Genomic DNA, 57,671 nt, shown 5'->3' on the forward strand with positions numbered 1-57,671 from the left:
CTTATCCGCCACCGGGCGGATTAACACGTTGATTCAGGGTCTGTTGTCAGGTGCTCAGTGTAACCGAAAAATAAAAGGAAAATAGCGTAAACCGGGTTATTTATGCTTTCTGCAGGCGGCATCTGGCTATTATTTTTTTGCCAGCGTGGGGTAAAAATATTCATTTTTAAGAAAAAGGCCAGAGACGCCGTTATTTTACCATGTGCTATTTTCGGCCTGCGCGGCTTATAAGGGCCGGGTTTCCCCGGCGCCTTTTCCTTATTACACCTGTTGCACCAGAATGCCCTGCTGTACCAGCAGATCCGCGTTCTCCAGCCCCGTGGCGTGGTAAACGTCAAAGGTCAGGCCGTCTACCTCGCGCTGGCCGCTGGTTTCCCAGGCGCTGCCCTCGCCCGCCAGCGTGAGCTGGCTGCCCGCCGCCCCAAGGACTAACAGGTTCTCCTCCGGCTGATCGGTGACGGTTTGTGCCTCGTGCCGCCCCAGCGTCAGGCTGTTGCTGCCGTTACCGAGGTCGAAGATATCGATGTTCTCGATCTTCAGCCCCAGCGCGGTAAGATCCAGGTGCTGATCGCTGCCCGCCAGCAGCAGCGTATCCGTGCCGCTGCCGCCGTCGATGTGCAGGAAGTCCAGCGTATGCAACACAATGGTGTCATTGCCGCTGCCGCCGATCGCTTCACCGCCGCTATGCGAGATATCCAGCGTCTGCCCGCCAATGGTGTAGGTACCGTGCTCCGGCGTGGCGACCTCCGGCGTTACCAGCGCGGCAGTCAGCGTGCTGTCGGCACTGCCCGCGGTGCTGGCCTGGCTGGCGGCGGTTAATGCAGTGGTGTCTGTGGTGGCGGCGTCCGGGGCGGCTTCCAGCGTGACCGCGCTGCTGATCGACGTCAGGTTGCCGGCCACGTCCGTGAGGCTCACGGTCAGCGGGTAATCACCGGCCGGTTGCTCCGCCAGTGCCTCAGGCGGGATCGCCACCGACCAGTCACCACTCGCCTGTACCGTGGCGTGGTAGTCCACGCCGTTGAGCACCACCAGCACCAGCAACCCGGCAGCCGCGATACCGGCGCTGCCGGTGAGCGCAAAGCCCGCCTGCGCTTCCTGCACGCTAATCAGGTTGTCGCCGGTGACCGGGTTAAACGCCAGCTCCGGCGCGCTGGTGTCCACGGTCAGCACCGCTTTGGCGTAGAGCATCTGGCCGCAGGCGCTTTTCACGCAGGCGGTCAGCGTGGTGTTGCCCTCCTCCAGCGCCGCCACATCGGCGGCCGGTACGGTGGCCGACCAGCTGCCGTCCCGGCCGACTTTCGCCGTGTAGTGTTCACCGTTGAGCGTCAGGTGCACCGTCGCGCCGCGGTGCACGCCATCCGTGTGACCGGTGAGGGTGATCGCGCCTTCGGCATCCGCGGCGTTGATCAGGTTATCGCCGGTGACCGGGTCGATGCTCAGGCCGTCACGGTCACTTTTAATGGTAAGGTTACGGCTGGCGGTGGCGCGGTTGCCGGAGACATCCGTGACGCTGGCACGCAGCGTTTCACCGCCGTTGCCCAGCGCCGCCAGCACCTCCGCCGGTACCACCAGCGACCAGACGCCGCCCGCCTGCACCTGGGTGGTATAGGTCACGCCGCCGATCTTCAGGCTCAGCGTCTGCCCGCTCTCCACATTCTCCGAGCTGCCGGAAATAATCTGGTCGCTCTGGATCTCCGCGCCGTTGAGCACGTTATCCCCGGAAACAGTATGGATGCGCAGCACCGGCCGGTTGGCGGGGTCGGCATCCAGCAGCAGCGACTCCGTCACGGTGGTGGTCTGGCCGTTGGCCGCGGTCTGGGTGACGGTCAGCGTATAGCGGCCGTCCTCCAGTTCAGCCAGCGTGCTGTTTGGCAGGGTCAGCTGCCAGTTGCCCTCGTCATTGACCGCGGCGTCATAGTTCACGCCGTTAAGCTGCACGCTGACCACACCGCCCGCTTCCGAACTCTGGCCGCTGATCGTCACCCCGGCGGCGGCTTCGGCGGCGTTGATGATGTTATCCCCGGCGATCGGGTCAAGGGTGAGGATGGGGGTATTCAGATCTACATACAGCGTGGAGGTCGTGTTGACCTCATTAAAATAGGGGTCATAAGAGGTGACCGTTACCATCAGCGGGCCATCCGGGAACTGCGCCAGCTCCTGCCGGGTAAAGGTCACTGCCCAGTCGGGGCCGGTGCCGTCATAGCGATGGGTTATCCCGTTGATCGTCACGCGGAGGCTAAGCGGCATAAGTAAAAACTGGCTGCCGCCGCTCACCACCAGTTCATCGCCCAACTCACTCCCCGTTAGCACGTTGTCACCGGCAATCGGGTCAAGGGTGATACCGGCAACAGGCAGCGAAACCATAAACTGGCTTCCACTCCTGATGGTATTGCCTGCGTCGTCAGTCACGGTGCCGATAAGACTTGCCCAACCATAGGACAATTGAGCCAAATCAGTGGCCGGTACCGTGACCTGCCACTTGCCGTCTTCGTCGGTAAGAGCGGTGTAAGTAAACTCGCCGTTTTCCGCCCACAGCATATTAATTGTTACCGTCAATCCGGCCACACCCTCGCCGTCATCAGAATAGAGGGTGCCGCTCAGCGTTTGATCCTGTTCCCCCTCTTCATAACTCAGATCGTTATCACCGGCAAAGGGGTTAATCGTCAGGGTCGGGGGCGTCAGGGCCAGCGTTGGGATCTGTTCGGCGGTGCCGCTGTTACCGGCAATGTCGGTGACGGTGGCCAGCATATAGACCCAGTCACCGGTCAGGGTCTGTAATGTTGCGGAGGGCAGGATCACTGACCAGTTGCCGTTCTCATCCACGCTGCCGGTAAAGGAGGCACCATTGCCGTCAAGCGGCTCACTCTCTAGTGTGACCACCACCGTCTGCCCGGCACCGCGCATTCCGGTTTTGCCGGTAAGCAACTGGTCGGTGGCTGCCTCAGCGAGGGTGAGGATGCCGTCGCCAAAGGGCTGATTGAACATCGGATCTGCGCGGTTATCAATATAGTTGCCGATCACGGTACTGGCGGATTGCCCACCGGGCGCAGTGACGGTCAGCATCAGGGGGGATGCCTGCCACCAGTCACTGAAAATATCATGTTCAGAGACGTCATACGTCCAGCTGCCGTCCGCGCCGGTGGTGCTGGTGTAGGTATTTCCGCCAAGTGTAAGCACAAGCACAGTGCCGGTCGGTAATCCATCGGTAATGCCGCTCAGGGTGATGCCGTTCAGCGCCTCATCAAAGTTAACCAGATTGTCGCCGGTGACGGGGTAAATGGTGATCGGGGCAGTGATCTGATCGACCAGTATCGTGAGGGTGTCGCTGCCGCTGTAACCTGCCGCATCGGTGGCAATCACCTTCAGGGTCGCACCGCCCTCAGGCAACGCCTGCAAAACGGAGGACGGCAGGGTCGCCTGCCAGTGGCCGCTGTCATCCACGGTAGCGGCATAGGTTTTGCCGTTCAGCGTGACCACCACCGACTGTCCGCTGCCGGTAACCCCGGTAGTGCCGGTCAATAGCTGGTCGGTGGCGGCTTCTTCCGCGGTCAGCACGCTATCCCCAAAGGGGTTATCAAACGCCGGGACGGGGCTGGCCTGAATCGCGACGTTCACATCGATATTGACCGGCGTGCTGCCCGGCAGGGCCACGGTTGCCGTGATGGTGCCGTCAGGCAGGCTGACCAGCTCCGCCGTGGTGATCGGGACTGACCAGCTGCCGTTACTGGTAATGGTAGTGCGGTGGTCAACACCGTTGAGCGTGACGGTGAGGGTCAGCCCGGCTGCCGAGGCATTGGCGGTGCCGCTGAGCACAATACCGGCGGCGGCTTCGGCGGCGTTGATGATGTTATCCCCGGCAACGGGGTTGATGGTCAGGTTGGCATCGCCGAACGCTACTTCGAAACTTTTTTCCTCGTAATCGAGGTTACCGGCGAAATCATATGCCACCACAAAGACTTCGCTGCGCGTTCCTGAGATCTCCTGTAGTGCGCCTGCCGGGATGGTCACGGCCCACTCCCCGTTATTATCGACCGTGGTTTCATAACGCCACTCCCACACACGAAGCTCGATCCGCTGCCCTGCCCCGGTAATCCCCGTCGAGCCGGTCAGGGTTTGATCCTGCGCCGCCTCGGCGGAAGTCAACACACCATCACCAAACGGGGTATCGATGCGCATCGGAAAGTTATAGAGCGGCGAAACATAGAGTCCCACTTCCACGCTGACCGGTGCACTGCCGGGGGCGTCAAAGGTCAGCGTATACTGGCCATCCGGCAGACCGTGCATGAACATCCCCTCAATCGGGATGCGCCAGGTGCCGTTAGCCTGTACCTGCGTGCTGAAGCTTGCGTTGCCAAACGTCAGGTTAATCACAGAACCGGGGGTAACAGAGGGCGCACTGCCGGTAATCTCGACGGTTCCTGCTTCCAACCCATTAATATAATCGTCTTCTGCAATGGGGTTGACGGTAATACGCGGCGTGGTATACGCGGCAGTAAAGAGCAGGCTGTCACGGGTTGCTTCACCCGCCAGGTTGGTGGCCGTTGCTGAAATCTCCGCCTCCCCGTTGTAAAGCCGCAACAGATCGGCGGCCGGGATCGCGGCGGAGAAGCTGCCGTCGGCGGCGACTACGGTGGTATAGGTTTTACCGTTCAGCGTGATGGTCACCGTTTGCCCGGCTTCGACGCCGGTAGTGGTGCCGCTCAAGTTTGGTGAGCGGAAGGCTTCGGCATCACTCAGCACATTGTCGGTGGCGAACGCATTTAAGGTCAGTGACGGCAGGCTGCTGTTGACCGTCAGGGTGGCGCTGTCCCCGGCCTGCTGGCCGCGCGCATTGCTGACGGTGGCAGTAATCTCTGCGCCATCGGGCAGGGTTGCCATATCCGCGGCCGGGATGTCGATGTACCAATTTCCATCCGTCCCGACTTGCGCAGTATAGGTTTTTTCATTGAGGGTGACCGTGACTGTCTGGCCCGGCTCAACAAACCCTGCACTGCCGCTCAGGCGCTGGGCTGCCTGCCCTTCCGGGCCGCTGATAATATCGTCACCGGTAAACGCGTGAAGGGTGATAGAGGGCCAACCGTAATTCACGGTAAGAGGTGACGAGGCGTAGACATAGGTGCCGTCGGCATTACTTACCGACGCCATAATTCCACTTCCGTTATAGCGGAACACGTAATACATATCCGAGGGATGGACTGTCGTGCTCCAGCTCCCGTCTGCCTGGACTGTGGCTGTTGCATGGGCATAATCCCCGACCGTGATATTGACGATACGCCCGGCCGCTACGCCGGTTGTCATACCACGAATAATTTGTTCAGTTTCGCCCTCAACCCCATTAAGGATGTTGTCACCGGCAAAAGGGTAAATAGTCAGCGTCTGGGCGGCGGCCTGCGCTTCCGTGGCCATTATGGTGGTCTGTACCGTTTCCGGCTGCGGGCCGGGCAGGGTGTCAGTTTCTGGTGCCGGGGTGTTACCGGTGGCGGCGGTGCTGTTTACCTGCCTGGTGTCCGATTCGGTCAGCGCAGTAACCGGGGTGTCATCAATACGCGGGGAAGTCAGGGTGCTGTGGTAGCGGGAGAAGGAAATTGTCCTTGCCATAGAGAGCCTCGTGTTCACTAATCCATAAATACCCCCATGCGGTATGTTCCCGTTATGCACGGCTCAGGAAAAAGCGCAGGGAGATCCTGTTATGACGTTACGTTAAGAGGATGAAGGGGCCGGGTTGCCCAGCCCCTGTGGCTGATTACACCTGTTGCACCTGAATGCCGTGCTGCACCAGCAAGTCGCCCAGCACGCTGCCGCTCTCCAGCCCGGTTGCGTGGTAAACGTCAAAGGTCAGGCCGTCTACCTCGCGCTGGCCGCTGGTTTCCCAGGCGCTGCCCTCACCCGCCAGCGTAAGCTGGCTGCCCGCCGCCCCAAGGACTAACAGGTTCTCCTCCGGCTGATCGGTGACGGTTTGTGCCTCGTGCCGCCCCAGCGTCAGGCTGTTGCTGCCATTACCGAGGTCGAAGATATCGATGTTCTCGATCTTCAGCCCCAGCGCGGTGAGATCCAGATGCTGATCGCTGCCCGCCAGCAGCAGCGTATCCGTGCCGCTGCCGCCGTCGATGTGCAGGAAGTCCAGGGTATTGACGACAATGGTGTCATTGCCGCTGCCGCCGATCGCTTCACCGCCGCTATGCGAGATATCCAGCGTCTGCCCGCCAATGGTGTAGGTGCTGTGCTCCTGCGTAACGGCGTCCGGCGCGACCAGCGCGGCAGTCAACGTGCTGTCAGCGGTGTCTGCCACCGTGGCCTGGCTGGTGACCGTCAGTGCGGCGGTTTCCGTGGTGGCTGCGTCTGGTGTCGCGGTGTCCAGCGTCAGCGCGCCGGTCACGGTGGTGAGGTTCCCGGCCACGTCGGTGATGCTCACGGTCAGCGGGTAGTCACCCGCCGGTTGATCCGCCAGTGCCTCCGGTGGGATCGCCACCACCCAGTTGCCGCTCTCTTGCACCGTGCCGGGATAATTCACGCCGTTGAGCACCACCAGCACCAGCAACCCGGCGGCGGCGATACCGGCGCTGCCGGTGAGCGCAAAGCCCGCCTGCGCCTCCTGGTAGCTAATCAGGTTGTCCCCGGTGACCGGGTTAAACGCCAGTTCCGGCGCGGTGGTGTCTACCGTCAGCACCGCTTTGGCATAGAGCATCTGGCCGCAGGCGCTTTTCACGCAGGCGGTCAGCGTGGTGTTGCCCTCCTCCAGCGCCGCCACATCGGCGGCCGGTACGGTGGCCGACCAGCTGCCGTCCCGGCCGACTTTCGCCGTGTAGTGTTCACCGTTGAGCGTCAGGTGCACCGTCGCGCCGCGGTGCACGCCATCCGTGTGACCGGTGAGGGTGATCGCGCCTTCGGCATCCGCGGCGTTGATCAGGTTATCGCCGGTGACCGGGTCGATGCTCAGGCCGTCACGGTCACTTTTAATGGTAAGGTTACGGCTGGCGGTGGCGCGGTTGCCGGAGACATCCGTGACGCTGGCACGCAGCGTTTCACCGCCGTTGCCCAGCGCCGCCAGCACCTCCGCCGGTACCACCAGCGACCAGACGCCGCCCGCCTGCACCTGGGTGGTATAGGTCACGCCGCCGATCTTCAGGCTCAGCGTCTGCCCGCTCTCCACATTCTCCGAGCTGCCGGAAATAATCTGGTCGCTCTGGATCTCCGCGCCGTTGAGCACGTTATCCCCGGAAACAGTATGGATGCGCAGCACCGGCCGGTTGGCGGGGTCGGCATCCAGCAGCAGCGACTCCGTCACGGTGGTGGTCTGGCCGTTGGCCGCGGTCTGGGTGACGGTCAGCGTATAGCGGCCGTCCTCCAGTTCAGCCAGCGTGCTGTTTGGCAGGGTCAGCTGCCAGTTGCCCTCGTCATTGACTGCGGCGTCATACGTCACGCCGTTTAACTGCACGCTGACCACACCGCCCGCTTCCGAGCTCTGGCCGCTGATGACCACCCCGGCGGCGGCTTCGGCGGCGTTGATGATGTTATCCAAGGCGATTGGGTCAAGGGTGATCACCGGCACGTAAAGATCGACCGTCAACAGGTTCAGGCCGCTTATCTCATTGCCGCTGAGATCCGTGGAGGTCGCGGAGACCCAGTACTCGGTGTTGCCCAGCTGCGCCAGGTCCTCTGCCGGCACCGTCACTTGCCAGCTGCCGTCGGACGCCTCCACCGTGGTCTGGTAGAGGTGGCCGTTCAGATCCACCGTAATGGCTGCGCCCACCCGGCCGTTGGTGATGGTGCCGCTTACCACCAGCGGGCCATTGGCTTCGTCGGCAGTCAGGATGCCGTCACCGGCCAGGGTGTCGATGTTGAGTTCGCCCGGCGTGCGGTAAAGCAGGAAGCTGTGGCTGCCCACCGCCAGCAGGTTGCCATCGGCATCAGTGATGGTGGCGCTGATGCCGGTGTTCGCGTCATTGGGCAGGGTTTGCAGATCCTCCGACGGGATTAACACGCTCCAGCTGTGGTCCGCCTGCACCTCGGCCTGGTAGGTAAACTCACCCAGCGTCAGCGTGACGATACTGCCTGCCGCGATGTTGCCCGCCTGGCCGCTGAGCAGCTGGTCACTCTCCAGCTCATCTTCATCCAGGTAGTTGTCATCCCCGCCAAAGGGGTTGAAGGTCAGTGGTTGCAGGTCGCCGAGATCCACCGTCAACGTCGAGGTCGCAGTAATCTGGTTAAATTCGATATCGTACGCCGTGACCGTCACCGTCAGCGGGCCATCCGGGAAGCCGGCCAGCTGTTGCGGGGTAAAAGTCACTGACCAGTCAGAACTGTAATCATAGAATCCCTGGGAGACGCCGTTAATCGTCACCTCCAGGGAGAGCGGCATATCCAGGAATTCGCCGCTGCCGCTGACCACCAGCCCGTCCACGGCCTCATCTGCCGTCAGCACGTTATCCCCGGCGATCGGGTCAATGGTGAGGGTGCCGACGCCTGCCAGCACCGTGAACTGGTTTTCATTGCTGATGGTATTGCCTGCGCCATCGGCCACCGTGCCGACCAGGTTTACCCAGCCGTTACGTAATTGCTCCAAATCCGACGACGGCAGGCTTACCTGCCAATACCCGTTTTCGCCGGTGGTGGTGGTGTAGGTGAATTGCTGACCGTCGAATGAGGTCATCTGGATAGTCACCGCCAGCCCCGCGACATTACCGCCGTCGTCGCTGAAGACTTCCCCCTCCAGGATTTGATCCTGCGCCTGTTCCTCGGCATTCAGCACATCATCCCCGGCGAAAACGTAGAACGCAAAGCCGCCGCTGAACGGCAGTTGGTTGCTGGTGACGTCATGGTTAAGGGTGGTGACGGTGCCGTCCGGCGCGGTGAGTTCGGCCACCAGCGTATAGACGCCGTTGGCCCGGCCGCCGAAGGCCCCGACCGGCACGGTGACCTGCCAGGAGCCGTCTGCCTCCACCGTGCCGGTGTAGCGGTACTCTTCGCTCTCAAAGGCAGTGACCGCGACGGTGCCGCCCTGCGTACTTAACGGCGCGCGGCCGGTGATCACAATCTCGCCGTCCGCCTCATCGGCAGAGATCACATCGTCACCGGTGACCGGATTAAGGGTCAGCGTTGCCACATCGCTCAGATTCACTTCCAGGGTGGCGGTGGTGGTGATCAGGTTGCCGGAGATGTCAGACCCGGAGACCGTCACCGTCACCGGCCCCTCCGGCAGGGTGGCCACAAATTCCGGGCTGAAAGTGACTGACCAGTCGGAATAATAATCGATGTAATACTCCGTCTCGCCGTTTATTTCGACCTGGATCTGCGTGTACCTTTCCCCCATATACCTGCTGCTGCCGCTGATGGTCAGCCCGCCATCCACTTCATCCGCCGTCAGCACATTGTCCCCGGCGATCGGGTTAACGGTGATGGTGCCGCCTTCTGCCGGTAACACCGCGAAGTCTGCTTCGCGGGAGCTGGAGGCATCGTTGCCTGCGGCGTCTGTGGCGGTGGCCGTCATGTAACTCCAGCCCTCGCTCAGTTGTTGCAGGTCAGCGGCCGGAATGGTGACTGACCAGCGGCCGTTGCCGTCCGTGGTGCCGGTATAGGCAAAGGTCTGGCCGTCGTTGTCATGCATGTAGACGGTGATCCCCAACCCGCTGACATCGTTCTCCTCGCTCGCGAAGGTGCCGCTGAAGACCTGAGCCTGCGTGCGCTCTTCCGCCGTCAATGTGCTGTCGCCGGTAAAGTCATCAAAGACGAAGTCACCGCTGAAGGGCCACACGTTAATGGTGATGTCGTGGGTGACGGTGGTGACGGTGCCGTCCGGCGCGGTGAGTTCCGCCACCAGCGTGTAAACGCCATTGCTGGAGCCACCGAAATTATATTCCGGTACGGTGACCTGCCAGGTGCCGTCGGCGGCGACGGTGCCGGTGTAGCGGTAGGCCGGGTCATCAAACGCAGTGACCGTCACGGTGCCGCCCTGCGCGCTGACCGGCGCATGGCCGGTGATCGCGATCTCGCCTGAGGTTTCATCGACGTAGAGGACGTCGTCACCGGTGACCGGGTCAACGCTGAAGGCCGGGGCGGGGGCGAGATCAACCGTCAGATCCTGTTGGGTGGTGACCGGCTCGAGGTCAATGTTGATGGTGGCGGCGGTCACGGTGTAGACACCGTCCGCCAGCCCGGCCAGATCGGCCGCCGGAACCTGCACGCTCCAGGTGTCATTACCCGGCGCCGTGGTGGTGTAATCATTGCCGTTCAGCGTCACGGTGATCGTCACGCCCTCCGGCACCCGGAACGACACGCCGCTTATCGTCAGGGCCGTCGCGGTTTCGGCCGCCGTCAGGATATTATCGCCGGTGATCGGGTCAATGGTCAGGGTGGCGGGGCTGAAGACCAGCTCAAATGACCTGCCCACGGCGATGCTGTTCCCGGCCAGATCCGCGGCCTGCACATAGACATAACCATTGGGGTTTTGCAGCGCCTGCAACGCGGCGGCGGGCACGGTTATCGTCCAGTTGCCGCTGTTGTCCACGGTGCCGGTGTGGGTGACCCCGTCCAGCTCGGCGCTTATCGTCTGGCCCGCGCCGGTGATGCCGGTGGTGCCGGTCAGTACCTGATCCTGCAATGTCTCATCGGGGGTCAGCACGTCGTCACCGAACAGGGTATCGATCTGCACGTCGAACTGCGCCTGGTTATCAATATAGAGCCCGACATCCAGCGTCACCGGCGCGCTGCCCGGTGCGCTGAAGGTGATGGGGTACTGGCCGTCGGGGAAATTGTTCACCACCAGGTCACTGACGTAGGTGCTCCAGCTGCCGTCGGCTTCCACTTCGGCGCGGAAAATATGCTCATTGAAGGTGATGACGACCCATGACCCGGCCGGCACATCCACCGTTGTCCCGCTCAGCACCAGGTAGCTGGTTTCATTGGCATTGATGTAGTTATCCCCGGCGACCGGGTCGACCACCAGCCGCGCGGTGGTGAAGTCCACAGTCAGGATTTCGCTGCCCTGGGTCTCCTGCCCGGCCAGGTTGGTGGCGCGGGCAACGATCGGCGTCTGGCCGCTATAGAGCGTCAGCAGGTCAGCAGACGGCACGGAAAGGGAGAAGCTGCCGTCCGCCGCGACGGTGGTGCTGTAGGTTTTGTCGTTCAGGGTCACCGTCACCGCCTGCCCCGCCTCCACGCCGGTGGTGGTGCCGCTCAGCGTCTGGGCGCTTTGTGCCTCGGCGTCACTCAGCACATTGTCAGTGACAAACGGGTCAAAGGTCAGGGACGGCAGGCTGCTGTTGACCGTCAGCGTGGCGCTGTCGCCGGCTTCCCGGCCGAGCGCATTGGTGACCGTGGCGACAAGCTGCGCGCCGTCCGGCAGGGCGGCCACGTCCGCGGCCGGTACGCTGGTGAGCCAGTAGCCCTGTGCATCCACGGTGGCGGTGTAGGTGTTGCCGTTCAGCGTGAGGGTGACCGTCTGCCCGGCTTCCACCCGGGTGGTGCTGCCGCTCAGGATCTGGCTGGCCTGATCTTCCGGGCCGCTGATGACGTCATCCCCGGCAAAGGCGTTCAGGGTCACGGAGGGCCAGTCGCTGAGCACCTGGAACGGTACGCTGGCGGTAGCCACCTCACTGGCCGCATTGGCGCTTTCCGCGGTGATCTCAGTGGAGCCGTAGCGCAACAGGTTGTACATCGACGCGGCGTTAAGCGTCACCTGCCAGCTGCCGTCGGCCTGCACCTCCGTCCAGAAGGAAGCCATATCGCTGAAGGCGACCGTCAGCGCCTGCCCGGCCTCAATGCCGGTGGTGGTGCCGCTCAACACCTGATCGACCTGCCCTTCGGCGTAGGTGATGATGTTGTCACCGGCAAACGGGTTAATGGTGATGGTGGGCGCATCCGCGGCTTCAACGTCAGCCGCGGCGTTAACGTCAGCCGCGGCGTTCGTCGGCGTGCTGCTGCGCGCGACGCCGGCGGCCTCAACCGGCGCACGGTAGGCTTCAAACACCGGCGTCAGGCTGCTGCCGGTGGCATCGCGGCTGAACACCGCCTGCGTTACCGGGCCGGTGCCGTTATCAAACACCAGGGTGCTGGTGCTGCCGCTGCTGTCCGCCACAAAGAAATCGCGGTATTGCTGGGTTGCGCCGTCCTGCGTGGCTAAAAACAGGTCGTCACCGGTGCGCGTATACCCGGTGGCCCAGTCAGTGTGATTATTAATGGTGATAACACTGGGCTCTGTCAGCGAAATAACCTGACCCGCGTCAATATTCTGGGAAATAACCTTGCCGGTCTGCCGGGAAAAAAGGGTGATAGTCGTCATGGATTGCCTCTTATTCAATAAGCGGTAAATAATTTCCATGCGCCTCATATCCAGGATGATTGGAGAAGGCGCAGGATTATCTGATAATGATTTTTAAATCATGGTATTACGCTTTCTGAACTGGTGCGGCAAAGCAAAATAAAAATGAAATAAAAGCGAAATAAATAAACTTTTTTTCTTTTTTAAAAACGACATTGCCTTCACGGCCAGGCAGCACGGCATAAGGTTGCCCGTCCGCTTATTATTAATAAGCAGAATTACTATTTAATAAATTGAATTAAAATTTAACTTAAGTCGCACAGTGTAGACACAACTTTTCACAACTTAAAAGGGGGGGTAGCGTAGGTTCCGGGATTATTTTTTGGCGCGGCCCACAAGCCTGCCGCCCCACCTGATGGCGCGGGGGCGCAGCAGGATCACTTTCAGAAAAATGCCACGTTATACCCTGTTACTTTCTGCTAACATGACGCGCTTGCCCGCCCGCGAGGTAAATGTGAAACCCACTGAACAGTGCTGGCAGCGGCTGCAAAACTCACCGTTTCGCGCCCGCTTCCGGCTGAATACCCACGATGCCGCTTACCTGTACGCGAAAGGCGTGCCGCAGGTGCTGGCCCACGCGCGGGATTTCGTCGCCCGGCGGCTGGCGGCGGCCTGCCCGCCTGATGACGGCAAACAGACGCCGATGCGCGGCCACCCGGTGTTTGTTGCCCAGCACGGCACCGCCACCTGTTGCCGTGGCTGCCTGGAAAAATGGCATGGCATACCGCGCGGTGTGCCGCTCTCCCCCACGCAGCAGGCGTATGTTGTGGCGATGATTGAGCTGTGGCTGCAACGCCGCGCCCCACCGGCCCCGGCGGCACCGGCAGGGCCACAACAGCTGGATTTGCTGCTGCCTTCGGAGCCGGGACGTTAACTGGTTTTACCAGATACGCTAAAAACGGTATCCTTCACATAACAGGCCTGAAACAGGGAATTCGTATCGCCATGACCACTGATTATTGCGCCGACCGGCCTGCACCGGGTATTCCTCAACAGATAGCCACCCGCGTGACCTTTTTTGTTGCCGGGTTCGGGATGTCCGCCTGGGCACCGCTGGTGCCGTTTGTTAAGGCCCGGCTGGCGATTGACGAGGCGTCACTCGGCTTGCTGCTGCTCTGCATCGGGGCCGGTTCCATGCTGGGCATGCCGCTGACCGGGATATTGACCGGCCGCCTGGGCTGTCGCTGGGTGATTTTGCTGGCGGCCACACTTATCTGCCTTGACCTGCCGCTGCTGGCGGTGATGGAGAGCCAGGCCGGGATGGCCGTGGCGCTGCTGCTGTTCGGCGCGGCGATCGGCATGCTGGATGTGTCGATGAATATCCATGCGGTGCTGGTGGAAAAGGCCAGCGGGCGGGCGATGATGTCCGGCTTCCATGGCTTTTTCAGCATCGGCAGCATTGCCGGGGCGCTGGGCGTGAGCGCCCTGCTCTGGCTGAAGCTGTCGCCGCTATTGGCGGCTGTGGCCGTTGTCGCGGTGATGGTGCTGCTGATGGCCCCGGCGCGCCGCCACCTCTGGCCGCAGCATGAACAGCAGGCCGGGCCGTTGCTGGTGCTGCCGCGCGGCTGGGTGGTGTTCCTCGGCTTCCTCTGTTTTGTGATGTTCCTGCTGGAAGGGTCGATGCTGGACTGGGGCGCGCTGTTCTTGATCGGCTCACGCGACGTGGCACCGGAACATGCCGGCATCGGTTATGCGGCATTTTCCGTGGCCATGACCCTGGGGCGGCTGAACGGTGACCGGATTGTGCAGGCGCTCGGCCGCTTCCGCGTACTGCTGTTCGGCAGCCTGTGCGCCGGGGCCGGGCTGCTGCTGGCGATTCTGGCACCCGGGTTGCTGAGTGCGCTGGCCGGGTTTGTGCTGGTGGGCATCGGGGCTGCTAACCTGGTGCCGATCATGTTCAGCGCCGCCGGTAACCAGACGGCAATGCCGGCCAACCTGGCGATCGCCTCGGTGACGACGCTGGGCTATGCCGGTATTCTGGCCGGGCCGGCACTGATTGGCTTTATCGCCCAATTGAGTAATTTGTCGGTGGCCTTTGCCTGCGTGGCCGCCCTGATGCTGGTGGTCACTGCCAGTGCCAGATTCGTGACGCGGTAATCAAGGATCCCTATTCACTTTTATGCAAAAGTATTTGTCATTGACCTCTACCAATATCACCCGGTTTTTTCTGGTGTTTATCCTGCTGCTGACCACCGGGATTGGGATATATGGGTATAACTACACCACCGCGTATCTGAACGATAAAAAGCATGTGCTGGAGAATATCGCCACCCGGATGCAGCAGCGGATCGATATTTACCGCTACAACACGTACCAGATTTATGACAATTACACCGGCAGCCCGGTGGGCGGCAGCGCCACCCCGGCGCAGGAGATCCGCCTGCGGCCGGACGTGTTTTATGTGCAGAAAGCGCACCGTAAAACCGATGCCGTGATCTTCGGCAACCATGACAGCGCCACCCTCGACCTGACTCTCCAGGTGTCGAATTACCTCGACATGCAGTGGGGCGGCAAGCCGCAGACCTACACCATGTACTACCTGAACGGCCAGGATAACAGCCTGATTATGGTGACGACCCAGCCGTTGCAGGAACTGACGTCACGCTTTAAGGAGAATTACCTCACCACCTCCGCCGATGCGCGCCGCAATGAGATGCTGCAACAGGCCAACACGCTGGATGAGCGCGAGAGCTTCTCAACCCTGCGCAAGTCACGTTTCAGTAATGACATGTTCTTCTCCCTGCGTACCACCTTTAACAACCCGGGCCACCTGGCGACGGTGATCGCCTTTGACCTGCCGGTCAACGATCTGCTGCCGGCCAACCTGGCACGCGCTAACTTCCAGCTGCGTGAGGAGAGTGCGCCGGTAAGCGAGGGCGAGGCAGAAGATAACGGCAGCGGCACGCGGGTGACGCGCAGCGGCTGGTGGCTCGACTTCGCTACGCCGCTCGCCAATGCGCCGTTACAGGTGGTGTACCGCGTTGCCCTGCCCGGCCTGGCGCTGGACATGCTGCACAACAATACCTGGCTGCTGCTGATTAACCTGGCGCTGCTGGGCATGGCGATGAGCGGCATCTACTTTATCCGCCATCAGTTTATCCGCCCGAGTGAGAACATGGCGGCGCAGCTGCGCGCCCAGCAGGCGCTGAACCAGGAGATTGTCTCCAGCCTCTCCACCGGCTTGCTGGTGTATAACTTCGGCAGCAACAGCGTGGTCGCCAGCAATAAGATTGCCGACCACCTGCTGCCGCACCTCAGCCTGCAAAAGATCGCCGCGATGGCGGAGCAGCACCACGGCACCATTCAGGCCACGGTGAACAACGAGGTGTATGAGATCCGCATGTTGCGCAGCAAATTTGCGCCGGAAACCTACCTGTTCCTGCTGCATGACCAGGACAAAGAGGTGATGGTCAACAAGAAGCTGCAACAGGCACGGCGTGAGTATGAGAAGAACCTCCAGGCGCGCAAACTGATGCTGCACAACCTGGGGATCGAGCTGAACCAGCCGCTGAACACCATCCATACGCTCTCTACCGCCCTGCAACAGGCACCGGAGGCGGAGCGCCAGCAGATGCTGGGCGATCTGGCCTATGAGTCGCAGTCGGTGCTGACGCTGATTGATAACATCACCCTGCTGACCCGGCTGGAGACGCAGGACTGGCAACCGTCACGCCACCAGTTCTCCCTTTCCGGCATGGTGGATGAGCTGCTGCTGGAGACCCTGCCGGCGCTGAACCGCAAGGGGCTGTCACTGTTCAACCACTTCCAGCTGGATGCCACACAGAACTACATCGGCGATGTGCAGGCGCTGAAAAAGGTGCTGTCGCTGCTGTTGGATTACGCGATCGTCACTACCGCCTTCGGCAAAATCTCGCTGATTGTGGAGAGCGAGCCGCAACAGCCTGAGCAGCTGATTTTCCACATCACCGACACCGGCAGCGGCATCTCCAAAGAGGAGATCCGTAACCTTAACTATCCGTTCCTCAGCCAGACGCTGATCGACCGCTTTAACCACGGCTCCGGCCTCACCTTCTTCCTGTGTAACCAGCTGTGCAAGAAGCTGAACGGCCAGCTGGAGATCCGCAGCAAGGCGGACATCGGCACGCGTTATACCGTGCGCATCCTGCTGGGCGTGGAACCGCGTGACGAGGAAGAGAGCGAAAAACTGCTGGATGACGTGACGGTATTGCTGGATGTGACCTCGGAAGAGGTGCGTTCGATCGTCACCCGCCTGCTCGCCGGTTATGGTGCAAATTGTATTACCGCAGAGGATAGACAGATTAGTCGTGATTATGATGTCATGTTGACAGATAATCCCCATCACTGTGATCGCTACACATTGTTACTTTCAAGTGACGAGGCGGGCTTCCAACAGTTACAGCGGGATTATATTCGCGTGAATTATAATATCAGCAGTGCTGTCATTGATGCCATTCTGGTGCTGATCGAGCAACAGATGGCGGCCACCGTTGACAGCCCGGCCCCGGAGACGCTTCCGGGTGACGACGGCCACGATTACCGCGCACAGCTTGAGGCCAGCGATTACTACGCGCTGTTCACCGAGACGGTGCCGGAGGATCTGGACAAACTGCACAGCGAAAGCCGGCAACAGGATTTCACAGCACTTTCTCAGACTGCACACCGCCTGAAGGGGGTCTTTGCCATGTTAAACCTGACCCCCGGCAAAGTATTATGTGAAACGCTAGAACAGCATATTGTTGAAACCGACATGCTGAAAATCGAGAATAACATCAGTCAGATTGATCATTTTGTCAGCAGACTGCTACAGCAAGGTAGCCAAAACCATGAATAACCTGAACGTAATTATTGCCGATGACCACCCTATTGTTCTGTTTGGCATCAAGAAGTCACTGGAACAGATAGAGTGGGTGAATGTGGTTGGGGAGTTTGAGGACTCCACCGCGCTGATTAACAATCTGGCGAAACTGGACGCCAACGTACTGGTCACCGACCTCTCCATGCCGGGCGAGAAGTACGGCGACGGCATTACGCTTATCAAGTACATCAAACGCCACTACCCGCAGCTGGCGATCATTGTGCTGACCATGAACAACAACCCGGCGATCCTCAGTGCGGTACTGGATCTGGACATCGAAGGCATTGTGCTGAAACAGGGCGCGCCGACCGACCTGCCGAAAGCGCTGGCTGCCCTGCAGAAAGGCAAGAAATTCACGCCGGAAAGCGTCTCCAAATTGCTGGAGAAGATCAGCGCCAACGGTTACGGCGACAAGCGCCTCTCTCCGAAAGAGAGCGAAGTGCTGCGCCTGTTTGCGGAAGGCTTCCTGGTGACCGAGATCGCCAAGAAACTCAACCGCAGCATCAAAACCATCAGCAGCCAGAAGAAGTCAGCGATGATGAAACTGGGCGTGGACAACGACATCGCCCTGCTCAACTACCTCTCTTCCGTCAGCACCACCCCGGTGGATCGCGGCTGATAACAGCGTAAGAAAAACAAAAAGCGCCCAATGGGCGCTTTTTTTATGGCTGAGAAGCGGGCGGGTATCACACCGGGACGTCACCGCCCTGCTCTGCCGCTTCGGCGGCCTCACGTTCAGCGCGTTCACGGGCGCGCTGTTCGGCCTGGCGGATCTGGCGGGTGCGTGCGCTGTAGTAGGCCAGCGTCGTGCGCAGGGTGTCGAGGGTCACCGGTTTTGACAGGCAGTTGTCCATGCCTGCCTCGATACAGCGCTGCTTCTCCTCGGCCAGGGCGTTGGCCGTGACGCCAATCACCGGGCGGATGTAATCCATCTGCCGCAGCCGCTGGGTCAGGCGATAGCCGTCCATCTTCGGCATGTTGACGTCCGTCAGCACGATATCAATGGTGTTGCAGCGCATCACCTCCAGCGCGTCCAGCCCGTCGTTGGCAGTCAGGATCTGGTAGCCGAGCGAGCCGAGCTGGTCGGCCAGCAGGCGGCGGTTGATCGGGTGGTCATCCACCACCAGCAGCTGGATCTCGTGGTTCGCCTGCTGGGTTTCGGCGTTGATCACCGGCAGTTGCAGCATCGCACGCGCGTGGCCCTCTTCCAGGTGGTAGAGGCGGTTAAACAGGCTGGTCAACTCCAGCGGCGTTGAGGTGCTGTGCAGCCAGTAGCCCGGGCGGGTCTCCACCGGCGGGCCGATATGCTCGAGCGAGAACTCGATCTGCGCCAGCAGCGACAGCGGGTGGTTCAGCGCGTAGTCGGTCAGCAGGATGTCGCTGTCATAGGTGATCATGCCCGGCTGGTAGCGCACCACGTCTGCGCCATGCTGGTTCAGCATCGGCTCCAGGTACGCCTCCAGCCGCGCATTGCGCACCGACAGGATAATGCGTCGGCCCCGCCACAGGGTGCCGTCCGGCGGCGTGGCGAATTTGGCGTCATACATCGGCAGGCGCACGGTGAACAGGCTGCCCATCCCCGGTTCCGATTCTACGGCGATATCGCCATCCATCAGGTTAATCAGCTTCTCACAGATCGCCAGCCCCAGCCCGGTGCCCTGGAAGTGGCGCTGCACGCCGGTACCGACCTGGAAGAACGGATCAAACAGCCGCGGGATCTCTTTCGCCGGAATGCCGACGCCGGTGTCGCGCACGCGGAACTCCAGGTAGTTATCCCGGGTGCAGGCATGGAGCACGATGCAGCCGGTGTCGGTGAATTTGATGGCGTTATTGAGGATGTTGGAGAGCACCTGTTGCAGCCGCACCGGGTCACCGGAGAGGAACTCCGGCACATCGTGCTCAATAAAGCAGTAGAGGCCCAGACGCTTTTTCACCACCAGCGGCAGGTAGTTGCCGGCGATGTGGGTCACCACCTCCCGGCAGGAGAACTCGCGCGGCTCAATTTTCAGCTGTTCTGACTCAATCTTCGAGAAGTCGAGGATGTCGCTGATGATTTTCAGCAGCAGGCCGGAGGAGTTGTTCATCGCCGTGACCAGCCGGTCAACCCCCTCCGGCAGTGCCTTGGTCTGCAACAGATCGAGGTTACCGATGATGCCGTACAGCGGGGTGCGCAGCTCATGGCTGACGGTCGCCAGGAACATCGATTTCGACTGGCTCGCCTGCTCGGCGGCGTTGGCCATCTCCTGCAATGACTCTTCCATCCTCACGCGCGCGCTGACGTCCACCAGCACGCAGATCGCCACATCCTCGTTGCGGTAGCGCGAATGCACGAAGCTCAGTTGCAGGTTGTTGTTATTGCTGGTGATCACATCCACAAAGTTGACCTGCTGGTCGCAGATGATGCGCGTAATGCGCTGGCGATCCTCGTGGGTCAGCATGTTGATGTAGTTGTGCGCCAGTTCGTTACTGAGGATGTTCACGCCGTCACTGATGCGCAAAATAGAGATGCCGACCGGGGCCGATGCCACAATTTTGTGGTTGAACTGCTCGTTCTCCTCCAGCCGGAAGGCGTTCTCTTCCGCTGGGAAGAACATTTTCCGCTCAAACAACCACGCCAGGGTAAACAGCAGGATCGCCGAGAAGATGTTCAGCAGGAAAGCGTTGAGGATCAGGATTTTAAATCTGTCCAGCAGGGTGCGCACCGGCAGCGAGTAGACGATGCTGAGCGTGGACGGCTGCAGGCTCTTTTTCATGATCAGGTCGTTGTACCCGTTCACATAGCCAAAGTAGCTGGCGGCGTCCGGGTAGCGACCCAGCATGGAGATGTAGCGCTCGCCCTCGCTGAAGCGCAGCAACGGCTCGTTGGAGGGCCCCAGCAGCGTGACGCCAATCGGCAGCGCGCTTGGGCTGGAGAAATCTTCCAGCCGCAGGATCTGCTCGATGCCGATCAGCGCCTCCAGTTTGTTGCCCACGTAGATCGGCGCCAGCACATAGAGGTAACCGACATCGGCGCGCGGGCCGGGGCTGACCCAGTAGAGGTTGTTGTCTTTCTCTTTGCTCTTGGCGTTACGGAATTTCAGGATGCGCTCATGCAGTGATTTCAGCACGTTTTCATGGTTGATCGGCCGGGTGGTGTTATTGATGTTGAAATCGGCCATGCAGAGGCTGTCGCCGCCGATGAAGAACACCCGGTTCAGGTCATAGGCAGCGGAGAAATTATCTTTCCAGTAATGCACGGTGTTGCTCAGTGACTGGAGCGAGTTGCGGTAGTCGCCGTTGAGCTGGGCGCAGTCGGAGTCACTGAACAGCGGGTAGATGCGCGGCTGGTTGGTTTTCCCGGCAAACACCCCGTTCAGGATGTCGAGGCCGTTGACCGTGCCGCTGAGGCGGTTCTCCGCCATATAGCGGATATCGCGCATGATGTCCGCCGAATGACGGAAGTAACTCTGGGCCTGATCGTAGTTGAGGTAATACTCCTGACGGATCTGTGACTCTTTCTCGTGAAAGATGTTCAGGATGTAAAAGGTGGTCAGCAACGCGCCCAGTGACCAGAGCATAATGGCCAGTACCCGGAATAAGTAACGGGAAATTTTCAGCGTTGTGCGGAACGAAGCCAGATATTTCAATCGGATACCATCTTAATGTGTCGGGCCATTCAGGGCAGGCAGCGAACAGAATACACTACCGATCTGCCATAAAAAAGCCAGCCCGCAGGCTGGCTTCAAGACGCGTGGGCGGGGGAGAGCTCCGCCGCCCGGTTTAGTCATGCAATCAGGCGTCGTCGCCCTCTTCTTCTGCGTCATCGGCCTCGTCGAGGTCAGCCTCTTCCGGCTCATCCTCTTCTACCGGCAGCTCGCCTTCTACCGCGACCACACCGTCCAGCTCTTCATCTTCCACCGGCTCCGCCACACGTTGCAGGCCGACCACGTTTTCATCTTCCGCAGTACGGATCAACGTGACGCCCTGGGTGTTACGGCCCACGATGCTGACTTCAGAGACGCGGGTACGCACCAGCGTGCCGGCATCGGTGATCATCATGATCTGGTCGCTGGTATCCACCTGCACCGCGCCGACTACCGGCCCGTTACGCTCGCTGACCTTGATGGAGATCACGCCCTGCGTGGCACGGGATTTGGTCGGGTACTCGGCGGCCGCAGTGCGCTTGCCGAAACCGTTCTGCGTGACGGTGAGGATGTCACCCTCGCCGCGCGGCACAATCAATGACACCACGCTGTCGGTTTCCGCCAGACGGATGCCGCGCACACCGGCCGCAGTACGGCCCATTTTACGCACGGCGCTCTCGTTGAAGCGCACCACTTTCCCGGCGGCGGAGAACAGCATCACTTCGTTGCTGCCGTCCGTCAGGTCAACGCCAATCAGCTCGTCGCCCTCGTTCAGGTTCACCGCGATGATGCCCGCGCTGCGCGGACGGCTGAACTCGGTGAGCTCGGTTTTCTTCACCGTACCGCTGGCAGTCGCCATAAAGACGTAACGCCCCTCTTCGTACTCCCGCACCGGCAGGATCGCCGTAATGCGCTCGTTCGGCTCCAGCGGCAGCAGGTTGACGATCGGCCGGCCGCGTGCGCCGCGGCTGGCTTCCGGCAGCTGGTAGACCTTCATCCAGTAGAGGCGGCCCCGGCTGGAGAAGCAGAGGATGGTGTCGTGGGTGTTCGCCACCAGCAACCGGTCGATGAAGTCCTCTTCCTTGATGCGGGCGGCAGATTTGCCTTTCCCGCCACGGCGCTGGGCTTCATAGTCCGTCAGCGGCTGGTACTTCACATAACCCTGGTGGGACAGCGTCACCACCACATCTTCCTGGTTGATCAGGTCTTCGATGTTGATGTCCGCGGTGTTGGCGGTGATTTCCGTGCGGCGCGCGTCGTTGTACTGATCTCTTATCGCAATCAGCTCTTCACGGATGACTTCCATCAGCCGGTCAGGGTTTTCCAGGATAAAGATCAGTTCCGCGATCTGGTTGAGCAGCTCTTTGTACTCATCCAGCAGCTTCTCATGCTCCAGGCCGGTCAATTTCTGCAGACGCAGATCCAGAATCGCCTGCGCCTGCTGCTCGGTCAGGAAGTATTTGCCGTCACGGATGCCGAACTCCGGCTCCAGCCACTCCGGGCGGGCCGCGTCGTCACCGGCACGGGCCAGCATCTCAGAGACATTGCCCAGCGCCCACGGGTGGGCCACCAGCGCGGCTTTCGCCTCGGCCGGTGACGGTGCCTGGCGGATCAGCTCAATGATTGGGTCGATATTGGCCAGCGCAATTGCCAGCGCTTCCAGGATGTGGGCGCGGTCACGCGCTTTGCGCAGTTCAAAGATGGTACGGCGCGTCACCACTTCACGGCGGTGGCGCACAAAGGCGGACAGGATGTCCTTGAGGCCGAGGATCTTCGGCTGCCCCTGGTGCAGTGCCACCATGTTGATGCCGAACGACACCTGCAACTGGGTCAGGGAGTAGAGGTTGTTCAGCACCACTTCCCCGACGGCGTCACGTTTGATCTCGATGACAATGCGCATGCCGTCTTTGTCGGATTCATCGCGCAGCGCGCTGATGCCCTCGACGCGCTTCTCTTTCACCAGCTCGGCGATTTTCTCAATCAGCCGCGCCTTGTTCACCTGATACGGGATCTCGTGAACGATAATGGTTTCGCGGCCGGTTTTGGCGTCGGCTTCCACTTCCGCGCGCGCGCGGATATAGATTTTGCCGCGCCCGGTGCGGTACGCCTCTTCAATGCCGCGGCGGCCGTTGATGATGGCGGCGGTCGGGAAGTCCGGCCCCGGGATGTGCTCCATCAGCCCTTCAATGCTGATGTTCTCATCGTCAATGTAGGCCAGGCAGCCGTTGATCACTTCCGTCAGGTTGTGCGGCGGGATGTTGGTGGCCATGCCCACGGCGATCCCTGACGAGCCGTTAACCAGCAGGTTGGGGATTTTGGTCGGCATGACGGCCGGGATCTGCTCGGTGCCGTCATAGTTCGGGACGAAGTCGACCGTCTCTTTTTCGAGATCCGCCAGCAATTCATGGGCAATCTTCGACATGCGCACTTCGGTGTAACGCATCGCCGCGGCGGAGTCGCCGTCGATAGAGCCGAAGTTGCCCTGCCCGTCAACCAGCATGTAGCGCAGCGAGAACGGCTGCGCCATACGGACGATGGTGTCATAGACCGCAGTGTCGCCATGCGGGTGGTATTTACCGATGACGTCACCGACCACACGGGCCGATTTCTTATAGGCTTTATTCCAGTCGTTACCCAGAACATTCATTGCGTACAGTACGCGGCGGTGCACCGGTTTCAACCCATCGCGCACATCCGGAAGCGCACGCCCGACGATAACGGACATGGCGTAATCCAGATACGAGCTCTTGAGCTCTTCTTCGATGTTGACCGGTGTGATTTCTCTGGCAAGGTCGCTCATGGAGCTGCTATCCCTCTACTGAATGGTTCATCTGCCCGCTGCCTGTGGATAGGCAAAGGTGTAAAACTATACCACAAACCGCCCATTCGTGGGAAACAAAGGCACCATTATGCCCCGGTTTTCATGCCTTTCCGGTGCGGGGGGCGCGCCACAAATCTGCCGCCGCGCCGCAGTAATATGTATAATCCGGGATATTGAAGGTTAAGGAGTGATAAAGCCGATGAATGAACAGCACGCTGCACCGGCCGCTGCGCCGCAAAACGTTGACCAGAACGAAATCGCCAAATTTGAGGCCGTGGCCTCACGCTGGTGGGACCTGGAAGGGGAATTCAAGCCGCTGCACCGCATCAACCCGCTGCGCCTGAATTACATCATCACCCGCGCTGACGGCATTTTCGGCAAGAAGGTGCTGGACGTCGGCTGCGGCGGCGGCATCCTGGCCGAGAGCATGGCGCGCGAGGGCGCGGACGTCACCGGGCTGGACATGGGGGCCGAGCCGTTGCAGGTGGCGCGCCTGCATGCGCTGGAGGCGGGCGTCACGCTCAATTACGTGCAGGAGACGGTAGAGGCGCACGCCGAGGCCAACCCGCAGCAGTATGACGTGGTGACCTGCATGGAGATGCTGGAGCACGTGCCGGACCCGGCGTCCGTGGTGATCGCCTGCGCCAAGCTGGTGAAACCGGGCGGCCATGTCTTCTTCTCTACCCTGAACCGCAACAACAAAGCCTGGCTGATGGCGATTGTCGGCGCGGAGTATGTGCTGAAGATGGTGCCGAAGGGCACGCATGACATCAAAAAGTTCATCAAGCCGTCTGAGCTGCTGCACTGGGTCGATCACACCCCGCTGGTGGAGCGCCATATCATCGGCCTGCACTACAACCCGCTGACCAACCGCTTCAAGCTGGCGCCGAATGTGGACGTCAACTACATGGTGCATACGCAGTACCCGGCCCCGCGCTGACCGGCGCTCTGCCACATTTAATGCCGCTCCGCCAGCGCTTTTTTAAGAATTACCGCAGCCCGGCGGGCGGCATATCCGAATAAATCTTTATTTTTAGGCATTTGGCACGCGCCGTTGCAGAAATACGCGTTTTTAGAATAGTAAACCACATCAATATAGCGATTTTTTCTAACGTTTAATAAATCAGCAGTCGATCAAGTTTTGAAAAAATATAAGAATTTCCTATCGAAGATATTGACAGCGCAGCCACGCCAGCGCTGCTGGGCGTTTCACCGTTGCTTCACATTTTAACCCCCAAGTTATCCACAATCTCCGGCGGTTTTGTCCCCTTGTCAATTCACTGAACTGACACTATCTTGTTAGCCGAACTGACGACACCCACAATATATTGTGTTTATATCCTGACCAACTGCCTATACTTCGTTTGCTGCTGCGCATTATGCTGCGCGGTGCGGCGCTGGCCGTTTATAAACCTTTAAGGTACGCACCCCATGAACCAGAGTCTGCTTGTTACTAAACGTGATGGCCGCAAAGAACGCATCAATCTTGATAAAATCCACCGTGTCATCGACTGGGCCGCGGAAGGGCTGCAAAACGTCTCCGTTTCCCAGGTAGAGCTGCGTTCCCACATCCAGTTTTATGACGGCATCAAAACCGCCGACATCCATGAAACCATCATCAAAGCCGCCGCGGACCTGATCTCGCGTGACGCGCCGGACTACCAGTACCTGGCTGCCCGCCTGGCGATCTTCCACCTGCGTAAGAAAGCCTACGGCCAGTTTGAGCCGCCAAAACTGCTTGAGCACGTCAGCCGCATGATTGACCTGGGCAAGTACGATAAACATCTGCTGGAAGACTACACGGCTGAAGAGTTCGAGCAGATGGACAGCTTTATCGACCACTGGCGCGACATGACCTTCTCCTACGCCGCCGTGAAGCAGCTGGAAGGCAAGTACCTGGTGCAGAACCGCGTGACCGGCGAGATCTACGAAAGCGCCCAGTTCCTCTACATCCTGGTGGCGGCGTGCCTGTTCTCCAACTACCCGCGTGAGACGCGCCTGGATTACATCAAGCGCTTCTACGACGCGATCTCAACCTTCAAAATCTCGCTGCCGACCCCGATCATGTCCGGCGTGCGTACCCCGACCCGTCAGTTCAGCTCCTGCGTGCTGATTGAGTGCGGCGACAGCCTCGACTCGATCAACGCCACCTCCAGCGCCATTGTGAAATATGTCTCCCAGCGTGCCGGCATCGGCATCAACGCCGGTCGCATCCGTGCGCTGGGCAGCCCGATCCGCGGCGGCGAGGCCTTCCACACCGGCTGTATCCCGTTCTATAAGCACTTCCAGACCGCGGTGAAATCCTGCTCGCAGGGCGGCGTGCGCGGCGGTGCGGCCACCCTGTTCTACCCGATGTGGCACCTGGAAGTGGAAAGCCTGCTGGTGCTGAAAAACAACCGCGGCGTGGAAGGCAACCGCGTGCGCCACATGGACTACGGCGTGCAGCTCAACAAGCTGATGTACCAGCGCCTGGTGAAAAACGAAGACATCACCCTGTTCAGCCCGTCTGACGTGCCGGGGCTGTATGACGCCTTCTTCGCCGATCAGGATGAATTTGAGCGCCTGTACACCAAATATGAGCAGGATGAGAGCATCCGCAAGCAGCGCATCAAAGCGGTTGAGCTGTTCTCCCTGATGATGCAGGAGCGCGCCTCCACCGGCCGTATCTACATCCAGAACGTGGACCACTGCAACACCCACAGCCCGTTTGACCCGGCCATCGCGCCGGTGCGCCAGTCCAACCTCTGCCTGGAGATTGCGCTGCCGACCAAACCGCTGGAAGACGTCAACGACGAGAACGGCGAAATCGCCCTGTGTACCCTCTCCGCCTTCAACCTGGGCGCGATTGAGAGCCTGGACGATCTGGAAGAGCTGGCTACCCTGGCGGTGCGTGCGCTCGACGCGCTGCTCGACTACCAGGACTACCCGATCCCGGCCGCCAAACGCGGCGCAATGGGCCGCCGCACCCTGGGTATCGGCGTGATCAACTACGCCTACTACCTGGCGAAAAACGGCGTGCGTTACTCCGACGGCAGCGCCAACAACCTGACGCACCGCACTTTTGAGGCGATCCAGTACTACCTGCTGAAAGCCTCGAACAACCTGGCGAAAGAGCAAAGTGCCTGCCCGTGGTTCAACGAAACCACCTACGCACAGGGCATCATGCCGGTGGACACCTACAAGCGTGACCTGGACGCGGTATGCAGTGAGCCGCTGCACCTCGACTGGGACAGCCTGCGTGCCGACATCAAAGAGTTCGGCCTGCGTAACTCCACGCTCTCAGCCCTGATGCCGTCCGAGACTTCGTCGCAGATCTCCAACGCCACCAACGGCATCGAGCCGCCGCGCGGCCACGTCAGCATCAAGCAGTCGAAAGACGGCATCCTGCGCCAGGTGGTGCCGGAGTATGAGCGCCTGAAAGACGCCTACGAACTGCTGTGGGAAATGCCGAACAACGACGGCTACCTGCAACTGGTCGGCGTGATGCAGAAGTTCATCGACCAGGCGATCTCGTCCAACACCAACTATGACCCGTCACGTTTTGCGGGCAACAAGGTGCCGATGAAGCAGCTGCTGAAAGACCTGCTCACCGCCTACAAGTTCGGCGTGAAAACGCTCTACTACCAAAACACCCGTGACGGCGCGGAAGATGCCCAGGATGACCTGGCCCCGTCGATTCAGGATGACGGCTGCGAAAGCGGCGCCTGCAAGATTTAACACAGGGGGGCCGGGTGAATGCCCGGCCCCTGCTGACAGACAGGATTTGCACTATGGCCTATACCACGTTTTCCCAGACTAAAAACAACCAGCTGCTGGAGCCGATGTTCTTCGGCCAGCCGGTGAACGTTGCCCGCTTTGACCAGCAGAAACACGCGATCTTTGAGAAGCTGATCGAGAAGCAGCTCTCCTTCTTCTGGCGACCGGAAGAGGTGGACGTCTCGCGCGACCGCATCGACTTCCAGGCCCTGCCGGACCATGAGAAGCATATCTTCCTCAGCAACCTGAAGTACCAGACGCTGCTGGACTCGATCCAGGGGCGCAGCCCGAACGTGGCGCTGCTGCCGCTGATCTCCATCCCGGAGCTGGAAACCTGGATTGAGACCTGGTCCTTCTCTGAGACCATTCACTCGCGCTCTTACACCCACATCATCCGCAACATCGTCAACGATCCGGCGCTGGTGTTTGATGACATCGTGACCAACGAAGAGATCCTGAAGCGCGCCAAGGACATCTCCGGGTATTACGATGAGCTGATCACCATGAGCGGCTACTACAACCTGCTGGGTGAAGGCACGCACCAGGTCAACGGCGAAACCGTTGAGGTGAGCCTGCATGAGCTGAAGAAGAAACTTTACCTTTGCGTGATGAGCGTCAACGCGCTGGAGGCGATCCGCTTCTACGTCAGCTTTGCCTGCTCCTTTGCCTTTGCCGAGCGCGAGCTGATGGAAGGCAACGCCAAAATCATCCGCCTGATTGCGCGTGACGAGGCGCTGCACCTCACCGGCACCCAGCACATCATCAACCTGATGCGCTCCGGCGCGGATGACCCGGAGATGGCGGAGATCGCCAAAGAGTGCCAGCAGCAGAGCTATGACCTGTTCGTGCTGGCGGCGCAGCAGGAGAAAGAGTGGGCGGAATACCTGTTCCGTGACGGCTCGATGATTGGCCTGAACAAAGACATCCTCTGCCAGTATGTGGAGTACATCACCAACATCCGTATGCAGGCGGTGGGGCTGGATCTGCCGTTCAAAACCCGCTCCAACCCGATCCCATGGATCAACAGCTGGCTGGTGTCGGACAACGTGCAGGTTGCACCGCAGGAAGTGGAAGTCAGCTCTTATCTGGTCGGCCAGATTGACTCGGAAGTCAACGCTGACGACCTGAGCGACTTCCAGCTCTGATATGGCCGGCGACTCCCTGACGCGCGGCGGCCACACCATTCTGCTGCGCAGCAGCGGCGCGCAACTCCCCTGCGCGCCGGAACACCGTTGCCTGCTGGAGCTGCTGGAAACCCACCAGCTTGAGGTGGAGTACCAGTGCCGCGAGGGCTATTGCGGTGCCTGCCGCGTGCGGCTGCTCAAGGGCAGCGTCAGTTACCACCAGACGCCGCTGGCCTTTATTCAGGAGGGCGACATCCTGCTCTGCTGCTGCCTGCCGCAGGAAGATATTGAGATCGACATCTGATCGCCGCACATAAAAAACGGGCTGAATTTTCAGCCCGTTTTTTTTATTCCCCTTCCCGGTGTTACCGCGCCCGGCTCACCGCCACCCCCAGCTGCCACACCGCCATCGCGTAGTGAGTGCTGTGGTTGTAACGGGTGATCACATAGAAGTTCGGCAGCCCGTACCAGTACTGGTAACCGGTGCCGACGTCCAGACGCAGCAGGCTCACCTGCTGGTTATCATTCAGCGGGCTTAACGGCCGCAGCCCGGCGGCACTCAGCGCGCCCACGGTGTATTTGGTGGTGAAGCCCTGCTGCATCAGCGGTGCCTGCCCGCTGGCCGGGACGGCCACCGTCTGATCTTTCACCCAGCCGTGCGCCTGGAAGTAGTTGGCGACGCTGCCGATGGCGTCTTCCGGGTCCCACAGGTTGACGTGCCCGTCACCGGTGAAATCCACCGCGTAATCCTTGAACGACGACGGCATAAACTGGCCGTAGCCCATCGCCCCGGCAAAGGAGCCGCGCAGCGAGAGCGGGTCATCCCCTTCGCTGCGCGCCATCAACAGGAAGGTTTCCAGTTCACCGGCAAAGTAGTCGGCGCGGCGCGGGTAAGCGAAGGCCAGCGTCGCCAGCGCATCGATAATCCGCGTTTTGCCCATCACCCGGCCCCAGCGCGTCTCCACGCCAATAATGCCGACGATAATTTCCGGCGGCACGCCATAGGTGGTGTAGGCGCGCCGCAGCGCCTGCTCATGCTGGTTCCAGAACACTACGCCGTTTTGCACGTTGTCCGGCGTGATGAATTTTTTGCTGTAACGCAGCCAGGCACCGTTCGGGCCGCTGGGGCGCTGGCCGGGCGTCGGCGCTTGCTGGTTCATCAGCCGCAGCACGTAATCGAGCTGTTTGGTCTGCGCCAGCACATCGTGCAGTTGCTGGCGGTCAAAACCGTGCTCGCGCACCATCTTGTCGATAAAGCGTTCGGTGGCCGGGTTGTTGGCGAAATCCCCGGTCAGCGGGTGGTAGTTGTGGGCCGGTTCCAGCAGGAAACCGCTGTGCGCCGGTGAGGGCTGGGCAGTGAGGTCAGCGGGCTTGGGTTTACTGCTACAGGCGGAGAGCAAAAGACATACAGGCAAAAGTGCAGCAAGGTGACGCATCGGGTTTCCATACAGCCAGAGTAAAAAGAAATGGGCGATATCATAAAACATTGCCCGGTGCGCCGGGAACAGACACCAGCGCACCGCGTGAAAAATAGCGCAATCAGACTTCCGCCAGCCGCGTCATCCACGGGTAGTGGCCCACCGGCGGCCAGCCGTTAAGGTAACGGCGCAACATGTCCATCGCCACCATCGCGATGGTCTCCTGTTGCAGCACCGGGCTGTGGTGTTTCGCGCTGTAGCGCAGGGTCTGGCCGCGGGTACCGGCCGGGGTGTGCAGCGCCAGGCTGATCTCGCCCTCACGCAGTGACCCCACCGCCAGCGCCAGCGGTGCGCCCTGCTGTTCCGCCAGGTCTTGCGCCCGGCCCAGCAGCGCGTCCAGGGTGTCGTCGCTTTCCGGCAGCACCTCACCGGCCGCCAGCGGCACCCCGCCGCCCTGCAACCGCCAGCTGAGCAGCCCGGCGGTAAACTGCTCGCTCAGCGACACACGCAACGCCTGCGTCAGCATCTGCTCCGCCAGCCGCGACGGCAGGCCGCCGGTGCCCTCAAACAGCGTGCTTTCGCCGGCGACTTCGCGCACCCGCTCCCACGCCTGATGCATCGCGGCCTGCTGCGCGCGCGGCCCGGTAAGCTTCAGCTCAATAATCGGGGAGGAGGATCGGTAGCCCATCACCACGCCGTCCGGCAGCGCCAGGCCGTCCAGTTCGGAGGCCAGATCGCTCTCGCCACGGCCAAAGGTGGTCAGGCGCAGGCAGAGCGGCGGCTCCGCCTGCGGGAACTGTTGCCGCAGGCGCGGCACAATCTGCTGCTGCACCATCACTTTGAATTCAGACGGCACGCCCGGCGTAAAAAACAGCCAACAGCGGTTCAGGCGCAGGCTGAAACCGCAGGCGGTGCCGACCGGGTTATCCAGCATCTCGGCGGTGGCCGGGATCTGCGCCTGTTTGCGGTTTGCCGGGGCCATCTCCCGCCCACGCCCGGCAAAAAACGCCTCCATACGGGCGATCCACCCGGCATGTTCCACCAGCTCCACACCGGCGGCGGTGGCGGCCGCCAGCGCGCTTAAATCATCACTGGTCGGCCCCAGCCCGCCGTTCACAATCAACACATCGGCGATCTGGCTGCGCTCCTGCAACACCGCCACCAGCGCCGACAGCTCATCGCCTACCGTCTCACGGCTGGTGAGCGGAAAGCCTTCGTTAAACAGGGTATCCGCCAGCCAGGCGGCATTGGTGTCGGTTATCTGGCCGTGCAGCACTTCATCACCGGTACTGAGCATCTCAACCCTAAGCATCTTTCTCTCCTGCGCATCAATGTGCTTTACAGAGTAGGAAGCCCGGACGGTGATTACAATCCGCCGGACGTAAATAGGCACGGAAACAGAACAGGCCGGGACATGCCCGGCCTGTTTTTCACGGCGGTGTGGGTCAGAAGTTCAGGCTGGCGCCGATATAGGGGCCGTCCGCCACCACGTTGTCGCGGTGATCATCCTTGCCTGACATCGCCATGTAGCGGTAGCCGAGATCCACCGAAAGCAGCGGGATGACGTTCAGGCGCAGGCCGGCATTGGCCTCGGTATAGTCATTGATGCCGCTGGAGAGGGAATCCGGTGAGAAGTAGCCGTCGCCATACAGCGCGAAGTAACGCCCCATCGGCAGTTCCAGGCCGCCGCCCACCGCCAGCGCATACCCTTCATCGCCATCCTTCGGCCCCATGTAAAGCGCCTTGCCGCCGACGGTGCCCATAAACGGCCCCAGCGGCAGGTTAAAGCCCAGCCCGAGCCCGGCGATGTCGCCGTCATTGTCGCTGTGCGCCCAGTTCAGGGTGGTGACCAGCCCCGGCGACGAGGTGCCGAAGCCGACGCCGAGGTGAGTGTAGTGCTGGCCCGCCTGGCCGCTGACGCTGACTGCCTGGGCCGCACCAACACTGAGCAACAGCGCGGCGGCCAGGGCACTTTTCATTTTTTTCATCATGCATTCCTGTAGTGATTAAAACAAAGCGCATTCCCGGCGCAGAGTGTAAACCCGCGATCAAACCAAACCCGTGTTCTGGCGCATAAAAGCGGCAGGTAAAAATCATTACACCCACAGATTATGTGGCTGCAAACTACTGAATAAATAACCAATAGTAGCGATAACCGAGTCCGATTTGCCGTAGATCAACGCCTGCAGGAAGATAGGCGCGCAGAGTGGTACGGCCCTACACCGCCCCGCTTATCTCTCCCTTTCCGGCCGCAGGTTGCCGGGTATCACCACACAGCAGGACTAAAAAAATGACAAAAAAATTTATGACGACATCAGCAGGTGCACCGGTTGTCAGTAATAACAATGTGATGACCGCCGGTCGCCGCGGGCCGATGCTGCTCCAGGATGTCTGGTTCCTGGAGAAACTGGCGCACTTTGACCGCGAAGTGATCCCCGAGCGCCGGATGCACGCCAAAGGCTCCGCCGCCTATGGCCGTTTCACCGTCACCCATGACATCACCCGCTACACCCGCGCCAAACTGTTTGCGGAGATTGGCAAGCAGACCGAGATGTTTGTGCGCTTCTCTACCGTGGCCGGTGAGCGCGGCGGCGCCGATGCCGAGCGTGACATCCGCGGCTTCTCAATGCGTTTCTACACCGAAGAGGGCAACTGGGATCTGGTCGGCAACGACACGCCGGTGTTCTACCTGCGCGACCCGCTGAAATTCCCTGACCTGAACCACGTGGTAAAACGTGACCCGCGCACCAACCTGCGCAACCCGGTCTACAAATGGGATTTCTTCTCCCACCTGCCGGAAGCGCTGCACCAGCTGACCATCGACTTCAGCGACCGCGGCCTGCCGCGCTCCTACCGCCATATGCATGGTTTCGGCAGCCACACCTTCAGCTTTATCAACCATGACAACGAACGTTTCTGGGTGAAATTCCACTTCCGTACCCAGCAGGGCATTGAGAACCTGATGGACGACGAAGCCGCCGAACTGATTGGCCGTGACCGCGAAAGCTCGCAGCGTGACCTGTTCGAGGCGGTGGAAAACGGCAATTTCCCGCGCTGGACGATGTTCGTGCAGGTGATGCCGGAGAAAGAAGCCTCCCAGGTGCCGTATAACCCGTTTGACCTGACCAAAGTGTGGCCGCACGCCGACTACCCGCTGATCGAAGTCGGGGAGTTCGAACTGAACCGTAACCCGGACAACTACTTCGCTGAAGTGGAACAGGTAGCGATGACCCCGGCCAACGTGGTGCCGGGCATCGGCTTCTCGCCGGACCGCATGTTGCAGGGGCGTTTGTTCTCCTACGGCGATGCGCACCGCTACCGTCTGGGCGTGAACCACCACCAGATCCCGGTGAACCAGCCGCGTTGCCCGTTCCATAACACCCACCGCGACGGCGCCATGCGCGTGGACGGCAACGGCGGGAACAACGGCCCGACCTATGAGCCGAACAGCTTCGGCCTGTTCCAGGAGCAACCGGACTACAGCGAGCCGCCGCTGTCACTGGAAGGCGCGGCCGACCACTGGAACCACCGCGAAGATGATGACTACTACAGCCAGCCGCGCGCGCTGTATAACCTGCTGAGTGACGAGGAGCACCAGCGGATGTTTACCCGCATCGCCGGTGAACTGGCGCAGGTGCCGGAGAGCATCCGCCAGCGCCAGATCGATCTGTTCTTCAAGGTGCACCCGGAATATGGTCAGGGCATTGTGGATGCGCTGAATCTGGTGAGATAAGCTGCTGACGTGAACAGGGCCGCAAGTGCGGCCCTTTTTTTATGGCTGCGAGGCCACCCACTGCTGCACCTGATGGCGCGGGATTTTAATCCCGCCCTGCTTCAGGCTCTCCGGCAAGGAATAATAGGCCACCGGCCACTGAAAACGCGGCACCTGCCCCGCCAGCCAGTGCGTCAGGGCCTCCGGCTGCAACGTCCCGGTGGTTTCCAGCACCGCCACCGGCCGCTGGCCAAACTGCACATCCTCCACCGGCACCACGAACACCTGCGTCACCTGTGGATGGCGCGCCAGTATCCGCTCAATCTCTTCCGGCTGAATGCCTTCGCCGCCGCTGAAAAACAGGTTGTCGAGGCGGCCGAGGATGCGTAACTCCCCCGCCTCCATCACGCCGCGATCGCGGCTGTGGTACCAGCCTTCGTTATCCGCCAGCGGGTGCAGTACCCCGTCACGCCAGTACCCCGCCGCCTGCCCCGGCGCGCGGATCAGCACCTCTTCTTTCACTACCTTGATTTCACACCCCGCCAGCGGCTGCCCGACGCCCGGTTGCGCATCGGCACGTTTGGCGCAGACGGTTGAGGCCATCTCCGTCATGCCGTAGCCGCACCAGCAGCGGATGCCCGCCTGTTCCGCCCGGCTGGTGAGCGCCGTGGGGATGGCCGCGCCGCCCAGCAGCACCGCGCGCAATGTCCCCGGCACGCAGCCCTGTTCCAGCAGCCGCCAGAGCTGGGTCGGCACCAGTGACGCATGGGTGCAGCCCGCCAGCGCCTCAGCCAGCGGCAGCTGCGGCCTGACCGCCAGCGCTGCCCCGGCCCGCAGCCAGCGCCAGACAATCCCCTGGCCGGAGACGTGAAACAGCGGCAGCGAGAGCAGCCAGCAGGCGTCTGCCGGGAAAGGGATCAGCGCCAGCACGCCCGCCGCGCTGGCAAGGTGCGCCGCGATGCTGTGCGCCGCCGCTTTCGGCAGCCCGCTGGAACCGGAAGTCAGCGTCAACGTCGCCAGCCGGGACGGCACAAACGCCACCGGCGCACAGCCGCCCGGCGGTAACGCCTGAACAGGCGGATAAAGCGGCGGCACGTCGCAGGTGACCGGCTCCGCGTGCTCGCGCAGGAAGGCCAGGGTCAGGCCGGGCAGCAACCGCGCCAGCAGCGCGGCCGGGAGTTGCGGGTTAAGCACCAGCACCCGCGCCCCGCACTGGATCAGCGCCAGATAATCGAGCAGCAGCGCGAGGCTGTTTTTGCCGCGCAGCGCCACGCCGCACCCTGCCTGCACGCCCTGCGCCTGATAATGCGCGGCACGCCTGTCCAGTTCAGCGGTGAGTTGCCGCCAGGTATAGCGCTCCTCTTCGCCGTGCAACGCCGGCTGATCGGGCCGCTGCCGCGCCCAGTGCTGCCACGGCCACGTCGTCAGCATGACCAGACCACCTGAAGATCGGCGGCGTGCCGCAGCGGCAGCGCACTGCCCGGCCACGGGCGCACCAGTTGCGCCGCCATCAAGGGCAGCGTATCCAGCCCCGGCGCGGTGCCGGGCGTCAGCCAGGCGGCCAGCCGCGCCAGTTGAGTCAGCCCCAGGCTGCTCTCCACCGACGAACTGATCACCACCGCCAGCCCGGCGGACTGCGCCTCCCGGATGCGCGCCTGCACCTGCGCCAGGCTGCCCATCAGCATCGGCTTTATCACCAGCGCCGCCAGGCCGGGTTCGGCCTCTACCTGAAAGCCATCATCACGCACGGTTTCATCCCAGGCGAGCGGGATGCCGCTCTCCTGCGCAAACGCGCGTGATGCCTGCGGTGTGCGGCACGGCTCCTCCAGAAACGCTATACGCTTGCGCAACGCCGGGGCCACGTAGCGGGCGAACTGGCGCGCTTTTTCCGGCGTCCAGCTGCGGTTGGCATCCAGCCGCAAGTGCAGATCGGGCAGTGCTTCCAGCAGCAGCGTCACCAGCATGCCGTCACGCACCGCCTCATACAGCCCGACCTTCATCTTCGCCAGTTTCTGCCCCGCCAGCCGGGCAAACAGCGCATCCGGGTCGCCGTGGCATAACGGCACCGTGGTGAAATCAGCGGCCACCGGCAGCGCGCCGGTGAGCTCAGCCAGCGCGATGCTCAGCCCCCAGTCCACGGACGGCACCCCGCTCGCGGTGAACTCACCGCCCGCCTGCCACACCGCCAGCCCGGCCTGCACCGCCGCCTGCGCCTCCGGCAATGTTTCATGGCTGAAGCCCGGCAGCGGGGCCACTTCGCCCCAGCCTTCGGCCGCGCCGTGGCGCAGCTGCACCAGCAACCCGTCGCGCTCCGCGACGTGCCGGTCACGCAGCACGGTGCCCGGCACCAGCGGCAAGCAGTAATGGTAAAGGGTCGCGCTGCGCATCACGGGTTCCGGGTAAATTTGCTGAAGTCCGGCGCGCGTTTCTGGTTGAAGGCGTTGCGCCCCTCCTGCCCCTCTTCCGTCATGTAGAACAACATGGTGGCGTTGCCCGCCAGCTCCTGCAACCCGGCCTGCCCGTCACAATCCGCATTCAGCGCCGCCTTCAGGCAGCGCAGCGCCATCGGGCTGTTTTGCAGCATCTCCCGGCACCAGCGCACGGTTTCACGTTCCAGCTCTGCCAGCGACACCACATGGTTCACCAGCCCCATCTCCAGCGCCTCGGCCGCGCCATACTGGCGGCAGAGGAACCAGATTTCACGCGCCTTTTTCTGGCCGACGATGCGCGCCATATAGGACGCGCCCCAGCCGCCGTCAAAAGAGCCGACCTTCGGCCCGGTCTGGCCGAACACGGCATTCTCCGCCGCCAGCGTCAGGTCACACATCATGTGCAGCACGTGGCCGCCGCCAATTGCGTAGCCCGCCACCATCGCCACCACCGGCTTCGGGCAGGTGCGGATCTGGCGCTGGAAATCGAGCACGTTGAGGTGATGCGTACCGGCTTCATCGCGGTAGCCGCCGTAGTCACCACGCACTTTCTGGTCGCCGCCGGCGCAGAAGGCTTTTTCACCTTCGCCGGTCAGGATAATAGTGCCGATGCGGTCGTCATGGCGCGCATCGTCCAGCGCCCGCATCATCTCTTTCACCGTTTGCGGCCGGAACGCGTTGCGCACCTGCGGGCGGTTAATGGTGATTTTCGCGATGCCGTCCAGGGTTTTGTGGTAACGGATGTCGTCAAAACCGGTGCTGCAATCCTGCCAGTCAACCGGGGCGTACAGGGCGTTTTCATCGGGAGCGATCATATTTATTCCTTGGTTAACAGCGGATAAGGGATAACAGGCGGTGGGCGAAGGCATCGGGGTGTGCGTGATGCACATTGTGCCCGCCCGGCAGCAGCGACAGCGGCAACCCGCGCGCGTCAGCCAGTGACCGGAAGCGGGCATCCTGCTCACCGCAGAGGTAATAAAAGGGGTGGCGCCACCGTTGCAGCGCGGCATCCAGCGGCGGCTGGTGGCCAAGCGAGGTCGCCAGCAGCATCTGGGCGATGCCGGCGGGCTGATTGTGGCTGCGCAGTGCAATGAGCGCCTGTCGCTGCGGGCCGGTCAATTCAGCAAACAGTGGCTGGTGATACCAGTCCGCCAGCACCTGCGGCAGCGGCTGTTGCAGGAAACGTTGCGCCCAGTGGCGATCGCTCTCCAGCCGCGCCTGCCGTTCCGCCGGATGCAGCAAGCCGGGGTGGCTGCCCTCCACCACCAGCCCACACAGCCCGGCGGGCTGCCGGGCGGCGTGGTACATCGCCACACGGCCGCCCAGCGAGTAGCCAATCAGCCAGTAGCGTTCAATATTCTGCTGGCGCAACACGGCCGCCAGCTGGTGGTCCAGCGCGGCAAAGCCGGAGGCGCTGACGGCGGCGGAATCCCCATGCCCCGGCAGGTCAACCGTCAGGCAGGGCCAGTCACCGCACCGGGCCAGCACCGGCTGCCATTCACTGCCGCGCCCCAGCAAACCATGCAGGAACACCAGCCAGGGGCGGCGCCGATCGCCGGAAAGCGCGGGATACGCACAACAGGCCAGGCTCATTTCGCGCCCGCCTGTTGCAACTGCTGCAACATTTTTGCCCCGGCATCCGGCGCGGTACAGACTTCAATCAAGGTGGTGCCCTGCCAGCACCACGCCTCTTGCACTGCGGCCTCCAGTTCATGCCACTCTGCCGGGCTGGCATAACGCAGGCCAAACATCGCGGCCGCCGGTTTAAACGAGACCTGTTGCGGCATGCAGTAAAACTGCTCGCGCTCGGCTTCCGGCGTCGGCAGCAGCGAGAAGATGCGCCCGCCGTTATTATTGACCAGCAGGATCACCAACGGCGCAGGCGTATAGCGCAGCAGCGCCAGCGCGTTCAGGTCATACAGCGCGGAGAGATCGCCCAGCAGCAGCAGCGTTGGTTTGCCGGTAGCGCGCTGCACCCCGGCGGCGGTGGAGATCAGGCCGTCAATGCCGCTGGCTCCCCGGTTGCCGAACACCGGGTAACCGGCGGGCAGTTGTGCCAGCGCATCCACCAGCCGCACAATCAGGCTGTTGCCGATAAAGAGTTGCCCGTGCGCCGGCAGCAGCGCCGGTAGCCGGTGCGCCAGCATCGCCTCACCGAAGGTTTTAACTTCACGCGTGACCCGCTGCTGCGCCTGCGCGGCGCAGGCGGCCAGCACCGGTGCCCAGGGCTGACGCGCCAGCGGCGGATGCTGCGCCAGCCATGCCATGACCGGTGCCACAATACGGCGGCCGCGATGGTGCGCCGGGTCACGCCGCCCCGGTTGTGCCTCAATCAGCCACCAGCGCGGCGGCAGGGCGCTGTCCTGCCATTGCAGCAGCCGTTTGCCGGTCAGGCTGCTGCCGAACTGCACCACCAGCTCCGCTTCGGCCAGCGTGGCCCTGGCCTCCGGCGTAGCGAGCCACAGCTCCGCGCAAGGCAGCGGCTGGCCGGTCTGTGATTGCACATCCGCCAGCAGCGGCCAGCCCAGCGCCGCCGCCCAGCGCGCCACGGCCTCGCCTTCCTGCGCGCTCAGCCGCCCGGCCACCACCACGCCCCGCGCCTGTTGCCAGTGCGCCCAGTCGGGCTCCGGCATCACGTGATTCACGTCCGGCTGGGCGAGCCAGGGTTCACGCCCTGCCCACCAGTCGCCCAGCGCTGCCGACCAGGCCTGATGCGCGCCGTCCTCGCTGCCATATAGCGGCTCGGCAAACGGGCAGTTCAGGTGCAGCGCGCCACCGGTCAGCGACGCCATGGCGTTATCAACGGCTGACACCAGCCAGGCCGCCGGGATAGCCGGGGTTGGGCGCGGCAGGTTGAGCACCGCCGCAGGGTGCGCGCCGAACATCCCCTCCTGCCGGATCGCCTGATTCGCGCCGCACGCCAGCAGCTCCGGTGGGCGATCCGCCGTCAGCATCACCAGCCGCTCGCCGCTCAGCCCGGCCTCAATCAACGCCGGGTAGAGGTTGGCGGCCGCCGTGCCGGAGGTGACGATCACTGCCACCGGCTGCCCGCTGCCTTTCGCCAGCCCCAGAGCCAGATGCCCCAGCCCGCGCTCGTCAAAATGGGTATGGCACTGCAGCCGGGGATGGGCGGCAGCGGCCAGGGTTAACGGGGTAGAACGCGATCCGGGCGCAATACAGACATGCTGGATATGATGGCGGCTCAGCGCCTCAAGGAGTAAGGTCGCCCAGCGGCGATTAAATTCACTGGTTAACATCTGAAGCCTATGCAACGTGCGGAGAAGAGGGGCAGTGATGCACGGCAACCGATGCCGTGCGGGGGGAAGTATATTTTTTTTCAATGAATCGATTATTGATTTGAACCGGGTAAAGCGGCTATTGGGCGGCGGGGTCTTGTAACAAGGTGCGTAGCCCGGCGGCTTTGTTCTCTATCTCCTGCCACTCCTGCGCCGGGTCAGAGCCAGCCACAATGCCCGCCCCGGCGTAGAGGTGCACCTGATTGCCCTCCAGCCACGCGGCACGCAGTGATACGGCGAACTCCGACTGGCTGCGGGAGAGGTAACCCGCCGACCCGGCATACCAGCAGCGCGCGAACGGCTCATGGCCGAGGATAAACCGCCGGGCGGGCTGGCGCGGCAGCCCGGCCACCGCCGCCGTGGGTTGCAGCCGCGCCAGGCATACCGCATCATCGGCGGCGCGCAACTGGCCGTGGATGCCGCGCCGCAAGTGCTGCACGTTGCGCAGGCGCACAATTTCCGGCGGCATCACATCCAGCCCGTGCGCCGCACCCTGTAGCTGCCGGCAGATGTCATCCACCACCAGCCAGTTTTCACGCTGGTTTTTCTCACTCTTCATCAGCCAGTCTGCCAGCGCGGCCGCCTGGCTGTCGTCGTCATGGCCTGCTACCGTCCCGGCCAGTGCCTCGGTGGTGAGCTGATCCCCCTGCCGCAGGAACAGCCGCTCCGGGCTGGCGCTGAGAAAGGCCGAGGTGGGCGAGAATGCCATCAAAAAGTGATAACAGTGATGGTTGACCTTCTGGCTGGCCGCCAGCATCCGCCAGGCATCCACCGGCTGGCTGAAGGTCAGCACGGTTTTGCGCGCCAGCACCACTTTCTCCATCGCGCCATCAGCAATCGCGGCCAGCGCGCGCTCCAGCATCGCCTCCCACCCTGCTTCATCCGGCTGGTGGCAGGCGTGGGTCAGCGTGAGGTGCAGCGGCAGTAATGGCGAAGCGGGCTGAAGCTGTTGCAGGAACGCGGCGGCACGGGCCAGATCGCCCTGTAAGGCGTGCGGGTCTGACAGGTTGAGGGTCAGTGTCAGGGTGTTGGCCTGCTGGTGTAAGGTCAGGCGCGGCACAAACAAGCAGGCCTGCTGCGCCCCGCCCGGCTGGGGCAGCGCGTCAAAGGCATTCAGTCCCCAGACGCGCAGCCGCTCGGCCCCGTCCATGTGGTGCTGTAAAAACTGCCCCGCCTGCTCCGGGTCGGTAAATTGGGCCACCTGGCCACACACCGCCACGGTTTCGTTGCCGTCACGCGGTTGCCAGTAAAACTTCGGGAAATGCGGCTGTGCCGCCAGCCACGCCGGCAACGGCAGGGGTTGCGGACTATAGAAGGTCAAAATCAGCTGCCTGACGCCGGTGGCATGGCAGATCGCCTCATCCTGTAAAGCCTGTTCAACCGCCGACATCAACTGTTGGAGACATCCGGAAAGTATCGTCACCGCAACCTCAATAACCAAAGATAAAGTAGGGGATTATACGTAGCCTGCGTGAGAAAAAAACCGTCTGTCATCTGCTGCCCCGGCCCGCAGCCACAAAAAAGGGTGCACCTGAGTGCACCCTGTCAGTGTCCGGACTGCCTGTCGCTGGCGGCCCTGCATTATGCCTTAACGGCGGATCAGCAGGCCGATGATAAGCCCGGCAGCGGCCCCTGCCCCTACTGCATGCCACGGTTTTTCATGCACGTAGCTGTCGGCGGTGCAGGCAGCCTGCTTGGCCTTGTAGTAGTAGGCATCTGACTTTTCGCTCAAGCGCTTTTTAACCTGATGCAGCGCTTCTTCTGCGCGGTGTTTGATCTCAATGTATTTCTGATCAGATTTGTCTCCGGAGGAGGCCAGCACCTCTTCCAGGGTTTCTGACAGCATTTTCAGATCATCATCCAGAGAGGTCTTGGAGTCTTCCTGGAACTCAGCCTGTTTTGGCTGTTGCTGCTGATTTTGTTTCGGCTGTTTTGGCTGTTGTGGTTCCGTGGTGTCTACCATGCGTGTCTCCTTGGTTTTGTAGGACTTGTGTATTAACCATAGTCACTTTTTCACCGTTTTGCAGGGTGACACTGTTTGTTTTTGTGAAGCATCAGCAGTTTAAGAACCTTCTTAAGCAGGGCTGCGCCTGTCGAAAGCCCACCGGCTGCGTCGTTACCGGGGTTTGGCCGCCGGTTGACGGCATGCTTTGGTTTTCTTTGCACGCGCGGCCAGCCACAGCCCGCTGTTTTTCATCGCATAGCTAAACACCAGCCCGAGCAGCAGTGAAGGCAGCACCAGCCGCCAGTTGCCCTGCGCGGCAAACATGGCGCAAGCCCCGATAAAGGTGCCCGGCACAAAGGCGAGCCAGCGGTTTGCGGCCTGCACACACATCAGGAACGACACCACGCCGGTCATCAGGTAGCCGAGCAGCGTCCATTCCGGTTGCAGCGCGGTGCCGTCCATGATCACCTGCGCCCAGAATACGCCGCTGAGGGTGGTCAGCCCGGCGATCGCCAGCCCACGCAGGCCGCCCTGCGGGCAGGCAAAATAGGCGGTACAGCCCAAAAACCCGGCCCAGCCCAACAGCCCGAGGCTGACGGCCACCCAGCCCCACAGGCCGGAGAGAACGCCGGTGGTCAGTGCAAGAGAGAGGAGAAGGTTCATCAGTTACCTGCCGCAGAGAAAAGCGCGCAGTGTACGCGAACAGCGGGAAATAAGTGAGATATTGATCACAGAAAATTATGTACCATTTGTCATTGTTCATCAAAAATGTGACTTAAATCACTAAATATCATTCAGGTTACCTATAGTCATAATCAATTGCATACCTGATATCAGATTTATTTGACCTCAAATTATTTCACCTTCCTTTTTCACTGATTTAATTAACATAAAGACCATGACTAACAAGCATTATGCTTGAAATAAAGGTTGCCCCAAAATAACCACCCTAATAAAATCCGCCTTGCAATAAAAATTATAATCATCAGAAAAATAAAATATGGAAAAACAATACGGGCTATCAATGCATTATTTAAAAAAGAAGACATTTAAACGCCGATTTTTATCTAAAGAGAAACTATTCGTTTACCTTATCACCACAATACTTATTACATTTATGATGTATTTGTCATGGGCTATCAAAATCTCAAGGAGCACTATTCTATTCAGCTCATTCCCTCAGCTTACCTGGATTCTTACCATCTCTGCGCTTGGTGGGCTGCCTTTTGCATGGCGCGCCTGCTGCAGAAGACCGATTGGAGAGACACCAAAGTATATTTTCCAGACGTACTTTAGTGGCTTCTCATTATTCTTACTTCTAAGCCTCAATGCCTTTGAGGTGTATGTTTATCTTTTCCCAGATAAAATAATAAGTTACGTCACCGATTATGATGTAACTTTCCCCGGCCCACCACGAGGAAGATCAGGCCGCTGTAAAGCGGGGTTATTAATAAAAGATTTGCACACCTCACGCTGGATTGAACTTTGCTCTTCTAAAGAGGCGCTTAAGATAAGTGATAAACGTAAACAGGGCATGGATGGCATGTGGATTACAACCAAAGTCAACGAGCTTGGCACCTATATTGTGAAGTACGAATTCACTTATAAATAAACCTTGCATCGTGTGTTTTAATCCTGCTTACAGATTTCTTAAACAGAATCATAATCGCTTCCTGAATGCAATACTGGAGACATATTGATGAAGAGAAGGCGCGCCAGGGTATTTTTCTTTTAATTTACCATAGGTCTTTATTGACCTTTTAATCTGAGGCCAATATAATCTTCCAAAAGATTTGTTTTCATTCGAAGATTTATTATCATCTGGAATAAATACTTATCTGGCGTTTTCTCTCTATGTCTGATTTTGGTAAAAATCTTGCGAATCTCCGTAAACAGCGCACGCTAACTCAGCTTGAGCTTGCAAATTTGTTAGACGTACAGCCGCGTATGGTTGGCCGTTGGGAACAGGGGGCATCCCGGCCTCACTTCGATTACGTCGTTAAATTAGCGCAGTTCTTTGAAGTCTCGATTGATTATCTTGTGTTTGGCGAACAAGGGCAGAAGCTTCCCGCTTTTGAGATTCGGAATAAAAGATTAATGGAGCTTTGTAAGCAGGTAGATGCGCTCCATAAAGAAGATCAGGAAGTAATTTGTCACTTTCTGGAACTGGCGATAAAACAGAACAGGTCAACATAGCTGAGTAAATGATTTTTTTACGCAGACTGACGGTGTCTCACCACCGTCAGCCCGCTAACCACAACAACTAGTTAGGAGTAGTTATTATGGCTGAGCAGGATTTTAAGTCAGAAGCAGTCACAACTGAAGCAAAACCATCAAAGCCCCATTTTTATACGGTGGGTTACCGCCCCAACGGCGGGCTGCCTAATCCGCTGCCGCAACTGACAATTAAAGGCCGGTGGCTGGCACAGGCAGGTTTTCGTACCGGGCAGCCGGTGATTGTGACAGTTGAAAATGGGTGTCTGATGATCAGGGCTGAGTTGAACATCTGAGGCTGAAAAGTAAAATCCCGGCGTTGAGGCCGGGATTTTAGCTGGGAGCGTCTACTTATCAGGATCTACAGGAGACTTTTTCTTGCGAGCTTCGTACTCATCAATTTTAGCAAAAGCCCACGAACCAAAACCAGCCGCTAATCCGGCAACTCCGCTCATTTTGGTTAAATCAAAAATCCCTTTAATTGTAAAACCAATAGGCTTCATGTTTATTAAAAAAACAACTATATCAATAAGTACACCTAAGCAAAAAAAACACCCCCAACAATAAAGTACATTCAAAATAAAAATTAAAAATGTATGCATCCTCCTCATAAATCATTCCTCTGCAATAATATCTTTCACCTTCTTATTAAAATATTCAAAAACTGAATGCACTACTAATATCCCCAATAAATCCTGAGGCTTTCCCTGCATAAGGCTCAAGCAGACCTGTCGCATATTTACCAAGACCTCCACCAATCGCTCCGCCAAATGCAGCCCCGGCCTGTCAATTCATATCCAGACCATCTGAGCACCATGCGCCCCCATATTAACTCCTATGTTTTCCGGAATATTCCTCCCAGGTGACAGCATTCCACCGGCAAACGCCGCTGCGCTGCTTTTGTAATTCCAGCTTTCATTTTCATTACCGGGCTTGTTTAAATTATCCCGCTGAAAGTAGGCGTTGGCGCCCTCTGAGATGACGCCGCCGGTAACCATTTTTGTAAACGATGTGGCAGGCCCTAAATAAACGCCCCACCTATCATCAGCCCGTCCTCATACCCTTCAACAATTGCCTTCGCGATATTCGCACCGTCCGGTAAGTCGCCTTTTGCCATTTCGGCGGAGAGCGCTCCTTTCCTATGTTCACAATATGGTTATAACTAATTTGGTGGTTTTTTAAGATCAGAATTCTTACTCATTTTAAGTAATTTAATAACATGAGAAATGACCATGTATAGCCAACCAAATATCCCGGCAATCAACGACAATATCGCAATTCGCCTTACCTCTTCTAAAGAGAAATTGAAGTACCCTAGTTTTAAGTACGACAAGATAGCTATGCACCCTCTAAAAAAAAACGCAAGAGTCATAAAAGAAAAGCAGCAGTAAAAAAGCAAGACAACCAATCCTATAATAGTATTTTTCTTCATTTCACTTCTCATTCTCTTTTGATTTAATCAAATCCTTACCTGCCTTATTAATAGACTCATAAGTAAGAGCAGAACCTAAATCATAAAATAAATCTGGGACGGCAACTTTTTTTATATATTTATCTACTAAAATCGGAGCATATTTTCCTACACCACCGCCACCTAACGCCCCTACCCCAGAAATTGCCATATTGGTTATATTTGGCCCATCAGTAAACATCGTTGACCCTATCGCTATGCCGGTGTTTGCCCAAATACCACGCCCCGGGGCAAGTCCGCCCGTTGTTATGGCGGCTGTGGTGCTCCAGTAATCATAAGATTTATTAGCATTTCCCGGCTGACTTAGATCATAGAATTGGAACGCGCTGTTCATACCCCCGCCAATAACTGCACCTGCTGTGATTTGCTCCAGTGCAGCTGCCGGGCCTAAATAAAACGCCCCACCTATCATCAGCCCATCCTCATACCCTTCAACAATTGCCTTCGCGATATTCGCACCGTCCGGTAAGTCGCCTTTTGCCATCTCGGCGGAGAGCGCGATCTTTTCCTGTAGCGTCAGCCCGTCGAGGGCATTGCCCTGTTCATCCACCTGATTATCGGTGTTTGTCCAGAGCGAGACCTGCGCATTAATGACTGATTGCATACCCTGATCGAAGAGGTTGTACTCAGTTATTTCTAATTACATTCATAAACCATATACCAACTCCACCAATGACACCGCTTACTGCTCCAACTTTTAGGCTAATAACCAAAATATCTTTATAAGGTATACTCCCCCCCCCATAAATATCAATAATTAAAGCCATAATAAACCTAATAGAAAACGACATAATAAACATCAAAAACCCGCCAGCAAAAACCATATAGATTAAAAAATAAATGCCAAATCTCATTCTTTAGACCCTTTTTTAATGATTTCAATAAATTTAGGCCCACCTTGGGCAGTCGATTCCGTCGTAACTGCTGATCCTATATTTGCCCAAATTGCTGGGTTATTATCTAACTGCATTGGCTTCGTAATTCCCATATCTACATCAATCCATTCATAGTTTTTCCAGTTCTGTGGAACTATTTTATCCCAAGGGTTTTTGATAACATATTTCCCACCTAAATAACCCAAGCCTGCTCCGGCCGCTCCCCATCCCGCGCCCGTCAGTGGGTCGTCACCTTTAATATAATTCGACGTCGCACCTCCGGTCGCATTCCAGCCGACAGTTCCCCAAAACCCTGTATTTGCGGTTAGCGCTCCGACATAACCTGCAATTAACACATCATCTGGGTTAACTTTTCCGCTAATCACATATTGAATTGCCGCATTCGCGCTGGCCCCAATCGCGCTGGTCGTCATCGCTGCTTCCGGTAATAACGGCCATGCCAGCGCCGTTCCCATGGCTGCTGTCATGGTCTGGCAGGACACCGGCGTTCCGCCGCTACAGGCTTCTTTGATAGCAGCCTGTTTGTCCGCTTCAAACTTCGCGATCGTCCCCGGTTTTTCACTTTCAATGGCGGCAAGGACTCTAAGGGAATTATTCTCCGCCTCGTTCTTCGCCGCCTTACCCCCATCCACGGCCGCGGCCACATCCCCCCCTGCCAGACCGCCTGCGAGCCCGCCTGCCAGGGTGCTCAGCGCCGCTATGGTCTGTTTCTCCTGTTCGGTGAGGTCATCAAGGCTGCGGTCACCGTAAAGCTGCGCTTTGATATACGCTGCTCCGGCGGCGGAAACCCCCGCGCCTGCGGCTCCGGCCAGTGCGTTGCCGCCCTGAAGCTCTGCGCTGACTGCGCCCAGCACCACATGCGCCATAATCCGGCTCTCTTCTGTTGGGGCCAGCAGCTTCACCTGCTCCGCCAGATAGGGTGCAGCACCCCCTGCCAGCGCGGCTTTCAGGTCACCGCCTGCCAGACCCTGCAGGGCGGACGTGGCGGCCTGAATGCCCTGCTGCAGGGCGCTGCCGGTGCCGTATTGCGCCCCGGCGGCTTTGTAACTGCCGGTGTTCGCCACCGCCGCATTATAGGCCGCCCAGTCCTCTTCAGAGGCACCGGCACCCGGCTTGACCCGGCCCTGCGCCGCCAGCTCCTTCCGGCCCGCCTCCGTGGCGTTGATGCTGCCCTGTGTCCGGGCAATATCCGCCACCTGATTGCCTATCTCGCTAATCAGCTGCGCTTCCTCTATCCGCCGCTGCTCCCGCTCCTTATCAAATATCGGGTCAAGCGAGCCGCCCGTCTGCGCCGTGTCACGCCGTAAGTCGCGGACGTCCTGCTGTTGGCTCTCCGTGTCCCGGATTATCAGGCTGCCGTCACTGATGGCGGCGTAAGTCGTGGAGGCTGCCCGGCCGTCGTTGTTGATGCCTACCGGCAACCCGTTCGCCATATTGCCTGCAAAACCGCCGCCGATACTGCCGCCGCTGCTGAGGCCAAAACTCTGGTGCTCCACCTCAAAGTCCGCATGATTGGTGATGTCACTGAACCCCAGCGTCGTGGTCTCCAGCCGGTTGAGCGCCGCTGCGGCCGTGGAGGCAATCACCGCCCCGTCGAGCTGCGTATGCCTGCCTACGGTGAGGTCAACGCCGCCTGCCCCGGCGAATATCCCGGTCTGCTCCGCTACTGAGGCGTAGTCACTGGTCAGGGTGTCGCGGCTCAGGCTCATCCCGCCCGAGGCGCTCATTGAGCCGTAGGTAAAGGTGCCGCCCGCACCGGCGCTCTGCTGTTTGCTGTCGTAACGCTCGGTGTCCTGTGTGCTGATAAGACTCAGGTTGCGCCCGATGTCGGCGGTTACCGACGCGCCGCTCACCTGCGCCCCGGCCAGGGTCGCGTCCCGCCCGCTTATCAGCGTCACCTGGTCACCGGCTGTTATCCGGCTCTCGCTGTAGCTCAGGCTGTCGCTGTTCTCATGACCTTTACTGATATTGCCGCTGGCTGAGAACGTGATCCCCCAGCCCGACTCCCCTACCCCAATCCCTACCCCGGTGGTCACGCCGCTGCTACTGTTGGTGCTGCGTGTCTGCTGCATCTCCTCCGTGGCGCTCAGGAGGATGTCACGCCCTGCTGCCAGCCCCAGGTCGCCGCCTGCCGTCAGTGTGCTGCCCGCCACCACGATGTCGCCCTCGCGGGCAATGATGTTCAGGCCGTTGCCTGCGCTGAGGCTGCTGCCCTGGTGGCTGAGGGCGTCCAGCGTGCTCTCGCGTGTTGACTGCTGGTTGCCGTAAGAGAGACTGATGCCGATGCTGTTACTGCCCTCGCCCCCGCCGCCGCTCTGGGTTGCCTGTACCGCCTGTGCCCCGTTCAGCGCCGCCTCTATCCCTTTGAGGGTCTTCATGCGCGAATCGCTTTCCACCGCTGCCTGCTGGCTCGCGGCTACCGCACTGTTGAGTGCCGCCCCCGCGTCACCGGAGAGCGCCAGCGTCAGCCCCTCCTGCTTCGTCTCATAAGTTTCGCGTTCGCTCAGCCGCTGTGCGGCCGCGCTGATGGTCACGTTTTTACCGGCGAGCGTGATGTCATTCGCGCCTATCACCTCTGAGCCATGTACCGTCAGGCCGTTACCAGCCAGCAGCGAGACATCCCCCGTCAGGCTGCCGATAACGCTGCCGCGCACGCTGTTGCTGTTGCTGTCGGTAGTGGCGGTCTGCTCCTGCATGCCGTAGCTGACGCCCACGCCGCCGGTGCCGGAGAAGCCGGTTTTGGTCTCCTGTTGCATATGCACTTCGTTATTGCGCTCTTGCGCGGCGGTCACCAGCAGGTCATTGCCCGCGGCCAGCATCACGTCTCGGGTGCCGACCACGTCGCTGCCGCGCAGGGTCAGGTCATGGCCTGCCTGCATCGTCACGCTGTCACCGCTCAGCAGGCTGCCCTGCGCACGGGTGCTGTCCAGTGTGGTGTGCGTCTCCCGGCTCTCGCCGGAGAAGACCCCGTCACGCGTGGTTTTGGTGTGCTCGTCCATCTGCACGCGGCGTTCACCGCTGGTCACGGTCAGGTCGTGGCCTGCCAGCAGGCCCAGCGCCCCACCGGCGGTGAGCGCGGCGGCCTGCGCGCTCAGGTCATGCCCGGCCGCCAGCGTCAGTGACCCGGCGGTTGAGAGTTCACTGCCGACCGCCTGAGACGAAGACTGATGCAGCCAGTTGTCATCATCGAAGGTCAGGTCGTCACGCCGGGCGGTGGTGACGCTGTTGAGCGTCAGGTCATGCCCCGCCTGCAGCAGGGTGCTGCCCGTTTGCGCACTGTTGGTGACCTGCGCGGCCGTGAGCGTCAGATCCCGCCCTGCCTGCATCACCAGCGTGCCGTCGCCCCCGGTGACGGTGAAACCGGCGACGCGATCCAGGGTGGTGCGGGCGAGTGCGCCGTCCGCACTCTCTGCACTGCGGGTGCCGGTGATGGCGGTGATGTCGCGGCCCGCTGTGGCGATCAGCGCGCTGTTGCCGGTCAGCGTGCCGCCGAGGTTGGTGATGTCGGTGCGCGCCTGCAACGCCAGGGTATCGCCCTGAAGGAGGCCGCCATGGTTGGTGATGTTCTCCGCCATCAGTTGCGCCGTGCCGCCCGCCCGGATCTGGCCGCTGTTGTTCAGGTCACCGCTCAGGTTAATGCCGACGTTGCGCCCCGCCAGCAGCGCGCCGCTGCCGTCCAGGTCACCCGGCTGCACCCGCGCGTACACCTGCGGCACCAGCACCTCACTGCGGCTGCCGTCCGGCAGCGTCACGCTCTGCGCCACCAGCCAGACCATGTCCTGGGTGAGCAGGCTCATCTGCTCTGCGGTGAGGGCGATCCCCGGCGTCAGGTTGTATTGCTGACCAAAGGCGATGCCCGCCTCCATCAGTGCCCGGTACTGCTCTTCGTCGCTGCTGTAGTTGCCGAGGTAGCGCTGCCCGGTCATCGCCACGACCTGCTCGCGGATCAGGCGCTGCTCGTAGTAGCCGTCGCCCAGTCGTTTAAGCAGGGTGTCCGGGTCGCTGTTCAGCGCCGCCAGCATATAGTCCGAGCCGAGCCACTGCTTCTGGTTGGTGAAGCGCGGATCGGTCTCCACCAGATAACCGCCCTGCGCGGCGGGGTTGATGCGGAACAGGCTGTTATCCGGCAGGGTGGTGTTGGGGCCGATCATTCTGACCACGGCGGCGCCGGGTTCGCCGTTCACCTGCCCGGCGGCCGGCACCTCAAAGGTTTTGCCGGTCGGCAGCTGCACGCCGTCACCGAGCGCCTGAAACACAGGGCCGCTGATGGCCGACGCATCGGGCGCGGTCACGCTGTGGGCGGCGCGTTCATCAATCGTCAGGCCGCTGCCCCCGCCCTGTGCATGATCCTGAATTTTGCCCGGCGTCAGGGTGATCGCCTGCTCAGTCACCAGCCGGTAATCTTTGTCCGATTTGCCCTGGCTGTCATGCCCGCTATGTTTCTCGCGGTAGTACTTATGGGTTTCGCCCTCATCGGTGATATGGCGTTCGCCTGCCGTTTCCCGGTTCTCCAGCGTGACCGCGTTGATCAGCAGGTCACGCCCGGCCACGATCCGGCTGTTGTCATTGAGCACCCGGTTGCTGTTAATCGCGAGGTTGCCGCCCGCGATGATGTTGCCGGGGTCGCTCTGGGTGATGCGCGTCTCCTCTACCGTGCGGGTGTAGTCGTAGTGATACCAGGTGTCGTTGGTGCCCTCTTTCTGATGCGGGTAGTCCGGCGTGTAGAGGTAGGTGACTTCATTCTTTTTGAACGACACCTCCTCTGGCCCGTAGCGGGTCGGCGTGCCGGAGACCTGATACTCATCAATGTGCTGCTGGGAGACCTCCACCCATTCGGTCTCCAGATGGTCATTGATGTTGTTGAGATCCATGACGCTGAGCCACATGTCGCCTGCAGACTCAAGGGTGGCGCTGTGGTTGTTTAACGCACCGGCGCTGCCGGTGGCCACGCCGTTTTCATCCAGGCTGCCGCCCAGTGCCAGGTCGCCGTCACTGTAGATCAGCGCATGGTCGAGATTGTTCAGGGTGCCGACGCCCAGATCGAGCCGCTGGCGGGCAGCGAGGGTGGCCGCTGTGCCCTGTTGCGCCAGATTGTTCAGCGTCCCGGCCTGAATGCCGAGCACATCACCGTAGAGGCGGCCGGTGCCGAGGTTATTAAGGGTCGTGGCCTCCACATGGGTAAAGTAGCCATCAATCAGGCCGTAATTGGTGAGATCCTGCTGTACCGTAATCTGCGTTGCCCCGGCGCTGATTTCACCGGGCTGCTGGTTGGTGAGGTTGGCCGCGTTCAGGGTCAGCGTTTCCTCGGCCTGAATCAGGGCTGCATTAGTGATGTTGCTGCCGGTCAGCGTCAGATCGCCGTTGGCCTGAAGCGCGCCCTGGTTGGTGAAATCGTTCAGCACGTCCAGCATCAGGTCACTCACCGCCTGCACCGCCCCGGCCTGGTTATCGAATCGCTGGGTATGGGCCGTCAGGTTGCCCTGTGCCGCTATCAGCCCGTCACGATTGTCGAGTAAAGCGGTAGTCAGGCTGAGGTCACTGCCGCTGATAACGTCGCCAGAGGTGTTGCTCAGGGTGTCGCTGGTGAGAACCAACACCCCGGTAGCACTGATCAGGCCGTCTCGGTTGTCGATTTCCTCTGATGTTGCCCACGCAAGCGCCCCGCCGGATTGAATCGCGCCCTGCTGGTTGTCCACCCTGCCGGTAACCGCATCAATGCCGGAGAGCCCCGCGATCAACCCCTCATGGTTATGCACATCCTGGCTTTGAAGCGTCAGCTGACCGTCAGTGATCACCGCGCCCTGCTGGTTCTCCAGCGTGCCGGTGCGCAGGGTGAGATCCCCCTGGCTGGTGATGCCGCCCGTTGCGCCGCTGTGGTTGTTGCTGAGCGTCTGGCCGTGGGTATCCAGCGTTAATGTGCCGCCGCTCTGGATCAGGCCGCCGTCATCGTTTTGCAGCGCGCCGCTGTTGAGGGTGAGCGCGCCCAGCGCACCAATCTGCCCGCTGCGGTTGTCCAGCGCTGCCGTGGTCAGCACGGCATTGGTGCCGCCGAGGATCAGCCCCGCCGCGTTATTCAGATCCTGCATTGTGAGGGCCAACGCCTCCCCGGCGCTGAGGGTGCCTGCACGGTTATCGGTAATGCCTGCGGTGAGTGTCAGGCCGCCCTGTGCGCCAATCTGCCCTTGCTGATTGTGCAGATCGCCGCTGGTCAGGTTGAGATCCTGCGCGCTGATCAGGCCCAGCGTATTGTCGAGGTCGCCGGTGACCAGCGTCATTTCTCCCAGCGCAATCAGCCCGCCCTGTTCGCTGTTCTCCCGGTTGATCAACGCCTGCCCGTGGGTGTCGAGCCACACATCCTGCCCGGCCTGCACCAGCCCGGCGCGGTTATCCAGCTCACCGCTTTGGACAACCAGATCGCCGTCGGCAGCCAGGATGCCGTTGCGGTTATCCAGCGCGCCCTGTTGCAGGTTCAGTGCGGTGGTGGTGGCGTTAATCAGTCCCTGCTGGTTGTTCAGCCCGTCACTGTTGAGCGTCAGCGCCTGGGCGGCGCTTATTTGCCCTTCGGCGTTGTTGAGGCGGGTATGGCTGGTAAGTTGCGCGCTGCCGCCTGCTGCGCTGAGCGTGCCCTGGCTGTTGTCGATGTGGTGTGCGGTCAGTGACAGATCCTGCCCGGCTGCCAGTGTGCCGTGCTGGTTGTTCACTGTGCCGCTGCTGTGGAGGTTCAGGCTGCCGCTTTCTGCTGCCAGCACCCGGCCCTGGTGGTTGTCGATGTCGCCACCGCTCAACGTCAGCGGGCCATTAGCGGCCAGCGTGCCCGCCTGATTGTCGAGCAGCCCGCCCACCTTGATCGACAGCGCCTCGCTGCCGATCATCTCGCCCCGCTGATGGCTCAGCGATCCGGCGGTGACCTCAATGCGTTGCGCACCGGTTAATGCCTCATCCAGCACCAGCCGGTCACCGCGCAGGTCGAGCGCGCCATTGCTGATCATCTGCCCCTGTGTGCCGTTAAGTTGTATGGCGTCGAGGGTAAGTGCGCCCGCGCCCACATGATGCAGCGTGCCCTGGTGGTTGTTGAACAGTGAGGTAGTGAGCGTCAGGTCGTGGCTGTTGGCGGCAATCGTGCCCTGTTCATTATCGATGCCGCCCTGATGGCGCAGGGTCAGCGCATCGTTGCCGAGCTGGCTCAGGCTGCCCTGCCGGTTGGAGAGCTGGTGGGCGTTGAGTTGCAGCGCCTGCGCCTGAAGCTGGCCGCCGTCGTTGCGGAAGGTCTGTTGGGTGTCGGCACGGAAGGTGGTCGCGGCCTCTACTCTGGCCTGCGCGGTGGAGATGTCGCCGTGGCGGGCGGTAAGCGTGACAGCCTTGCCGTAACTCTGGCTGCCGCTGAGGTCAACCGCGCTGCCGGTCAGGGCCAGGGTGTCACCGGCCAGTGCCGTGCCGTGGCTGGTTAAGGTGCCGTTGCTGTTGACGGTGAGGTTACCGGTCGCGGCCAGTTTGCCGTCCGCCTGCATCCCGGCGGCCAGCGTACCCGCTGCGTGGTTTTCCAGCGTGTTGGTGGTGAGCGTCACATCGCCCGCAGCGGCCATGATGCCCTGATTGGTAAGCGCGCCGCTGGTTTGCACCGCCAGCGCACGGCCGGCGTAGATGGTGCCATGGTTCTCCACCGCACCGGCACTCAGCGCAATGTCACTGCCGTTCAGGTTGCCGCTGTTTTCAAGGCGGCCTGAGGCGGACAGGGTCAGCTCCCCGGCGGCGGCGCCAATCGCCCCGGCGTTATGTACACCCACACCCTGTTCGGTGCCGATCAGCCGGATTTTATTGGCGTACATGCCGCCAAGCTGCGCCACATCAATCGCCACCTGCGGCCGCTGCCCGGTGGGCTGGGTGGCTGAAATGCGGTCATGCGCCGCATCCACCTGATTGCTGCCCGCCGTCACCTTCAGGTTTTGCGCCCAGACCCCGGCGTTCACCTTCACCGAGCGGGCGATGATGTCGGTGTACTCCTGCCCCCGGCTGTCCAGGCCGTTGCCGGTGATGGCAATCTCCCCGCCAGTGACCTGATAGCCGGTCAACTGGCCATCATTGAGCTGCGCCTGGCCGGTGGTCAGGGTAGCGCGGTTGGCATTAATGAAGCCGCATCCATTGCAGGTGATGCCGGCCGGGTTGGCGATCACCACCTGCGCATTCTGCCCGGCGACTTCGATATAGCCGTTAAGCTGGCTCGGATCGCGCGCGTTGACCTCATTCAGGATCACCCTGGCTTCGCCGCGCGCCAGCCACGGGTTGCCGGTGACCAGCCCGCCAAGCTGAGTCTGCGTCGGTGCATGGCTGTTGTTGAGAATGACGCCTTTGTCGTCCACATCAAACCGGCTGAAGGTGTTACGCGACACGCCGCCACGGGTCGGGGTCTGGATATTGACCTGCGGCGTGCCGTTGGCGCTGTTGATAATGGTGGGCTGCTGCCCGGCCGGGGCGTTGCCGTCCGTGACTATTGCCGCCTGCCCCGGCGCCGCCAGCGTGATAACGCCCAATGCCGACCAGAGTGCCAGGCTGAGCGGATGCAGTGAGGGCAGCAGTGACGCCGCCTGCGGCCGGGCCGTGCTGGTGCGCCCCGGTTCCCGCCGGGCGCTTCTGGCGATCTCTGCCACCACCATCAGCATCCCACGGGCTTTGTTGAAAATAATGCGGTAAAAATGGCTGTTCATCGTCTGTTTATCCCACGTCCTTGAAGCCGGTGGCGTGCCTGTTGCACGGCCACCGGGGCGCAATCGTCAATAGTTCCAGTTGAGGTTGAAGCCGAAGGTGGCCGGGTCGGTGCGGAAGTTTGCCGGTCTGGAGAGCGGTACCCCGGCGAACAGGTCATAGCCCACGCCGAACGCGCTGCCGCGCAGCCCCACCACGCCACCGGCGAGATGTTTACCCACCAGCCAGTCGGCAGACGCGCCGCCCACTTCGCCGTAATCAATGCCGAGGTAGAGCTCCTGCGCGGGTAACGGGGTTTTCCAGGCAAGATCGTTGCGCAGATACCAGCCGCGATCGGCGGACAAACTGAGTTCGCCGTCAAAGCCGCGCACCGTCCAGCGGCCGCCCAGGGCGATCTGATCCTGAGGTGTCAGCGCGGCGTCACTTATCTGACGGAAATAGCTGGGGGTGTAACGGAATGGCTGACCAAACAGCGTGAACGGCAGATCCCAGGCGGCGGTGATCTGCACAATTTTTGCCAGCGCGCTGCCCTCGTCGAAATACTCTTCCGGCGCGGGCTGCGCGCCGAACCAGCGGGTGCCGCGTTGTAATGACATCCCGGCATCCAGCGTTGAGGCACCGAAGTAGTGGCGGTGCTGCACGCCGAGCTTCCAGGCGGAGGTGTTGCGCCGCTGCACCTCCACTTCCGCGTCATTAATAAAGTTGCGCGACTGGCGCATCAGCAGGTCATAGCTGAGGGTGGTTTTCTGGTTGGCGTTGCGGTGCAACACGCGGCTGAGGGAGAGGGTGAGGTTTTGGCTGTCGCCGCTGTAGCGATAGTCGCCCTGGTGCCCGGCAACGGTCTGATGGTAGCGGCTGCGGTTGCCGGTCACGCCGAGTGACCAGTAACCGAACGGCAACGAGTAGTGCAGCGTGCCGTTTTCACTGCTCAGCGCGTTGCCCGGTGCCATATCCTGCCCCAGCGACAGATAGAACATATCGCTGAGCGACAACGGGTTATCGAGGTAAAGCGTCATGCCGCCCTGATAGCGGCCGGTGCTCGCACTGCCTGCATCGTCCAGCGACAGGCCCAGCCGCCACATCCGCGACTGCGCCCAGCTCACCTGCAGGTCGCTGGCGCCGGGCACGCTGCCCGGCACAATCTGGATATCCGCCTGCACCGTCGGCAGGCGTTGCAGGTTTTCCAGCCCCTGCTCAATATCACGCAGATCCAACAGCCCTTGTTCGCGGGCGGGCAAGGTGGAATAAGGCTGGATATAGGCAGGCGATGAATGATTAACCGTGATCTTATTTACCCTGCCCGGCACCACCGCCAGCGTTAATTTCCCGCGGGTTAAATCCTGTGACGGTGCCAATACCCGGCTGGTAATAAAGCCGTGTGAAATCATCCTGTTCTGAAGTAATGCCATGAGCTGGGAAATACCACGGCTGCCCAGGCACCGCCCGCGGCCGCTGTCTGCCAGCCGCTGTAACGGTAACCAGCCCGGCAAGGCCTCCCGGCCGGTAAGCTCGACGGTCTCAATGTGAAAACAGGGCGTTTCAGGTGGGAACAGCGTGCCGGTCTCTTGGGGAGTCGCGCTCAGGCGGACGGCGGGCGCAGGCTGTTGGCGTGCCGCTTCCCGGGCTTGCTGTTGTTGTTGCTGGTGGATAAGTTGTTGGCGGCCCGTGGTCAGCGGCAGCGGGCTTTCCGCTGCGGCGGCGCTCCCTGACGTGAGTAATAACAGCACGCCGGGTAATGCCCCCGCTCTTTTTATTCCTTGCATTATTCCCTACCCCTTCTTTAATTGCGGGAACATACAGGGATTCAGCAAGGGCAAAAATTAAGATTTACTACATCCTGATTTCAGAAGAAGTTCACGCTAAGCAGTGAAATAATAAGGAAATAAACCAATACAACGCCATAAAAAAAGCCGCCTTAGAAGGCGGCTCTGTTTTTTATACAGGCTATTACAGCAGCGGCTGCGCGGCCTGAACCAGCGAAATCAGCGGTTGCGGGAAGATACCCAGCAGCAGCACCAGAATCGCGGAGATCAGTACTACCACCCCACCGGCGGTAAACGCCCAGTTGGTCGGCGTGTCGCGTTGCAATTCTGCCGGGGCGTTGAGGTAGAGGCTCACGGTCACGCGCAGGTAGTAGTAGAGGCCAATCGCACTGCCCACCACCACTGCACCGGTCAGCCACCACAGGTGCGCGCTGACACCCATCGCAATCACGAAGAACTTACCGATGAAGCCCAGTGTGACCGGGATACCCGCCAGCGACAGCATCATCACCGTCATCACCGCAGAGAGGATCGGCTTATGCCAGAACAGCCCACGGTAAGAGAACAGGGATTCCGCATCCGGCCCGGTGTAGGGGCTGGACATCAGGCTGACCACCCCGAAGGCACCCAGGCTGCTGAACAGGTAACCCGCCAGGTAGACGCCCACGGTTTCCATCGCCAGCTGGTGCGTCTGCACGGCGATTAATGCCACCAGCAGGTAGCCCAGATGGGCAATGGATGAGTAGCCGAGCAGGCGTTTAATGTTGCTCTGGCTGACCGCCATGATGTTACCGAACAGGATGGAGCAGACCGCGATAATCGCCAGCACGGTACGTACCGCTTCGCTGTCAGTGACCGGCGCATACAGGAACAGGCGCATCACCACTGCGAAAATCGCAATCTTGCTGGCGGTCGCCAGGAAGGTGGAGACCGGTGCCGGCGCCCCCTGATAGACGTCCGGCGTCCAGAGCTGGAACGGTACCAGCGACAGCTTGAAGCCGAGGCCGACAATCATCATGCCCAGGCCCGCCAGCAGCAGCGGCTGATGCAGCATGCTGTCACTCATACTCTTGCCAAGGCCGACGAATGACAGGTCGCCGGAATCTGCGTAGAGCAGCGCCATCCCGAACAGTAGGAAGGAGGAGGCCGCCGCAGAGAGCAGCATGTACTTGATGCTGGCCTCCAGCGAGCGTTTCTGCCGGTAGGCATAGCCAATCAGGCCAAACAGCGGCAGCGAGACCAGCTCAATCCCGAGGAACAGCGAGGCCAGATGGTTGGCGCTGGCCAGCAAAATGCCGCCCATCGCCGCAATCAGCACCAGCAGGTAGAACTCTTCCTTGTTGTCCGGGT

Annotated in this window: 33 protein-coding genes (1 of these 33 cut by a window edge); 12 read left to right on the top strand and 21 right to left on the bottom strand. The window is 60.5% G+C overall.

What is annotated here, in order from left to right; translation table 11 throughout:
• Positions 1–261: 261 nt before the first annotated feature.
• Both CYR55_RS06075 and CYR55_RS06080 read right to left on the bottom strand, forming a co-directional pair.
• A complete protein-coding gene (locus CYR55_RS06075) occupies positions 262–5,598 on the bottom strand; it encodes an Ig-like domain-containing protein (protein ID WP_101815253.1) in 5,337 nt (1,778 codons plus the stop codon).
• 145 nt (positions 5,599–5,743) lie between these two features.
• Positions 5,744–12,277, bottom strand: coding sequence for an Ig-like domain-containing protein (locus CYR55_RS06080; protein WP_165699536.1), 6,534 nt, complete (start codon positions 12,275–12,277; stop codon positions 5,744–5,746).
• A 463-nt stretch (positions 12,278–12,740) separates the two neighbouring features.
• Here CYR55_RS06080 and CYR55_RS06085 point away from each other — a divergent pair, with 463 nt between their 5' ends.
• The 4 genes from CYR55_RS06085 to rcsB all read left to right on the top strand — a co-directional run bounded on the left by CYR55_RS06085 (position 12,741) and on the right by rcsB (position 17,772).
• A complete protein-coding gene (locus CYR55_RS06085; protein ID WP_101815307.1) occupies positions 12,741–13,190 on the top strand; it encodes a DUF4186 domain-containing protein in 450 nt (149 codons plus the stop codon).
• A gap of 71 nt (positions 13,191–13,261) precedes the next feature.
• Entirely contained in the window at positions 13,262–14,413 is a 1,152-nt protein-coding gene (locus CYR55_RS06090) for an MFS transporter (RefSeq protein WP_101815255.1), read from the top strand.
• Positions 14,414–14,435: 22 nt separating this feature from the next.
• The gene (rcsD, locus tag CYR55_RS06095) at positions 14,436–17,129 is read left to right on the top strand and encodes a phosphotransferase RcsD (RefSeq protein ID WP_101815256.1); all 2,694 of its coding nucleotides are present in this window, start codon (positions 14,436–14,438) and stop codon (positions 17,127–17,129) included.
• Positions 17,122–17,772, top strand: coding sequence for a response regulator transcription factor RcsB (gene rcsB / locus CYR55_RS06100; protein WP_072930476.1), 651 nt, complete (start codon positions 17,122–17,124; stop codon positions 17,770–17,772). The genes rcsD and rcsB overlap by 8 nt, the downstream gene beginning before the upstream one ends.
• 67 nt (positions 17,773–17,839) lie before the next feature.
• Here the strand turns inward: rcsB and rcsC are convergent, their stop codons facing one another.
• Both rcsC and gyrA read right to left on the bottom strand, forming a co-directional pair.
• Positions 17,840–20,779 (bottom strand): two-component system sensor histidine kinase RcsC, encoded by a 2,940-nt coding sequence (gene rcsC / locus CYR55_RS06105; RefSeq protein WP_101815257.1) that lies wholly within the window; start codon positions 20,777–20,779, stop codon positions 17,840–17,842.
• 145 nt (positions 20,780–20,924) lie between these two features.
• On the bottom strand, positions 20,925–23,576 hold the full coding sequence (gyrA, locus tag CYR55_RS06110) for a DNA topoisomerase (ATP-hydrolyzing) subunit A (RefSeq protein WP_101815258.1): 2,652 nt from the start codon (positions 23,574–23,576) through the stop codon (positions 20,925–20,927).
• Positions 23,577–23,796: 220 nt separating this feature from the next.
• On the opposite strand from gyrA, the gene ubiG reads away from it, so the two are divergent.
• The 4 genes from ubiG to yfaE all read left to right on the top strand — a co-directional run bounded on the left by ubiG (position 23,797) and on the right by yfaE (position 28,781).
• Positions 23,797–24,537 carry a bifunctional 2-polyprenyl-6-hydroxyphenol methylase/3-demethylubiquinol 3-O-methyltransferase UbiG gene (gene ubiG, locus CYR55_RS06115; RefSeq protein WP_101815259.1) on the top strand — a complete coding sequence of 247 codons (741 nt, stop codon included), beginning with the start codon at positions 23,797–23,799 and terminating at the stop codon, positions 24,535–24,537.
• 491 nt (positions 24,538–25,028) lie between these two features.
• A complete protein-coding gene (gene nrdA / locus CYR55_RS06120) occupies positions 25,029–27,314 on the top strand; it encodes a class 1a ribonucleoside-diphosphate reductase subunit alpha (RefSeq protein ID WP_101815260.1) in 2,286 nt (761 codons plus the stop codon).
• Positions 27,315–27,367: 53 nt separating this feature from the next.
• Positions 27,368–28,498 carry a class Ia ribonucleoside-diphosphate reductase subunit beta gene (gene nrdB / locus CYR55_RS06125; RefSeq protein WP_101815261.1) on the top strand — a complete coding sequence of 377 codons (1,131 nt, stop codon included), beginning with the start codon at positions 27,368–27,370 and terminating at the stop codon, positions 28,496–28,498.
• A 1-nt stretch (position 28,499) separates the two neighbouring features.
• Positions 28,500–28,781 (top strand): class I ribonucleotide reductase maintenance protein YfaE, encoded by a 282-nt coding sequence (yfaE, locus tag CYR55_RS06130; protein ID WP_101815262.1) that lies wholly within the window; start codon positions 28,500–28,502, stop codon positions 28,779–28,781.
• 61 nt (positions 28,782–28,842) lie between these two features.
• Here the strand turns inward: yfaE and mltB are convergent, their stop codons facing one another.
• The 3 genes from mltB to CYR55_RS06145 form a co-directional block, all read right to left on the bottom strand.
• Positions 28,843–29,913 carry a lytic murein transglycosylase B gene (mltB, locus tag CYR55_RS06135; RefSeq protein ID WP_101815308.1) on the bottom strand — a complete coding sequence of 357 codons (1,071 nt, stop codon included), beginning with the start codon at positions 29,911–29,913 and terminating at the stop codon, positions 28,843–28,845.
• A 103-nt stretch (positions 29,914–30,016) separates the two neighbouring features.
• Positions 30,017–31,207, bottom strand: coding sequence for a nicotinamide mononucleotide deamidase-related protein YfaY (locus CYR55_RS06140; protein WP_101815263.1), 1,191 nt, complete (start codon positions 31,205–31,207; stop codon positions 30,017–30,019).
• A gap of 133 nt (positions 31,208–31,340) precedes the next feature.
• Positions 31,341–31,886: a YfaZ family outer membrane protein gene (locus CYR55_RS06145; protein WP_241522091.1), complete on the bottom strand. Its 546-nt coding sequence runs from the start codon at positions 31,884–31,886 to the stop codon at positions 31,341–31,343.
• A gap of 299 nt (positions 31,887–32,185) precedes the next feature.
• On the opposite strand from CYR55_RS06145, the gene CYR55_RS06150 reads away from it, so the two are divergent.
• The gene (locus CYR55_RS06150; protein ID WP_101815265.1) at positions 32,186–33,628 is read left to right on the top strand and encodes a catalase; all 1,443 of its coding nucleotides are present in this window, start codon (positions 32,186–32,188) and stop codon (positions 33,626–33,628) included.
• A gap of 39 nt (positions 33,629–33,667) precedes the next feature.
• On the opposite strand, the gene menE is transcribed toward CYR55_RS06150, so the two are convergent.
• The 8 genes from menE to CYR55_RS06190 form a co-directional block, all read right to left on the bottom strand.
• Positions 33,668–35,044 (bottom strand): o-succinylbenzoate--CoA ligase, encoded by a 1,377-nt coding sequence (menE, locus tag CYR55_RS06155; RefSeq protein WP_420912724.1) that lies wholly within the window; start codon positions 35,042–35,044, stop codon positions 33,668–33,670.
• Positions 35,032–35,994 (bottom strand): o-succinylbenzoate synthase, encoded by a 963-nt coding sequence (gene menC / locus CYR55_RS06160; RefSeq protein ID WP_101815267.1) that lies wholly within the window; start codon positions 35,992–35,994, stop codon positions 35,032–35,034. Before menC ends, menE begins: the two co-directional genes overlap by 13 nt.
• On the bottom strand, positions 35,994–36,851 hold the full coding sequence (gene menB / locus CYR55_RS06165) for a 1,4-dihydroxy-2-naphthoyl-CoA synthase (RefSeq protein ID WP_101815268.1): 858 nt from the start codon (positions 36,849–36,851) through the stop codon (positions 35,994–35,996). The genes menC and menB overlap by 1 nt, the downstream gene beginning before the upstream one ends.
• Positions 36,852–36,864: 13 nt before the next feature.
• A complete protein-coding gene (gene menH / locus CYR55_RS06170; RefSeq protein ID WP_101815269.1) occupies positions 36,865–37,629 on the bottom strand; it encodes a 2-succinyl-6-hydroxy-2,4-cyclohexadiene-1-carboxylate synthase in 765 nt (254 codons plus the stop codon).
• On the bottom strand, positions 37,626–39,293 hold the full coding sequence (gene menD / locus CYR55_RS06175) for a 2-succinyl-5-enolpyruvyl-6-hydroxy-3-cyclohexene-1-carboxylic-acid synthase (RefSeq protein WP_101815270.1): 1,668 nt from the start codon (positions 39,291–39,293) through the stop codon (positions 37,626–37,628). The genes menH and menD overlap by 4 nt, the downstream gene beginning before the upstream one ends.
• A gap of 118 nt (positions 39,294–39,411) precedes the next feature.
• On the bottom strand, positions 39,412–40,755 hold the full coding sequence (gene menF, locus CYR55_RS06180) for an isochorismate synthase MenF (RefSeq protein ID WP_241522092.1): 1,344 nt from the start codon (positions 40,753–40,755) through the stop codon (positions 39,412–39,414).
• Between the two features lie 165 nt (positions 40,756–40,920).
• A complete protein-coding gene (elaB, locus tag CYR55_RS06185) occupies positions 40,921–41,295 on the bottom strand; it encodes a stress response protein ElaB (RefSeq protein ID WP_101815272.1) in 375 nt (124 codons plus the stop codon).
• 153 nt (positions 41,296–41,448) lie between these two features.
• Positions 41,449–41,940: a DUF1097 domain-containing protein gene (locus CYR55_RS06190; RefSeq protein ID WP_101815273.1), complete on the bottom strand. Its 492-nt coding sequence runs from the start codon at positions 41,938–41,940 to the stop codon at positions 41,449–41,451.
• Positions 41,941–42,277: 337 nt separating this feature from the next.
• Here CYR55_RS06190 and CYR55_RS06195 point away from each other — a divergent pair, with 337 nt between their 5' ends.
• The 3 genes from CYR55_RS06195 (at position 42,278) to CYR55_RS06205 (ending at position 43,787) form a co-directional block, all read left to right on the top strand.
• Entirely contained in the window at positions 42,278–42,889 is a 612-nt protein-coding gene (locus tag CYR55_RS06195) for a hypothetical protein (protein WP_241522093.1), read from the top strand.
• 242 nt (positions 42,890–43,131) lie between these two features.
• Positions 43,132–43,473 carry a helix-turn-helix domain-containing protein gene (locus CYR55_RS06200; protein ID WP_101815274.1) on the top strand — a complete coding sequence of 114 codons (342 nt, stop codon included), beginning with the start codon at positions 43,132–43,134 and terminating at the stop codon, positions 43,471–43,473.
• 86 nt (positions 43,474–43,559) lie between these two features.
• Positions 43,560–43,787 carry a SymE family type I addiction module toxin gene (locus CYR55_RS06205; RefSeq protein WP_101815275.1) on the top strand — a complete coding sequence of 76 codons (228 nt, stop codon included), beginning with the start codon at positions 43,560–43,562 and terminating at the stop codon, positions 43,785–43,787.
• Between the two features lie 51 nt (positions 43,788–43,838).
• On the opposite strand, the gene CYR55_RS06210 is transcribed toward CYR55_RS06205, so the two are convergent.
• The 6 genes from CYR55_RS06210 to nuoN all read right to left on the bottom strand — a co-directional run.
• Positions 43,839–44,102, bottom strand: a complete 264-nt coding sequence (locus tag CYR55_RS06210; protein WP_101815276.1) for a hypothetical protein — start codon at positions 44,100–44,102, stop codon at positions 43,839–43,841.
• Positions 44,103–44,924: 822 nt separating this feature from the next.
• Entirely contained in the window at positions 44,925–45,566 is a 642-nt protein-coding gene (locus tag CYR55_RS06220; protein ID WP_101815278.1) for an adhesin, read from the bottom strand.
• 22 nt (positions 45,567–45,588) lie between these two features.
• Positions 45,589–45,816 carry a hypothetical protein gene (locus CYR55_RS06225; RefSeq protein WP_101815279.1) on the bottom strand — a complete coding sequence of 76 codons (228 nt, stop codon included), beginning with the start codon at positions 45,814–45,816 and terminating at the stop codon, positions 45,589–45,591.
• Entirely contained in the window at positions 45,813–54,560 is an 8,748-nt protein-coding gene (locus tag CYR55_RS06230) for a two-partner secretion domain-containing protein (protein ID WP_101815280.1), read from the bottom strand. The genes CYR55_RS06225 and CYR55_RS06230 overlap by 4 nt, the downstream gene beginning before the upstream one ends.
• 66 nt (positions 54,561–54,626) lie before the next feature.
• A complete protein-coding gene (locus tag CYR55_RS06235; RefSeq protein WP_101815281.1) occupies positions 54,627–56,321 on the bottom strand; it encodes a ShlB/FhaC/HecB family hemolysin secretion/activation protein in 1,695 nt (564 codons plus the stop codon).
• 184 nt (positions 56,322–56,505) lie between these two features.
• On the bottom strand, positions 56,506–57,671 hold the 3' portion of the coding sequence (gene nuoN / locus CYR55_RS06240) for an NADH-quinone oxidoreductase subunit NuoN (RefSeq protein ID WP_101815282.1). It continues 292 nt past the right edge of the window; only the last 1,166 of its 1,458 coding nucleotides appear in the window; its start codon lies beyond the right edge, outside the window — the gene reads right to left on this strand; the stop codon is at positions 56,506–56,508.

The organism is Chimaeribacter californicus (assembly GCF_002858675.1).
Lineage (GTDB): Bacteria > Pseudomonadota > Gammaproteobacteria > Enterobacterales > Enterobacteriaceae > Chimaeribacter > Chimaeribacter californicus.

Excerpts from the sequence above, each read along its gene's own strand:
- CYR55_RS06195 (WP_241522093.1), top strand. The coding sequence starts at position 42,278 with ATGGAAAAACAATACGGGCTATCAATGCATTATTTAAAAAAGAAGACA.
- rcsD (WP_101815256.1), top strand. The coding sequence starts at position 14,436 with ATGCAAAAGTATTTGTCATTGACCTCTACCAATATCACCCGGTTTTTT.
- CYR55_RS06205 (WP_101815275.1), top strand. The coding sequence starts at position 43,560 with ATGGCTGAGCAGGATTTTAAGTCAGAAGCAGTCACAACTGAAGCAAAA.
- mltB (WP_101815308.1), bottom strand. The coding sequence starts at position 29,913 with ATGCGTCACCTTGCTGCACTTTTGCCTGTATGTCTTTTGCTCTCCGCC.
- CYR55_RS06085 (WP_101815307.1), top strand. The coding sequence starts at position 12,741 with ATGACGCGCTTGCCCGCCCGCGAGGTAAATGTGAAACCCACTGAACAG.
- CYR55_RS06145 (WP_241522091.1), bottom strand. The coding sequence starts at position 31,886 with ATGATGAAAAAAATGAAAAGTGCCCTGGCCGCCGCGCTGTTGCTCAGT.
- CYR55_RS06230 (WP_101815280.1), bottom strand. The coding sequence starts at position 54,560 with ATGAACAGCCATTTTTACCGCATTATTTTCAACAAAGCCCGTGGGATG.
- CYR55_RS06190 (WP_101815273.1), bottom strand. The coding sequence starts at position 41,940 with ATGAACCTTCTCCTCTCTCTTGCACTGACCACCGGCGTTCTCTCCGGC.
- CYR55_RS06075 (WP_101815253.1), bottom strand. The coding sequence starts at position 5,598 with ATGGCAAGGACAATTTCCTTCTCCCGCTACCACAGCACCCTGACTTCC.
- rcsB (WP_072930476.1), top strand. The coding sequence starts at position 17,122 with ATGAATAACCTGAACGTAATTATTGCCGATGACCACCCTATTGTTCTG.
- CYR55_RS06235 (WP_101815281.1), bottom strand. The coding sequence starts at position 56,321 with ATGCAAGGAATAAAAAGAGCGGGGGCATTACCCGGCGTGCTGTTATTA.
- ubiG (WP_101815259.1), top strand. The coding sequence starts at position 23,797 with ATGAATGAACAGCACGCTGCACCGGCCGCTGCGCCGCAAAACGTTGAC.
- CYR55_RS06200 (WP_101815274.1), top strand. The coding sequence starts at position 43,132 with ATGTCTGATTTTGGTAAAAATCTTGCGAATCTCCGTAAACAGCGCACG.
- CYR55_RS06150 (WP_101815265.1), top strand. The coding sequence starts at position 32,186 with ATGACAAAAAAATTTATGACGACATCAGCAGGTGCACCGGTTGTCAGT.
- CYR55_RS06140 (WP_101815263.1), bottom strand. The coding sequence starts at position 31,207 with ATGCTTAGGGTTGAGATGCTCAGTACCGGTGATGAAGTGCTGCACGGC.
- menC (WP_101815267.1), bottom strand. The coding sequence starts at position 35,994 with ATGCGCAGCGCGACCCTTTACCATTACTGCTTGCCGCTGGTGCCGGGC.
- CYR55_RS06090 (WP_101815255.1), top strand. The coding sequence starts at position 13,262 with ATGACCACTGATTATTGCGCCGACCGGCCTGCACCGGGTATTCCTCAA.
- CYR55_RS06080 (WP_165699536.1), bottom strand. The coding sequence starts at position 12,277 with ATGACGACTATCACCCTTTTTTCCCGGCAGACCGGCAAGGTTATTTCC.
- menB (WP_101815268.1), bottom strand. The coding sequence starts at position 36,851 with ATGATCGCTCCCGATGAAAACGCCCTGTACGCCCCGGTTGACTGGCAG.
- menD (WP_101815270.1), bottom strand. The coding sequence starts at position 39,293 with ATGTTAACCAGTGAATTTAATCGCCGCTGGGCGACCTTACTCCTTGAG.
- menH (WP_101815269.1), bottom strand. The coding sequence starts at position 37,629 with ATGAGCCTGGCCTGTTGTGCGTATCCCGCGCTTTCCGGCGATCGGCGC.
- CYR55_RS06220 (WP_101815278.1), bottom strand. The coding sequence starts at position 45,566 with ATGCAATCAGTCATTAATGCGCAGGTCTCGCTCTGGACAAACACCGAT.
- CYR55_RS06210 (WP_101815276.1), bottom strand. The coding sequence starts at position 44,102 with ATGAGGAGGATGCATACATTTTTAATTTTTATTTTGAATGTACTTTAT.
- nrdA (WP_101815260.1), top strand. The coding sequence starts at position 25,029 with ATGAACCAGAGTCTGCTTGTTACTAAACGTGATGGCCGCAAAGAACGC.
- CYR55_RS06225 (WP_101815279.1), bottom strand. The coding sequence starts at position 45,816 with ATGAGATTTGGCATTTATTTTTTAATCTATATGGTTTTTGCTGGCGGG.
- elaB (WP_101815272.1), bottom strand. The coding sequence starts at position 41,295 with ATGGTAGACACCACGGAACCACAACAGCCAAAACAGCCGAAACAAAAT.
- nrdB (WP_101815261.1), top strand. The coding sequence starts at position 27,368 with ATGGCCTATACCACGTTTTCCCAGACTAAAAACAACCAGCTGCTGGAG.
- yfaE (WP_101815262.1), top strand. The coding sequence starts at position 28,500 with ATGGCCGGCGACTCCCTGACGCGCGGCGGCCACACCATTCTGCTGCGC.
- gyrA (WP_101815258.1), bottom strand. The coding sequence starts at position 23,576 with ATGAGCGACCTTGCCAGAGAAATCACACCGGTCAACATCGAAGAAGAG.